A 57,671-nucleotide genomic window follows, 5' to 3' on the forward strand; every position below is an offset into this window, starting at 1 on the left:
AAACAGGAAGCGGCGAGCTTGCTCTGCGTCGGCTTGAACCAGGACGCAATCGGTCTACCGCTTCCCCGCTCTCAGGTCCGGCCAGACCTGAGAACACAAACAACATACACGTACAAAACGAACATACAAGGACGCGGAGGAAAATCGATTCCAGGCAGTGACCGTTCGTCTCTCCCGCATTTCACTCCTCTGCGCTCTCCGCGTCCGCGGTGAGAGTGGTTTTGGTTGACTGCCGTGGAAAGGGAATGACCCGTCATTTGGCCGACAGCGTCTGCTGGATCAAAGCCAGTTTTCTACATGTTATGTTGTCTGGCCGGTTATGGCGCCAGATCGGCGCACCGGACAAATTGCGTATTTTGTTTCGATGGGCTCGATTCGTAAAGATTCGATCTCAAGTCGAGGGCGATTTAGCGTGCCTCTGTAGATGTCAGCGATTCAAATACCGCCCGCGTTTCGGGGGATGGCTTTAGGCCGAGGACAATGGACAACATATCCCTGAGGCGACGGTACGTTTCCGTCGCCTGGGTCCTGTCGTCGAGGGCTTTTTGGCACACCATGAGCCGCCGGTAGAACTGCTCCGCGAGGCCATCGACCTCAATCCCCCGCTGATAGAGCGTCGCGGCAGTCTGCCAGTCGCCTAAATTTTCCAAGGCGGATCCGAGCACCGTTACGCTCCTCTCGAACGCACTGCGCGCCTTTTCGCGACCCTCGGCGGCCCATGATGGTGCCTCACTCCCGAGCACATGTCCGCAATAGAGGCGCAGCAGTTTGTCCACATAGGTCGTCACTTGTTCGATCGAAAGGCCGCCGCTGCGAGCCAGTTCAGTGACTTCCGAGCATAACGATTCGAATTCCCAGAGATCGAGTTGGCAAACGCGATCGTTGATGGACACTTGACCGTCGCTCAATAGAATAACCTCGTCGTCACCGAGAAGTTTGCGCAGACGATGGAGCGCATTTGTAAATGCACCATCGGCCGCATCGCCATCACCATCCGGCCATAGTGAGTGTTTAATGTAGGCGGCACTTACCGAGGCCCCACCCCTGGATGCAACTAATTTCAGGAATTCGAGCAAGCGGGCGGGCGCCTTGCGGTTGAATCGAAGCGGTAGTGAATCCCTGAACACCTTGAATCCCCCTAAAACATGGATTCGGAAAGGCCATGGCCAATCCGCCGCCACCAGCGCCGGAGGGTGAACTCGCCAGGACCGAATCAATGACTGCACGTATTCGGTCTCGATCTTCGCTTCGATGGCCGCCGAGAACATGACGGGCATGCCCGCGACCATCCATCGAAAAAAGTAAGGCGTGCCGCGTTCCTTGCTCCACGTCAGTGCTTCCTTCAAGCAGGCGTTTCTCGCCGACACATTCCCTCGCAGATGCTCGACATAGGCCTGGCCCAACACGAGAAGACCGTCATAGCACGCGTAGCACGTACCCGCGAGTTGTCGGCGGGCATTGACCACCATGGCCTCCGCCTTGTCGAAATCTCGAGCTTGCGCATAAACACTTGCTAACGCCGCATCCCAACAGAAGATGAAGAATGGTGCGGTTGTTCGAGTTGCCGCCCCGCGGGCTTGATCGGCGAAGCGGCGCGCATCCTCTATTTGCCCATCCAATTGGGCCAGGAAGCACCGACCGAGATAGAAGTTGGCCAAACCTACCAGCATGTCCTGGCGCAGTAGTTTCTCCTGCGCCACCAGTACTTGCTCGGTCTCTTCGCGATTACCGAGAAAAACATACGTATAAGCCAGAAACTCCAAAGCACGCTTTTCTACGTGGGCCAACCCCTCCGTCTGTGCCAGCGCGCGCGCGTCGCGCAGATCCTTCAAGGCTTCGTCCGGGCGCGCGATGCCATAGAAGTAACTTCCACGACTCACAAGCCAGTTCGCTTTCTCGATCGGCATGACGTCAGCGGTTTTCGCGAGAGCATCCACCTTGTCCACAAACCGCGCCCCGAGTTCAACGCTCGCTGCGTTTTTGCAGTACTGCATCACAAAACTGCCCATGGCTATTTTTTCATTCAGACCAACATCGCTGTCCATCAACTCCAACAGGCGCACTGCGGTGCGATGCAATTCTGAATGGTCTGGCTGTAAATACATGGCACCCAGAAAGAACGCAGACAGAGCTGCGACCTCAAAATCCGCCGAGGGAAAGTCATGCCTGGGGGATAGAAGGGGGCCGAGTGCCGACATCCAACTCTTCAGCCGCTCCGTGGAGCGCGCCTCGAGAAAGTGAGACCAGATAATGCCGGCTATACACATGAGTTGTCCGGTGCTGTCCTGTCTCGACTCGAAAGTATGCAACGCACGCTCGAAGCTTTCACGTGCCTGCGAATGGCTCGTCGGAATAAGGGCTCTGGCCAGCCAGTATCTCAGCCACGGCGACGTCTCGAGGCACTGGGCCGGTAGGCAGTCGATCCAATCACGAAGGGTTTGCCACCGACCTTGAGACAGCAAGCCGGGTGCGACGATTAAGATCATTTGCCCCGCGTCTTCCCAGGCATGCGCCATACAGAACAAGCTAAATGCGCTGTCCTGGGATCCGTGCTCTTTAAGTAAAGTGGCTGCTCTCAATGCCAAGGCTCGATACTCGTCTCGCGAGTATCGCTTAGCAGCTGTATCCAGCAGGAAGGCCCGAAACAGTGCGTGATATTCGTAGATGTGCTCTGTTTCAAATCCCATCGCCGAAGCGACTGATTCCGGGGGATGGAGGCGGGTTCGCGACTGGGAACGACGATCCGTGAATAAACGTCGTCGATACAACAAATCTAGAAGTCGCCCGGCTTCGTTGTTTCCGGTCATGCGTTCCGCGAGCTCCGCCGTGATCCGCGGGAAGAACGCTGACTGGAGGAGGGTCTCCTGGTCGGAATGTGAGGTCGCCCCAAGAAGTTGGTCGGCGAAGTAGCCAAAAATGGATTCCTGCGTGCCCGCGGGAATGTCCTCGGTCGAGCAGTGCTTATTTCGCGCACCTTCTAGCACGAGGGTAAGACCTGCGGCCCAGCCTCCACATAATTGATGAAGGGCCTGTGCGCTTTCGTCGTTGGCCACGTTGCGGGCTTGCATGATCGACCTGGTTTCGTCGATCGTAAGTTGCAAGTCATTCCAGTCGAGCGCCGCAAGGTCGCTATTAGCTTGCAAGACGGAGATTTCAGCGGGAGGTGAAGTCCGGCTGATCGCGATCACGTTTATGTCCTCCGGAATCTCTCCGAGCGCGACGCAGATCAGTTTGTGAATCGCGGAAGACTCGGGAACCTCTTGATAGTTGTCAAACACGACTACGGTACGTGGGGCGAGGCGCGAAAAGAACTCCCGAAAAAACCGTCGCGTAAACCCTTCGAGGCTAGCGAGGTATTCCGGCGAAAGAACGGGTAGCCGCGCCTTTCCACTTGGAGCGGATAGTCCTAGATAGTAGAAAAAAGTGGAAGGATCAGAGTCGCCCGGGTCGAGTTGGTACCAGAGAACCCCGTAGCGGCGGGATTCAAGGTAGCTCGCGACCAAGGCGGTCTTGCCGGCGCCAGGCGGGCCTTCCACCCAAACCACGGGGTGTTGCATTCGCTCATCCAGCAGCCGAAACAGTCGCCGTCTCGGCACCACGCTGAACAAGCGCGGACGGCTTAATTTCGCATATGCCGCCTTACGCCCCATGAGTTCCGCCTATCGAAGAAGTCTCAGGTATGTTGTGCGAGGGAGCACCCCTCCACGAGGATCAATCGTGGTCTCGTTCGGACTCTACATATGAGGATGATAGATCATTCGCAGACTTGGGCCATGATCCAACGGACCGATGGGTCCCTTAGCCGCCCGGAGCGCAGTCTTCATGGCGGCAGGCCCTTATGGACGGGGTCCTAGCGGTCCGAAGAAACCGGTGATGCGACGGATCTGACCCTTCTCGTCCACCTCGCCAAAGTCCATCCCTTCCAGCGCGGTGGATCCGTCTGCCGCTAACATTTTCCATCCGAACCGGAACCTTTCGTGATGCGCATCGACCGCACTGGAAACGACGATTTGTGCCCCTGGATATTGTTCCAGAAACTTCCCGATGTGGACGATAAGCGCCTCGCGTCCCTCCACTTGAGCCGTCGGATCGGTGTAGGTGCCCTGCCTGGCCCAAGTCCTCTTCAACATATGTGTGCGTTTCGGCACGTCCGACTCACCCCATGCGGCGCAATACATCACGATGGTCTCGCTTAATGCCGCCGTGTCGGTTTGTTGGGCATAACTGCTGAAAGCGCCGGCTGCCAGAATGACTAGCATGGTGGTTGTGAGAAATCTGATCATCTTGTGGCCCTCCAAGGTTAATGGGTCTATACACCTTGACGTTGGCCAGCTTAGAAATAGGTTAGCGATTCGATCTTTGCCCTGAAAGTTTGTCCACGAGGCCGCTTGTTGCATCTTTGCCTGACCAAGTAGACCTTCACCTTGATCTTGCCGATGGACATGAGATCACCGCCGATTCCGCCCTCGCCCGCCATGCGGCGAGCGAGGAACATCCACAAGCCGAAAAGGATCAGCGCCAGACGAGCGCCACCAGCGCGATCACCAAGTACCAGATGTTGAACTTCGTCTGCTTTTCCACCGAATCTCTCCTGGAGAATTCCCGCAGGTGTGTCGAGCATCATGGCATTTATCGCGGCGGCCGGATTGATCGAGGTCAAATCACCAGCCAACTGCGGCGCATGTACTATGCGTGGAATCGGTGCGTCCACCGATAAAAGGAGCATGCCTTGAGCGCTTCCCCGGGCAACGACCCGATTTACGATTTGCTGATCGTCGGCGGCGGCATCAACGGCGTGGGGATCGCGCGCGACGCCGCGGGCCGCGGGCTGTCCGTTTTGCTTTGCGAGCAGGACGATCTCGCCGGTCACACCTCGTCCGCCAGCACCAAGCTCATCCACGGCGGATTGCGCTACCTCGAGTACTACGAGTTCGGCCTGGTGCGCAAGTCGCTGCAGGAGCGGGAAGTGCTGCTGCGTGCCGCACCTCACATCATCCGGCCGCTTTCCTTCGTGATGCCGCACAACGCGGGACTGCGCCCCGCCTGGCTGATCCGCGCCGGGCTGTTCCTGTACGACCATCTCGGCAAGCGCGAGCTGCTGCCCGGTTCGCGCAGCGTGAATCTGCGTACTCACGCGGCGGGACAACCGCTCAAGCCCGAATTCGAGACGGGCTTCATGTACGCCGACGCGTGGGTGGAGGACGCGCGTCTCGTCGTGCTGAATGCGCTCGATGCGGCCGAACGCGGCGCAAGGGTTCTGCCGCGCACGCGCTGCGTCTCAGCCCGGCGGCATGCAGACCTGTGGGAGATGACTTTGCAGCCTGCGGGCGGCGATTCGGTGCAAATTGTGCGCGGCCGCGCGCTGATCAACGCAGCCGGGCCGTGGGTCATGAACGTGCTGCGCGAATCGCTCGGCATGCCATCCCGGCGCCATCTGCGCCTGGCCAAAGGCAGCCATATCGTGGTGCGGCGGCTGTTCGAGCACGACCATGCCTATATTCTGCAGAACCCCGACAAGCGCATCCTGTTCGCCATTCCCTTTGAGCGCGACTTCACTCTGATCGGCACCACCGACGTCGAATATGAAGGCGACCCCGCCAATGCGTCGATTACGGATGCGGAAGTCGCTTACTTGTGCGAAATGGCGAACCGCTACTTCGCGCACGGCATCGCTCCCGCCGATGTGGTCTGGAGTTATTCAGGGGTGCGCCCTTTGCTGGCCGACCACGCAGCCAATCTTTCCGCCGTCACCCGCGACTATGTGCTGGAATGCGACGCCACATCCGAGCGCGCACCGCTCCTTTCCGTGTTCGGCGGCAAGATCACGACTTTCCGGCGCCTCGCGGAAGAAGCGCTCGATCTGCTTGCGCCTAGCCTGCCCGAATTGAAAAAGGCATGGACGGCGGGCGCGCCGCTGCCCGGAGGCGACATCCCGGACGCGAACTTCGAAGGATTTCTCGCCGACTTTCACCGCTCGGCCCCGTGGTTGCCGGAAGCCCTCGCGCGCCGCTATGCACGCGCCTATGGCACTCGCGTCGACCGGCTCCTCGCAGGCGCAAGCAATCTGACGCGACTCGGCGAAGATTACGGCGGCGGGCTGTATGACGCGGAAATAGATTACCTGATAAGTCAGGAATGGGCGCAAACGGCGCAGGACATTCTCTGGCGGCGCTCGAAGCTGGGGCTGCATGTTTCGGACGAGACCGCAAGGCGACTTGCCGCGCGGCTGGCGCAGAATCTTAAAAGCAGGACTGAGGACTGAGTAAGGGCGAAAAAATCAGAAAACGGGACCGAAGACCGCCTTAGAAGCAGTGCAGAGGGCTGAGTAAAGGCAAAGATCAAAAGATGAAACTCAGTACGACGTCCACGCCCAAATCCCTCGGCGATGTTACTCAGAATTGAAGTGGATGCTCGTCTGATCTGATCAATGAGAGAAAAATCTCTCGAGAACCCAGGAGCGAGGGTGGTTTTATAGATGTCGCGTACAAGCACTCTGGCCTTCTGCCATGCAATCAGATCTTCGAATCTTTCGATCTTGCTCATGGTTGCCCTCGGGTCATTGGTTAAGTAACAATTTTTCCGCCGTTACCGCCCGTCTTTCCGGCTCATTTCCCAGTCCTCAGTCCTGCTTATCCGCCCCCCTCATTCCTCGACCTTAAGTAGCTCCGCCACTTCTTTGTGTTTGGCGTCACGCGCTATTTCCGCCGCCGTCTTGCCTCGATCATCCTTCAAACCGGGATCGGCACCCTTGGCGAGCAGCGTTCTGACTGTTTCCGTCTTGCCGTAGCCGGCAGCCCACATCAACGCCGTAACACCGTGGTGATAGGATTTGTTGACGTCCACGCCAGCATCCAGAAGCAGGGCGACGATCCCGGTGTTGCCCTGCCCCGCCGCGTACACCATCGCGGTCTTGAACAGCTGATCGCGGGCGTTCACGTCGGCGCCATGATCGAGCAGCGTGCGCGCGATGCCGGCATTGCCGTTGTAAGCCGCCGTCATCAGCGGCGACACCTTTTGGAGATTCTGCAGGTTGACGTCGGCATCTTTGCCGATCAGCAGGTCGACCATCTCGGCGTTGCCCTTGCGCACGAACATCATGAGCGCGGTGTCGCCGGCACGATTTCGTGAATTCGGTACCGCACCATTCTCCAGTACGCGGCGCACGGTCACGACATCGTCATTGCGCGCCGCAACAAGCAACTGAGCATTCAAACCGAGGTCCGGAGAGGTCTGCGCATATGCACATGGATGCATAACCAACCGTTGATTCAAAGACGAAAACAGAAAATCGGAACCGGCAAAAAGTACTGCGACTACGAGTGAAAACCGGTGGAAGCGTGTCATGGAAGCAGTCGGGGAATCTTGCGAATTTGGAACGCGGATATGACCCTTGTACGGCCGGGAATTGTTCCTTATAGTCGCAGCGTCCGCAATCGCTACAGTCCGCGTGACAACGCGACAGTGAAAGCGCTGACTCTAACTACAACGCAACGGGAGGTTTTATGAAGCTACATGCCCAAGTGAAACTGGCGGCGGCGGTAATGATGGCTGTCGGCAGCTTCAACTGTGTCCTGGCTGCGGAGATCGAAGGCGGCGCCACCACTTCGGCGAAGCCGATGTCTTCGAAGCTCGGCATGGTCACGCAAAAACGTCTGAACAACGCACACAGCGACAAGGCCAACTGGCTGCATGTCAATGGCGGTTACTCGCAAACCCGCTATTACCCTGGCGGCCAGATCAACAGCGGCAACGTTTCCAAACTCAAGCCCGCGTTCGTATTTCAGACCGCGTTGGTCGAATCGATGGAAACCGCACCGTTGATCATCGACGGCGTGATGTTCCTGACCACTTCCTACAACCATGTCTACGCAATCGATGCGAAGACCGGTCAGGAGTTCTGGCACTACAAGCACAACATGGGTCCGATCACCGTGTACTGCTGCGGCCCCAACAACCGCGGCGTAGCGGCGGCGGATGGCCTGCTGTACATGGGCACCCTGGACGCCAAGCTGGTGGCATTGGATGCAAAGACCGGCAAGGTAGCATGGGAAACCGAGATCGCGGATCCCGAAAAGGGTTACTCCGAAACCATGGCGCCGACCGTGGTCGACGGCAAGGTCCTGATCGGCACCAACGGCGGCGAGTACGGTATTCGCGGATTCGTGAAGGCATTCGACGCCAAGACCGGCAATTTGCTGTGGACCTTCTACAGCATCCCGGAAAGGGGCCACGAAGGTGTGTGGGCCACGCATGACGCTACCGGACGCAACATGCTGCGCGACATCGCGGCGGAGAAGAAGACGCTGCAGGATAACGGCGGCGACTTCTATCAGACTCTGGGCGGCGGCGTGTGGATGACGCCGGCAGTCGACCTCGAGACCCGCACCGTGTTCTTCGTGGTGGGCAACCCGTCTCCCGATCTGTATGGCGCGATCCGCCCGGGCGACAACCTGTACACCAACTCGATGGTTGCAGTGAGCCTGGACACCGGCGAGTACAAGTGGCACTCGCAATACATCGCGCACGACGTATGGGATCTGGACGCGGTCAGCCCGGTCGTCCTGACGGAAGCCAAGGACAAAGCCGGCAAGGTTCGCAAGGTCGCGATCCACGGCGGCAAGAGCGGACATGTGTACGTGCATGACCGTGCCACCGGCGAATTGATCCGCTTCTCGCAAGCCATGATTCCGCAGGAGAACATGTGGGTCCTCCCGACTGCGCAAGGCGCTCGCATGCTTCCCGGTGCGAACGGCGGCGTGGAATGGAACCCGATGGCGGTGAATCCGAAGCTGCACATGGCCTATGCGGCCAATTTGCACCAGCCGATGACCTACCACGTCGAAGAAGCCGGCTATCCGGGTGGCGACAAGCTGTGGTTGGGCGGTGCGTTCAAGGCGATCGCGAGCGAGAAACAATGGGGTCGTCTGGCCGCAGTGAATCTCGACACCGGCAAACTGGCTTGGAAGGCCGACACCGCACAACCGCTGATGGGTGGCGTGCTGGCCACCGCGGGTAACCTGGTGTTCACCGGCGAAGGCAATGGCAGTTTCAATGCCTATGAGGCAAAGAGCGGCAAGAAGCTGTGGTCGTTCAACTGCGGCGCCGGCGTGAATTCGCCTCCCGTGTCGTACGAGATCGGCGGCAAGCAGTACATCGCGGTTGCGGCGGGCGGTAACAACCAGCTCGACTTCAAACGCGGCAACAGCGTTTTCGTTTTCGCCCTGCCCTAAACTTTTCGGCCGGTTAGTCGTTCTAACGTAGTCAAGGAGGGGCCACCTTCGGGTGGCCCCTCCCATTTCCACCTCGTCCCCGCCTTCTCCCCAGAGCGGAGAAGGTGCTTGAAAACATTGCAACGGAAGTCACAGATGAAGAAACTACTCGCGCTCGCCACGTTTCTTGCGCTGATCCCCGCGGGCGCACTCGCGCAGGACGCCGCCACCGGCAAGGAAAAGGCGGCCGTGTGTGGCGCCTGTCACGGCGCGGATGGTAACTCCACCATTCCGCAGAATCCGATCCTGGCGGGACAAACCGCGCGCTACATCTATCTGCAACTGCGCGACTTCAAGGAAGGACGCCGCAAGGACCCGATGATGTCGCCGATGGCGGCGAACCTGTCGAAGAAAGACATGCTGGACCTCGGCGCCTATTTCGCCGCGCAGAAGCCGACGAATCAAAACTCGAAGGGCGAACCTTCGCTCGTGGCGAAAGGCAAAGCGGTCGCCGATGCCGCCATCTGCACCATGTGCCACTTGGGCAGCTTCTCCGGCCAGAACGAAATCCCGAAGACCGGCGGCCAGCACTACGAATACGTGCTCAAGCAGTTGAAGGACTTCAAGGCGAAGAGACGCACCAACGACGCCGGCAACATGACGGCGGTATTGCGCACGATAGCGGATGAAGATCTGGAGGCGGTTGCGGCGTATGTCGCGAGCCTCGACTGAGACCGTGATTGGTGACTGGTGATTAGTGATTGGTACTTCTACAATTACTACTCCAGTACTGGTAACCTAGAGCGGCAAGATGAACGGACCGCTCGATGAAATCGCATAAAGACCTCGAAGTCTGGAAGGCGGCCATTCAACTTGTCAAGAGTGTTTACGATCTCACCGAGCACTTCCCGCAGAGGGAACGGTTTGGCCTTGCGGGTCAGATGCGTCGTAGCGCGGTATCGGTCGGAAGCAATATCGCTGAAGGTGCCGCTCGGAAAGGAAACAAGGAATTCCTCCAATTCCTGTGTGTGGCACTGGGGTCGGCCAGCGAGCTCGATACTCAACTGGAAATAGCCAAGCTGACTGGAATCGCTTCCGCTAATAATAGCGATCTCGTGACCGCAGATCTGGCTGCCGTATCTCGCATGCTGCAGGGCTTGATTCGATCCGTAAAAGCAAAACCTCGCGATTAAGTTCGCTATTCCCATTCAGGTGCCCTTTGCCAGTTACCAGTCACCTATCACCAGTCACCGACGGATCATTTCGCCAGTGCGAAATGTCCGCGCTCTGCCTCCACGGCTTCCACCGCCTCAACTACTACGAATGGGGAGACCCGGCCAACTCGAAAGTCCTGATCTGCGTGCATGGCCTGACGCGAAACGGCCGCGACTTCGATGACATTGCGCGCGCGCTTTCCTCCGAATATCGCGTGCTCTGCCCCGACGTGCCCGGCCGCGGAAAAAGCGAATGGCTAACGCATAAAGAGGACTACGCCTATCCGGTTTACTGCGCGGACATGGCCGCGCTGATCGCGCGCAGCGGCGCGCAAACCGTGGACTGGATCGGCACGTCGATGGGCGGACTGATCGGTATGCTGCTCGCTGCTCAGCCGAATTCACCGATCCGCAAGCTGGTGATGAACGATGTCGGACCGTTCATTCCGAAGGCATCGCTGGAAAGGCTGTCCACTTACGTGGGCAAACCCGTGAGCTACGATTCATTCGACGCCTTCGAACAATACATTCGCGTGGTGTCCGCATCGTTCGGCCCGCTGACCGATGCGCAATGGCGTCATCTCACCGAAACCACCGCCCGGCGCAAGGACGACGGCCGATGGGGAACGAACTACGACCCGGCGATCGCACTGCCATTCGCGGGACCGATCGCCGATGTTGCGCTGTGGCCGTTCTGGGATCAGGTCCGTTGCCCCACACTCCTGTTGCGCGGCAAGACTTCCGACCTGTTGATGAGCGAAACCGCACGCGAGATGACCACTCGCGGTCCGAAAGCAAAGCTCGTGGAATTCACCGGCATCGGCCATGCACCGATGTTGATGGCAGCCGACCAGATCAACGTAGTCCGCGAATTTCTTCTCGGACAAGGCTGATCGGTGGCCCGGTGATTAGTAACTGGTGACTGGTGGAAGCAATAAGGACTTTTCACTAATCACTAGTCACCAATTACTGAACCATGCTCGCCATCGACTGGGGCACCACTTCCTTTCGCGCATACCGTCTCGATCCGGCCGGCAGGATAGTCAATACACGTTCCGCACCGGCGGGCATTCTTTCCGTCGAGGGTGGAAACTTCGCCGCCGCACTGGAGCAGCAGGCCGGCGACTGGATTGCCGACGGCGAGACGCAGGTCGTCATGAGCGGCATGATAGGCAGCCGCCAGGGATGGATCGAGGTGCCTTATGCGGCATGCCCCGCCGGTCTGGATGAAATCGCCGCAGGAATGCGCAAGGTCGCGTGGGATCGCGGCGAGGCCTGGATTGCGCCGGGACTGACTTGTCGCGACGACGCCGGGGTTCCGGATGTGATTCGCGGCGAGGAGACCCAGATTCTGGGCATTCTCGCCCAGTTCGGCGCGGGCCGGCACACCATCTGTCTGCCGGGCACGCACAGCAAGTGGGTCGAGGTCGAAAACGGGAAGATCGTACACTTCTCGACGCACATGACCGGAGAGGCCTTCGCCGTGTTCAAGGCGCACAGCATTCTGGGACGCATGATGAAGGATGGCGTCACGGACAGGAATGCGTTTACGGACGGCGTGCGCCGTTCGGCCGATGACGGCGGGATGCTGCACCACCTGTTCGGCGTGCGCTCCCGTGGATTGCTCGGCGAACTGCAGGAGACGGCTTCCGCGTCGTACCTGTCCGGCCTGCTCATCGGCCACGAGATTCATGCCGCCGGTATCAGCGGACAACCCGTGCACCTGCTGTGCACCCCCCAGCTCGCGGACGTCTATCGTCAGGCACTTGACGTACTGGGATTGGAATCCAGTACACTCGATTCCAACGCGGTCACCACTGGACTGTTCCGGCTGGCGTCTCACCTGAAAAAATGAAAACCGAATCCTTTGCCGGCTGGCTCAGGCGCTGGCCGCTGGTCGCCATCCTGCGGGGCATCAAGCCCGGGGAGGCGATCGACATTGGCGCTGTGCTGGTGGAAACCGGTTTTTGTATCGTCGAAGTTCCATTGAATTCTCCCGAACCTTTCGCCAGCATCATCAGGCTGTCGAAACGGTTCGGCGACAAAGTGCTGATCGGTGCGGGAACGGTCACGGACTGGGAGCAGGTGCAAAAGGTGGCCGATGCGGGCGGCAGAATCATCGTGATGCCGCATGCGGATGAGCGCATCGTCGAAGCCGCCAAGCGTCGCAATCTTTACGCGGTGCCCGGCTTTGCCTCGGCCACGGAAGGTTTTCGCATGATCGAAGCCGGAGCCGACGCCATCAAACTATTCCCCGCCGAGGCCAACCCGCCGAAAGTGCTGAAGGCGCTGCGCGCCGTGTTGCCGAAGGCAGTGCCGGTGCTGCCGGTGGGCGGCATCACCCCGAACAACATGAAGGAATACTGGGAAGCCGGCGCGGACGGCTTCGGACTCGGTTCGGCGCTGTACAAACCCGGCGATACGGCGGCAAAAGTCGCGCAGTCAGCGGCGGATTTTCGCTTCGCTCTTCACGTTCTGCCGAAGAAGCCGTGACAGGATTGCGGAAATTTCGGCACTCTCGTCGACCCTTCGACCCGCCCAAGACGGGTCATCACCTGCAATAGCGCTTTCTTACGCGCTTGTAAGCCCCCCGACCGTTGATCCGGCCGCGAGCCTCACTCCCCTCGCCTCATAACGGTCGCATTGAGGCGACGGACGGTCGTTTTCACCTTACCGCCGTGCGTAGCCCGCCTGGTTGTCAGAAGCCGCCGCTCGTCAGCCACGCGCTGTACTGCGTCGCTCCTGGCATCGGATATGCACATGTCAAGGGTAAAGCGGGCGACTGGCGTGGTATCCACGACCACTGCAACCTAACGTGACGAAGGAGTAACCGAAGCGGAGTTCATCATGAAGACAAGCGAACGCACCATGGCTGCCACCCTGTCCGACGAAGTTTGGAAAGCATTGCATTCAGTGTCTGGACAGCGAGCGGACGCGGCATCCGCCATGCCGAAGGAGTTGGAGCAACCTTCCACCGATACGGTGGACAGCATCCGCCGGCTGATGCTTCAGCCGCAAGGGCTGCGCAAAATCGTGCCGATGGCCGGCAGTCGGTTCGCATCCCGGCTCGCTATCGAAGACAAGGACCGGGCGAAGGTCGACGCCATATTCGCCTGCCTGGCGATCTGCGCGGATGAAGAACGCCGCGCAATTGCGTTCGGGTCCCGGGAAGCGGTTGCCGTGACGCAACGCTGCATCTATAGCATCAAGAAGAAGTTTGGGATCAGCTAAAGGCCGAGAAAAGCAGTGAATGACGTGAATGCGTGAAAGGACCGCGCATGCGCGTGAATGATGTGATTCAAATCTCCCTATCGTTCGCCAATGCGCTCGATCCTGCGAGTTCTTCGACGCCGATGAGGTCGATGCCATTTCTGGCAAAGCGCCGCGCGGCGTAGAGAGCGCGCTGATCTTTTTCGTGGTCGAGCGACCATTGCGCATGGCGACAGAGCAGGAGCAACGCAAAGGCGCGGCCCAGGGTCATGGCGAAGCGCCGTGCGCCCGCCTCGACCGCTTCCTCTGAAGCGGCGCCGATCCACCGCTGCGCACGCAGCAGCGCTGCCTGCGCCGACTTGGCACATTCCAGCAATCGCACATCGCGCACGCCTGAAGCCAGCGTCTCGATCTCTATCTGCAGTGCGGACAGCGCACTACCGGACTGCAACGCGCGCAGCACGTCCAGCGACAACACGTTGGTGGTGCCTTCCCAGATCGAGAACACCTGCGCGTCGCGCAACAGCGCCGGCAGTCCGGTGTCTTCGACATAACCGGCCCCGCCGAAACTTTCCAGGACTTCCGACAGCACGGCCACCGACTGTTTGCCGGTGACGAGCTTCGCGATCGGTGTCAGCAGCCGCAGCAGGTCCTTGCCTGCGGCATCGAGCCCATCGGTTTCGTCGCGGCCGAGCAGCTCCACCGCAGAGAAGGCGAGATGAAAGCCGGCCTCGTACTCCGCCTGCAAGCCGGCCAGCGTATCGACATGCAGCGGTTTCTCGGCCAGCGGCGCGCCGAAGGCGACGCGCTTTTTCGCATAGTCGCGCGCCAGCGCAAGTCCGCGGCGCATGTAGGAAACCGCGCTGACGCTGTTCCACGTGCGGGTGACATTCAGCATCGGGGAAATGCTGCGCACACCATCCGCTTCGCCGGCGACCGTCAATGCCGGCGTACCGTCGAGCGTGAGTTCCGCGGTCGGCACCTTGCGCGTGCCGAACTTGTCCTTGAGCCGGTGAACGAGGATGTTATCGAGCTGCCCGCCGGCATTGCGCGTTTCCACATAGAACAGGGCAAGGCCTTTTCCGCCGCCGGGATTGCCCTCGGGCCTTGCCAAGGTCAGCGCCATCTGAGAAGTCGCCGCGGACGTAAACCATTTCCGGCCGTAAAGCCGCCATCGCGAACCGTCCCGCTTCGCCGCGGTTTCGCTCAGACCAACGTCGGAACCGCCGGTACTCTCCGTCATCCACTGCCCGCTGGTCCAGAACCACGCCGGATCGCGCGAAGTCAGGTGCGGCAACGCACGTTCGATGAGTTGTTTGTTTCCGGATGCGACCAGGGCGCGCGCAGCGCCGTCGGTCATCGCCAGCGGACAACTGTAGACGTCCGTCGCCGGCGTGAACAGGTGAACGAGCGCGAACTGATGAATGCGCGAGTGCCGGCCGTTGCGCCGCTCGTAAGCCGTCGCGATCAGCCCTCTTTCGGCGGCGAGACGCTCCGCGAGCTTCCACAGCGGCGACACCTCAATCCGATCGATGCGGTTGCCCCACGCGTCCCAGGGCGTATGCACGGGTTCGTTCAGACGATCCGCGATCTGCAGGCAATACAACTCGCCACCCGCCAGGTCCCCCAGCTCGAGCAATTCCCGCTCGATCGCCGCCAGCATCCCGGCGGGCAGCACCCGCGCGAGATAAGAGCGCGGGACCCGGTCGTCGGAATATTGGTTACCGAGTTGGGGCGGGGGTTGGTTGAACGGCATGGCCGCTTGGCAAAGATCAAAATCTCAACGCAGAGGCGCAGAGAGCGCAAAGGTCGCAGAGGAAAACAAAACGGACGATAAGGGTAAACGCAGTACCGTGATCCAATCGACAAATAGAAACTGACGCAGCGGACTATTGTGTACGGACACCTCTAGCGTGCCTCCATCGTATTCCTTTGCGCCCTCTCTTTTCACCTCTGCGCCCTTTGCGTCAACGATTCTGATGCCGGCCCGTGGCCGGCTTACAGACCGCCAATGCACAAATACTTTACCTCCAGATACTCTTCGATCCCGTACTTCGAGCCTTCGCGCCCGATGCCGCTCTGCTTGACGCCGCCGAACGGCGCGACTTCGTTCGAGATCAGGCCGGTGTTGACGCCGACCATGCCGGATTCGATGGCTTCGCCTACGCGCCAGATGCGGCCGATGTCGCGGGCATAGAAATACGACGCCAGCCCGAACTCGGTGTCGTTGGCCATGGTGATCGCTTCTTCTTCGGTCTTGAAGCGGAACAGCGGCGCGACGGGACCAAAGGTTTCCTCCTTCGTCACTTTCATCGTGGTGTTCACACCGGTCAGCACGGTCGGCTCGAAGAACAAACCGCCGAGTTTATGCTTCTTGCCGCCGACCAGAACTTTGGCGCCTTTGGACAAGGCATCCTCGATATGCTCTTCGACCTTCTTCACCGCGTTCTCGTCGATCAGCGGTCCGGCATTGACGCCGGCCTCGGTGCCTGGCCCCACCTTAAGCGCCCTCACTTTATCCGCGAGCTTGGCGGCGAATTGATCGTAGACGCTGTCCTGCACCAGGATGCGGTTGGCGCAAACGCAGGTCTGCCCGTTGTTGCGATACTTGGAGATCATCGCGCCTTCGACTGCCGCGTCGAGGTCGGCGTCGTCGAATACCAGGAACGGCGCATTGCCGCCCAGTTCCAGCGAGACTTTCTTGATCGTCTCCGCACTCTGCTTCATCAGCACGGCTCCGACTTCGGTGGAACCGGTGAAGCTGATTTTGCGAACCGCCGAATTCGACGTCAGCTCGCCGCCGATTTCCTTCGCGCTGCCGGTGACGATGTTGATCACGCCCTTGGGCACGCCGGCGCGTTCAGCCAGCTCCGCCAGCGCAAAGGCCGAGTACGGTGTCTGCGTTGCCGGCTTGATCACCACCGTGCAACCCGCCGCCAATGCCGGCGCGGCCTTGCGCGTAATCATTGCCGCCGGGAAATTCCACGGCGTGATCAGACCGCACACGCCGATCGGCTGCTTGATCACCACCAGACGCTTGTCGGCCTGATGCTGCGGAATCATATCGCCGTAAATGCGCTTCGCTTCTTCGGCGAACCACTCGATGAAAGAGGCAGCGTAGGCGATCTCGCCCTTCGCTTCGGCAAGAGGCTTGCCCTGCTCCGTGGTCATCAGCAGGCCCAGATCGTCGGTATTGGCGATCATCAGGTCGAACCATTTGCGCAGAATGTTTGCGCGCTCCTTCGGCAGCTTTGCGCGCCAGGCCGGCAACGCAGCGCTCGCGGCTTCGATGGCCCGGCGCGTTTCCACCGCACCCATTTTCGGAATGGTGCCGATTACCGCCCCATTGGCCGGGTTGGTGACGTTGATGGTGGATTTGGCATCCGCGTCGAGCCAGGCCCCATTGATATAGCCTTGCTGGCGGAAAATTTTTTGGTCTCTGAGTTGCAGCGTGAAATTCGTATCTCTGGGGGCATTCATGGTTAGTCTCCTGGAAAACGGCGGAACAATGAGTCGATTATAGACGCCGCGGCCAAACATGCGTGCATACCCGGACTGCCGATTGGGATAAACCACGATCCCCAGGATGGTCGTCGTCGCGGGACCGCGCATCGATCCGCGCGAATTGCCGTGCGCAGCGGGCGTCGAGCTGCACGGATTCCTTCCGGATCTGCATCAGCGCCTGGCCGCCTGCGACCTCGCCCTCGTGCAGGGCGGGCTGACCACTTGCATGGAACTGACCGCGGCGAAGGTCCCGTTCCTGTACTTCCCGTTGCACAACCACTTCGAGCAGACCGTCCACTTCCGCTACCGCCCGGAACGCTATCTCGCGGGCCGCCCGCTCGATTATGCAGCAGTCACTGCGGATGAAATCGCCGATGCAATCGTCGCCCAGATCGGGCGGCCGGCTGCATACCGGGACGTGGAGAGCGACGGCGCTTCCCGTGCAGCCAATCTAATTGCCGTCCTTATCTGAATTTGAACTATAACGAAGAGAGAAACGTCGCCAATTTGGAAAGTTGGAGCGCGAGAATCGGACAGCCAGGGCTGAAGTTTTGACCTTCCCTATAACTTGTGCGTTCGTAGTCAACCTGGAGGAGAGCCAATCATGAAACGCTGGATAGTGTGTTTACTGGCCGGGTTAACAGTCGCAGGAACGGCTTTTTCCGAAACCTGCATTTCGCCCTACGTCAAGGGCTTGAAAACCCCTGAAAAAGTCATGTACCTGTGGACTCTGCCTGCCAAACCGAATGGAGGCCCTGATTTTCTCGCGGTGATCGACGTGAATCTCGCCTCGCCCACTTACGGGCAGATCATCAAGAAGGTAAAGGTCGGTTCTTCAGGGAACGAGGCGCATCACATCGGCTTTACCGATGATCGAACCAAAATCTGGGCGGCCTCGCTCAATACCAGCCGCCTGTTTATTTTCGACGTCGGCACGGACCCCGCGAACCCGAAGCTGATTCGCACCATCGACAATGTTCCCGGGCTGACCCGGTTGAGCGGGCCGCATACCCCATATGCGATCCCGGGGAGAATACTGGTCAGCATGGCATCGGGGCCCGACGGCACCGGTACGGGGGGAATTGCGGAATTCACCAATGACGGCGAATTCATCGCCGGTCACAACGCCTCCAACCATCCCTACGAAACAGTGATCAAGCCCGAGTTCAATCGCATGATCACCTCTGCATGGTTTCCGCAGAAGACCTTCATGAGCCCCCTCGACAAGTGGAATCCGCAGGACTGGACCAATCCGAACACGATGCTGGTGTGGGATCTGAAGGAGCGCAAGGTGATCCAGACCCTCTCCGGAGACCCGATCAATCTCGCTGCGCGATGGATGCTCAAACCGGGTGCGAGGTATGGTTACAACATCAGCAACGGCGGTAATTCCATTTGGATGTTCAAGATGGAAGACGATGGTACCTTCACCTACCGCAAGGCAGCCGATACCGGTCCCGGCTGCGGCCCAGCCGATCTGCGGCAATCTCCTGACGACAAGTTTCTCTACGTGAGTTGCTTCGTCGGCAGCGAGGTTCAGGCCTGGGATATATCCGATCCGGAGAACATTCGTCTGCACGACACCATTCAGGGCGTCGTTCAGCCCAACATGATGCACGTCACCTCTGACGGCCACCGGCTGTACTTTACCAACTCTGCGATCAGCACGATCGACTACTCGTCGCGCTATTCACTGCAATTGATCCAGGTCGGGCGAGATGGACGGCTAAAGCTGGACCCGAACTTCAAGGTCGACTTCGTGCAGGCGCCAAACGGCCCGGCGAGGCCGCACGATATGCTACTCAATTGACGTTCACGTTTCGCTGCGAGGGCGCAGACGACGCAAAGAAGTTGTCCGGAAGGGAGGACATTGCAATGCGGCGAATCATGTTCTGGATTCTGTGTTGGATGTTTGGCGCCGCGTCTCCGCTTCTTGCGGCGGAGGCGCCCTCAGAGGTTCAAATTTCTTCCAATCCGAGCCTGTCGGTGATCGCGCGTGCGCCAACGTTCATGCTGCACGATACTTCGGGAAAGGTCGTGCGCCTGTCGGATTATCAAGGGCATGTAGTGCTGCTCGCCTTTATATTCACCACCTGTCCGGGGGTCTGTCCGATCATCAGCCGGCAGATGGCCGCCGTGCAATCCGGGCTTAAGTCGGCGAAACTTTTCGGAAGTCAGGCAAGTCTTGTGTCGGTGACGGTGGACCCCGAAACCGATACTGCGGACGTGCTGGCGCGCTACGCGCGAAATCACGGCGCAGATCCAGCGGGATGGAGGTTTCTGACAGGCACGCCCAAACAGATCAGGCCGGTACTCAAGGCGTACGACGAGTGGACCAAGCTTTTACCAAAAGGAGAGATCGACCACCCGGCGCGCGTGTACCTCATCGACAAGCAGGGCAACATTCGCGAGATCTACAGCCTCGCGTTCTTCAATGAGAAACAGGCACTGATCGACATGAGCAGGCTTCTGGAAGAGTAAATGCCGCACCGACGCAGTAGGTCGGCTAAAAGGTAGCCTGCACCGAAACGCCCTGCGTTCGCTCCGGTCTCTGCATGATTTGAGGGCCAGTCTCGGCGGGAAGAAATTGATTCACAGCCTCTTCTCACGATCCTTAAGCCCCGGGACCTTGCTCAGAAGGTTCCGGGATACGCTCCGCCGTCGATCAGGAAATTCATCCCGGTGATGTAACCGGCCTGCCTGCTGCACAGATAGGCGCAGGCATCGCCGAATTCGTCGGGATTGCCGAAGCGCCCGGCGGGAACGGTCTTCATGCGCGCGGCGTGAACCTCCTCCACCGGTTTGTTCTGCATCTTCGCCGCCGCGACACTGCTGCTCTTCAGCCGGTCTGTGTCGAACATGCCGGGCAGAAGGTTGTTGATGGTGACGTTGTGAGCCACGGTCTTGCGAGCGATACCGGCGACAAAACCGGTGAGACCGGTGCGCGCGCCGTTGGACAATCCGAGGATGTCTATAGGCGCCTTGACCGCGCTGGACGTAATGTTGACGATGCGACCGAACTTGCGCGAGATCATGCCATCGACGGTGGCCTTGATCAGTTCGATCGGCGTAAGCATGTTCGCCTCGAGGGCCGCAATCCACATATCGTGGGTGAAATCCCGGAAATCCCCGGGCGGCGGACCGCCGGCATTGTTGACCAGGATATCGGGACTGGGACAGGCGGCAAGCGCCTCCTTGCGGCCGGCCGCAGTGGTGATGTCCGTCACTACTACGGTAACCTTTACGCCGGTGGCCTTGCGAATCTCGTCGGCAGTCGCTTCAAGCGCCTCGCGGCCGCGAGCCAGTATGGTTACATCGACGCCTTCGCGTGCCAGCGAAAGCGCGCAACCCTTTCCCAGTCCCTTGCTGGCCGCACAGACCAGTGCGGTTTTACCCTTCAAGCCGAGATCCATGGATGTCTTCCTTCTTCGAGGTTCTATGTGAATGGCCGCCGTCAGGGCGTGCCGGGGAGGGGTAATCGTGAAGCAAGCGGGTGGCTTTTGCAAACCACCGGATCGAGCTGATGTCCATATCCCGCGCCGCGATATAATTCCCGGCCAATAACATCGACAACTCATGGTCGCACGATTTCTCATCCCACTGCTCCTGACCGCCTGTATGCTCTGCGGATGCGCGGCGGGTCCCGATCCCCGGGATCCGCTGGAGCCGTTCAATCGCAAGGTCTACGCATTCAACGAGGGCGTGGACAAGGCGGTGCTCAAGCCTGTCGCGAAAGGTTATGTCGCCGTGGTGCCAAAGTTGGCCCGCCGGGGCGTGTCCAATTTCTTCAACAACCTCGGCATGGTCGTCACCACGCTGAACGATGCGTTGCAGGTCAAGGGCAGCAAGGTTCCGGTGGATTTCGCCCGCTTCACGACGAATATCGTCTTCGGACTCGGCGGGCTGATCGATGTGGCGACGGAACTGAAGATCGAAAACCGCAATGAGGACTTCGGCCAGACATTGGGGTATTGGGGCGTGGCCAGCGGCCCTTATCTGGTGCTGCCCCTGTTCGGGCCGAGCAGTGCGCGGGACGGCCCGGGGTTGGCGGTGGACTTCGTCGCCAGTCCGCTCTTCTACTGGAACCCCGAGGCTGACGTACGCTGGGGCCTGTTCGCGCTGGACGTCGTCGATACCCGCGCCAACCTGCTGGAAGCGGAAAAATTTCTCGAAACGGCGGCGATAGACCGTTACAGCTTCCTGCGCGATTCCTACCTGCAGCGCCGTGAGTATCTGATCCACGACGGCAATCCGCCAACCGGCCACGGCGCGCGGCAGAAGAGCCTCAAGGAGCTCGAGGAAGAAGACATGATGGACGATCCGGTACCGCTGCGCGCGGCGCCCCGAGTCCGGCGACCTTGAAATGCGTCTGACTCGGAAGAGAAAAGGTGAAAGGTCAAAGAGCAAAGAAAATACTTGCCTTAGGCCTGGCTGTGGCCTAGTTCTTACCTTTCCACTTTAACCTTTCCGCTTTAACCTGGTTTCTTTCACCTTTCCTCTCTAACCTTTTCTCTCTCTTCTTCGAGCTTCCGCGGAAGAATGAAGTCCAGCGGGTGCTGCACAAACCGCCGCAGCAACCTCGCCCCCAGCACGGCCAATTCCCTTCGCGCCAGATCGTAAGCACGCGACGCGGTATACAGCGAAAGAAAGAAACTCACGCTCAGGTTCAGGACGAACATCGTCGCCACGCCGGCGAGCGCCCAGAAGAACCAGCCCGTGCTGAACCATCCGCGCAGTCCTGCGCAGGCGAAGGCCAGCATCCCCGAAGACAATGTGACGTGACGCACGTCGATGGGCAGTCCCAGAAACTGGCCGATCACGGGCGCAAGCCCGAGCAGAAAGCCAAGCGAAATGTTCGTCGCCCATCCCGACATGTTGCGGGAAACGATACCCGCCGCACGCGCCATGGCCCTGCGTCCGAAACGCTCTCCCAGACGATGGTCGGCGATCGCCTGCGGCAACCGGTGATACACCGCCCAGTTGTCCATCCAGCCGCCGATCATCGCGGCCATCCAGAGGATTACCCCTGTCAGCGCGGCGTAGAACACGGTGCCGCTGTTGACCGGACTGAGTGTTTCGAACACGTCCTGTGCTCCCTTTGTACCGAGATAGTTGTGGCCGAGTGCAAGACGCCAGAGGAAGTTGAACAGGAAGGCGCCGACGAAGACCACCGACACATTGGCCATGGCGGCGGCAAACTGCGAACGGCAGATGCGGACCGTGAACTCGACCATGCTGTCGAGACGTTCGGTGCGATCGCGACTGCGCAGCAGCGTGGCAAGCGTGGCCGCAGTCATGGCCGGTTGTTTGGTCGCCAGAATCAGATGAAAGTGATGCAGCAGCATGAAACTGGCCGCGTAGTTGAGTCCCGACAGCAGTCCTTCGATGAACAGCGGCAATCCGGAATGCGTGACCTTCAGCTTGATGGCCGCTGTCAGCACCGTCAGCAGTCCACCGCCTGCCGCGGCCAGCCAGATGAAGCGGTATTCGCGACGACTGTGCGCGACGTAGTGTTCACCGGTTTTTCCGGAGCGGTCGACAATCTTGCGCTGGAGCATCTGCAGATTGCCGCGGATCAGATGGCGAATGCTGCGGTCGTCGTGGGCCGCAACGATGAGTTCTGCCACTAGATGATGAACGGCTACGTTTCTCGCGGCTCCCGGCGGACTTTCGATGATGTCGAGCATGGCTTCCATGCGCGACAGGCAGCGCTCCAGCACTTCCAATCCGTAGACGATGTCCACGCTTACGCCTTCACTCTCGAGGCGGCGTGAAACCTCGGCGGTTTCCGTGCGACACGCGAGGCAGAGTTCCCGCCAGAACCTGATCGGCGCGGAAATGTCTTCGCCCGCGCGCCACGCGTCCATCAGGACATGGCTGGTCAGCGCGAGAAGGTGAAAAGGCGATTGCGCCACGGACGCGGGATGACTGCGGGCGCGCAACTTCGATGCCAGACCCTGCGCCTGGACACGGATCGCCAGCAATCTGAAGCCATCCGCGAAAGCCGTTTTCAGCGGCGCCCAGATCTCCGGCCGATCGGCAGGCGCAAGCGCGCCGACGATCCGGTGAAAAAGTTCCGGCGCCAGCAGATGGAAGCTCTCCGCTTTTTCCCGGCTCGCGTACAGCCGCGACATGAGGCGCGCGAGATCATGATCGTCGTTGGGTTCGGGGAGGACTCGCCCCATGACGCGGTCGGCCAGCTCGGCGATGAATCCGCGATCGCCGGGAATCCCTGTTTCACCGAACAGGTTCACGCCCTCGGTCTCGGAAAGAATTTCGGCAAAGGTGTCCTGCAGACTGCGCCGCACGCCGGCCAATGCTTCGAGCACCTCGATTGCCTTGATGAGCCGCGAGCGATCCGGCCGGCCATCGGCGTCTTCCGGCGCCTGTCGCGTCCAGTCGATCAGCGCAATGAGCGAGTCCAGTCTGTGCGTCAGACTGTCTGCGTTGGCGATTGCTTCGAAGCAGCTGGCAAGCTCGTAAGCATCGTGGTCCGACCCGAGTCCCTGGTCGAGAAAGGAGACTACGTGTTCGCGAATGCCAGTTGCGGGGATTTCGGTGTTCATCGGCAGCGGTGGTTTGGCACGTTAGGGGGAAAGTATCACAGCGGAGGTTCGTGAATATCGTGAATAACGTGAAGCAAGAAGACGTGAGAGTCGTAAAAGCACTGAGAAGTTACGGTATTCACGATATTCACGGATTCACGGAATTTATCCGCCAGCATCTATGAATCCTGCGATTGCGGAAATCAGGCGGCACGGTCTGCTCCGATATCTCGATCATGCTGAGGTCCGCGAGCGCATCGGCGTCCAGGCGGAAACTGCGCAGGTTGGTCGAGAACAGCAACTCGCCGCCGGGTGCCAGCAGGGAAAGGCAACCACGAACCAGCGCGACGTGATCGCGCTGCACGTCGAGCACACCCTGCATGCGCTTCGAATTCGAAAAACTTGGCGGATCGAGCACGATCAACTCGTAGCGATCCTTCGACGTACGCTCCTCTTCGAGGAAACGCACGACATCGGCTTGCACCAGCCGATTGCGCCCGAATTCGAGTCCGTTGAGTTCGAAATTGCGCCTTGCCCAGTCGAGATAGGTTTTCGACAGATCGACGCTGGTCGTGGAGGCGGCTTTGTTCCTGGCAGCGTAGACGCTGAAGCTTCCCGTATAGCAGAACAGGTTCAAGACTCGCCTGCCGGCGGCCAGCGTTCCGACCAACGCCCGCGTCTCGCGATGATCCAGGAACAAGCCGGTATCGAGATGATCGGTCAGGTTGACGATGAAGCGATGTCCGCCCTCCCGTACCATGAAATCCTGCGCGCTGGTGGCAAGCTTCCGGTATTGGTCATCCGGGCGCTGGCCGTGACGTTGCTTCAGCGTCACCCGTTCAAGCGGAATATTCAGTGTCCGTGCAGCCGCCTCGTGCATGGCCGTGAGCCAGAGGCGTTGCGCACGGACATCCATTACCGGCTTGCTGTATTCCTGCAAATGGGCACGATCGGAATAAAGATCCAGAGCAAAGGGCAGTTCCGGAATATCACGGTCGTATATCCGAAAGCATTCGATACCGGCATTCTTTGCCCATTTCTTAAGGTGTTTGACGTTTTTCGCGATCCGATTGGCGAACATTTCCGCCTGACGGACCGTCTGGTCCGCACTTACCGCGTCAGGAGTGTTGTTTTGCTGCGAATCCATTGAAAAAGTCGACAGATAGTGCGAAAAAAATGACTAGAATTAGGTAACGGAGACGTCCAGACGCATCATGCCGCCCCTCGACTCATCGCTCAAGACGCTTGCGCTGTTTGCGCTTCTGGCATTCGCCCGAACGGTCTTCGCCCAGAACGGGGATCAATGGTACGGCGGCCATAGCACGGGATTCTGGGGATTGAGCAATTCAGTCGGCGTCCGCGGGGCTCTGCCCGGCATGTTCAACCCGCCCGGCACCAATCCGGAAAGCCTGAACGCTCAGCGTCAATACGGCGGCTATCGTATTACCGATGCATTCGCTATTGAAGGCACGCAGACCAATTTCGGCCCCAGCACATCTGCCTGCAGCGGCGATTCGCCTGCTGGCGATGCCTATCGCTCGTGCTACGGAGCGGCATGGAGCCTGTCCGGCGTCGCCACGTTGCCGTTCCAGTCCGGCTTGTCGCTCTACGGACGCCTCGGCCTTCATTACTGGCAGAAAGGTTCCCAGGAAGAGGCCGGCAATCGTCGATATTCGGATGAGCCAGGCGGCCTCGGCAAGGTCTACGGCATTGGTCTGAGTTACGGCTTGACCAAGTCGATTACAGTTCATGCCGAATCCGAGCGTTACTCCGAATTGATCGGCAACAGCACCTCCGGTTCCAGCACTGGCTCCGGACTGGATTCGTCGGTTCATTCGATCGGTTTGTCGATAAAATTCTAAGCAGCCGCGCAGAATTTTATCGCGTAACCGGTGATTCGTGACTGGTGATTGGTAAAAGGCAAGAGCCTTGGCCAGGGGCTTAAAACCAATTACCAATTACCAGTTACCAATCACTTCCTCACGACTTTCTAGTCGTAAGGGTCGGCCAGTTGGCACGCACCACATGCCACTTGCGCCGGAGTTCCGGGGCGGCAAATGGCAGCAGGATCAGCAGTGCAATGGCCCAGCGCCAGAACCCCATCGCAATCGGCGGCATGTCGTTGCGCATCGCCCGCCCCACCACCCAGTTCGCGGCCCAGAACAGCGACGTAAGGGTGAGGAGGAGGTAGGGAGAGGGGTGACGGAAAAGATCGAGAACCCGTGACGGTCGTGACGGGGACAGGCTTTTGTAACGACGAGTCGTCTGACTTCAATTTTTTCTCGCTGCCTTGTTTCTCTTGTTCTACCTCGTCACGTCGTCACGATTATGGCGAAGCCGGTTATGGCCGAAGGTCGGTATCCCTCTAGGAATCCCGTGGGAACGCCCGCGCGTCACGCCGTCACGGCATCAATTCAGCCTCGCCGCTTCGCGCCGCAATTCAATGATGCGCCGGCGGATGTCGTCGGCGTCTTCGCAGGACGGTGAACGCTTCAGATACTCTTCGAAATCGGCGAGCGCGGCGCGTGAGCACTCGAGCTCCTGGTAGAGCATGCCGCGGTCGCGCAGTTCCGGTGTTTGCTCCGGCATGGTCGCGATGATCCAGTTCACGATCGGCAGTGCCCGATCGAGGTTGTGTCCACGCAGATAGATCGCCTTCAGATTGCGCAGCAGACGCACGATGATTTCCTTGTTGCTCGCCGACACCAGCAACTCGGCGACGATCGCGCGGGAAACCTCTCCGCCGCGCACTTCGCGCAGGCGCTTCTGCAAATCGACAAGGCCGAGCGAGATACCGCCTGAATAAGGATCCAGCACAACAGCGCCGTCTGGCACCGCGCATTTGACCAGGAAATGCCCCGGGAAACTCACGCCCTGCAGCGGCAGGCCGATTTTTCGGCCGAGTTCCATGTAGATCACGCAAAGCGTGATCGGGATGCCGGTGCGGCGCTCCAGCACCTCGTTGAGGAAGCTGTTGCGCGGGTCGTAGTAATCCCCGGAGTTGGGCGCGAAGCCGAGATCGCCGAACAGAAACTGGTTCAGCGCGCTGATGCGCTCGGGAAAGCTGTCATCTTCATTGATGCGCAACCTGAGCACGTACGTCAGCTCTTCGATGCGCGACAGGTAAGCCGCGACGTTCAGGTCCGGATAGCCGTGGCCGGCAATCAGCAGCGCGGCCTCGGCGAGGCTGATGTCCTCGTCCGGACCGGAAACGATCTGCCGCAGACGTTCGGACATCGTTTCCGCCGGTCGGCTTTGCGTCGCGGAGGATGGCGCCGAAGCCAACCCCGACTCCTAGGCGTCCTGCTTTTCCGCAGGGACTGGAGGCAGGAATAACGCAGCGACCTCCTTTTTCGGTCCGCGCGCGGGCGCGGCCGGCTTGGCGGTCTGCGTTGCTTCGGAGGATGGAGTGTAAGGCCTGGAGAACAGCGGATCGGCGGAAGGTGCGGCGGCACGCGACGATGCTGATCGTGACGGCGCGGAGCGATGCTCGTCGCGACGCGCATCCGGGCGGCGCGAACCCCCGCGCGGCGCGGACACGCGCTCGCGCTGGAATTGACCGGGCTCCTGCACCGGCAGTTTGATCTTCAGCAGCTTTTCGATTGCGACAAGATCGTCGCGCTCTTCATCGGACACCAGCGAGATGGCTTCGCCGGCCATGCCGGCGCGGCCGGTACGACCGACGCGGTGGACGTAGTCCTCAGGCGAGCCGGGAAGATCGAAGTTGACGACGAAGGGCAGTTGCTCGATGTCGAGTCCGCGCGCCGCAATATCGGTCGCCACCAGAACCTTGGTCTTGCCGTCCTTGAACTCGGCCAGCGCCTGCATGCGCTCGCCCTGGGTGCGGTCGCTGTGAATGGCCGCGGCGCCGACACCGTCCTTGTCCAGCTTGTAAGCCAGCCGGTTGGCGCCAATCTTGGTATTGCAGAACACTAGCACCTGGCGCATGTCGCGCGACTTGATCAAGTGCGTCAGCAGATCACGCTTCGCAGTGGCTTCAACTTTGTAAACCAGGTGGGTCACCGTCTCGATGACTGAATTGCGGCGCGCGACTTCGACGCTGACCGGGTTGGTCAAAAACTGCTTCGCCAGCCCGCGGATATCATCGGAATAGGTTGCGGAGAACAGCAGGCTCTGCCGCTTCGCCGGCAGCACTGACAGGATGCGCTTGATGTCCGGCAGAAAGCCCATGTCGAGCATGCGATCGGCCTCGTCGAGCACGAGGAACTGCACCTGCGAGAGGTTTACCGTTTTCTGACCCAGATGATCGAGCAGACGTCCGGGCGTCGCGACCAGAATCTCGACGCCGGCGCGCAACTCGGCGATCTGCGGATCGATGTGAACGCCGCCGTACACCACCGCCGAACGCAGCGGAATGTGCTTGCCGTAGGTTTTGACGCTGTCCTGCACCTGCGCGGCGAGCTCACGCGTCGGCGTCAGGATCAATGCTCGCACCGGATGGCGCGCGGGCGAAACGCTGGTATTGGCGAATTCCTTCAGGCGCTGCAACATCGGCAGCGTGAAGCCGGCCGTCTTGCCGGTGCCGGTCTGTGCCGCGGCCATCACATCCTGGCCTTGAAGAATGGGAGGAATCGCCTTGGCCTGGACGGGCGTGGGATCGGTGTAACCTTGATCGGCGATTGCGCGCAACAACTCCGGGGCGAGCCCCAGATCGGAAAACGACATTAACTTCGACTCCTGCGTCGCCTCGACGGCAACGCGATTAGATCAGTGCCGGCGAATGCCGCACCTGAATTGACCGCGCATGCTACAGGATAACTAGCGAATCCGAAAGACTTTTTAACCGCCGTTACGGTCGTGTGGGCGAGTCCTAAACCGTGCTTTTTCTTTCGCCCTTACTCGGTACCTCTCAAGGGGGTACTGAAAAGAATCCTCAGTCCGGCTTCTTGGCCTTTACTCAGCCCTCTACCCTTTCACCTCAGTCCTGCCTTCCTCGTCCCTAACCTCGCCCTCCACCCACTCGTTCACCATGCGATAGCCGACTGCGAGCAGCGTGGGGCCGAGAAAAATGCCGACGAAACCGAATGCGGCCGCGCCCCCGAGCACACCCAGCAGGACCAACATGAAAGGCAGATTGCTGCCGTGGCTGATGATCATCGGCTTTAACACGTTGTCGACCATGCTGACGACGAGCAGTCCCCACAAACCCATGAAAACGGCCCAGCCGGTGGAGCCTTGCACGAACAGCCAGACGGTCGCGGGAATCCAGATGAGCGGCGGGCCGACCGGCACCACCGAGAGGAAGAACGTTGCCAGCCCGAGCAACGCCGCACCCGGTACACCGGCGATCAGGAAGCCGATGCCCGCCACCACGCCTTGAACCAGCGCGGTGCCCAGAATGCCGTACACCACACTGACGACCGTGCTGCCGGCGATATCCAGCAGATGACGGCCGCGCGCCCTGCCGATGCGACTTGTAATGCGCTTGACCTTGGCCGCTGCAGCCTCGCCGTCGCGGTAAAGGAAGAAGGCGACCAGCACCGCCAGGCCGAGTTGCAGCAAGCCGGCGAACAAGATGCCCCCGCCAGCCACCAGCACGGACTTGGCGGGAGAAATCAGGCCTTTCAGATCTTGCAGCAGACGGCCGCCGTCGTGCGACAGATTCTTCCAGTAGTTTTTGAGCGTTTCGCCGACAAGCGGCAGACCGGTAATCCACTCCGGGAGCGCGGGCGGCCCGTTCTCGAACGACTTGCGCACTGCCTCGACGAGTTCGGTTGCGCTATCGGCGAGGCTGAAGGCGACGAAAACGAAAGGTGCAATCAAGATCAGACACGCTGCCAGCATCATCAATGCTGCCGCCAGATTGCGGCGGCCGCCGACGAATTTCCTCAGGCGGACATACAGAGGCCAGGTCGAATAAGTCAGGATCACCGCCATCAGCAATGCCGTCACGAAAGGCGTCAGCACCACTAGGCAACCGATGACGAGCGCGGCGAGCGTGCCGATGCCGAGCATCCTGTCGATGCGATTGGTCCTCGTCATCTGAATGGAAATCCGGTTCGCATGCCCGCATGAGGCCACAGCAAATATCCATCGTCAATCGGCGCGCAGCCGTTCACGCACCCGCCTGGTCGCGCATCGCTTCGAGCTCTTCCCAGCGGCTCAGGCAGGCGGTCAGTTCTTCTTCAATGGCGGCATAGCGCTTCTGCAACTGCCGGATCTCGTCGGGCGCGTCACTATAGAGCGCCGGGTCGGCAAGCCGCGCACCGATCTGCGCCTGTTCCGTCTCCAGCGTCTGGATGCGCGAGGGCATCGCTTCCAGTTCCCGGGTCTGGCCGAAGCTGAGCTTGCGCGGCCGCTGCGGCGCGGACCGGTCGCGCGCGGGCACCGCCTTCGCCGTCTCTTCCGGTGGTCTCGATGCACGCGCCACGCGCCCGTCGATCAGCCGCTGCCAGTCGGTATAACCGCCCGGGTTACGCGTCCAGCGTCCATCGCCTTCCGGGGCAATCGTGTCCGTGACGACGTTGTCGAGAAAAGCGCGGTCGTGGCTGACCAGCAGCACCGTGCCCGCGTAATCCTGCAGCAGGCTTTCCAGCAGTTCGAGTGTGTCGATGTCCAGATCGTTGGTCGGTTCATCCAGCACCAGCAGGTTCGCCGGCTGGCTGAACAATCTCGCGAGCAACAGCCGGTTGCGTTCCCCGCCCGACAACGCCTTCACCGGCGCACGCGCGCGCTCCGGCGGGAACAGGAAGTCGGCAAGGTAGGTCATGATGTGCTTGCGGGCACCGTCGATTTCGACATAGTCGGAGCCGGGCGCGATGGTTTGCGCCACCGTGGTCTCCTCATCCAGGCGCGTGCGGAACTGGTCGTAGTACGCCACGGCCAGCCGCGTACCGCGGCGGATGCTGCCCGCATCCGCGCTCATTTCACCGAGAATGAGCTTTATCAGCGTCGACTTGCCGGCGCCGTTCGGCCCGATCAGGCCGATCTTGTCGCCACGCAGGATGCGGCAGGAAAAATCCCTGACCACCTGCCGCTCGCCGAGGCGTTTGTCGACGTGCTCCAGTTCCGCCACGAGTTGGCCAGAGCGTTCGCCCTCCGCAACCGAAATCGAAACCTGGCCGAGACGCTCGCGCCGCGCCGAGCGTTCCAGCCGCAGGCGTTCGAGCCGCCGCACGCGACCTTCATTGCGCGTGCGGCGCGCTTCGATACCCTTGCGGATCCAACCCTCTTCCTGCGCCAGCAGCTTGTCGAACTTCTGATTGTTCACCGCCTCGACCGCGAGTTGATCCGCTTTGCGTTGCTCGTATTCGGCGAAACTTCCGGGATAGAGGCCGAGCCGGCCGCGATCGAGTTCGGCGATGCCGGTGACGGCACGGTCGAGAAATGCGCGGTCGTGGGTGACGACGAACACTGCGCCGGGAAATTCGGCCACCATGTTCTCCAGCCAGACGATCGATTCCACATCGAGATGGTTGGTCGGCTCATCGAGCACCAGCAGTTGCGGATCGCCCGCCAGCGCGCGCGCCAGCGCCACGCGTTTGCGCATGCCGCCCGACAGCGTGTCGATGCGGGCATCCTGCGCAAGTCCGAGACGCGACAATACGGATTCGACCCGGTGCTCGACGCGCCAGCCATCGTGCCGTTCGAGCAATTCCTGCGCAGTCTGCATCCGGTCCAGGGAGCGCACGTCGTCCTGGCCCAGTTCCAGGGCATGCGCGGCGGCGTGGTAGTCGGCCAGAATGCGCGAAAGCTCGCCGAGTCCCGCGACTGTCGCTTCGAAAACCGACTGCATCGCATCGAGTTCCGGCTCCTGTGCGACGAAGCCGATGCGCAAACCGGGCTGCCGCCATACGCGGCCGTCGTCGGGCAGCGCCATGCCGGCCAGCAATTTGAGCAGGCTGGACTTACCCGTGCCATTGCGGCCTATCAGTCCGATGCGGCTGCCCGGCTCCACCACCAAGTCGACGTGATCCAGCAATGGCACATGGCCGTAGGCAAGCGAAACATTTTCGAAAGTGGCGAGCGGCATAGAAGGTGGCGCGAACCACGTGAATACAGTCGCAGCGCGCCGCCGATGCGGGAAAGAGGCGGCATCATAACCGAGATGCCGTGACGACGTGACGGTCGTGACAACGTAAGAGCCGTGACGATCGTCACAGTTTTTCTCAGCCTGCGGCAGCAGCGAGCGCCTTCTGCGGACGCTACGAAACACCCTGGATGAACGAGGCGGCGCTGGATTTCGGTTAAAATCCGCGCGTCGCCCCGGTAGCTCAGTGGATAGAGCAACCCCCTCCTAAGGGGTAGGTCGCACGTTCGATTCGTGTTCGGGGCGCCAGAGGAGGTATTCAAGCCGGCGATGTGCGCGCAATGACGGACGCGATCAGTCCAGGCGTTCGAGGACTTTGGTAGACGGTGAACATTAAAATTTTACGCCGGGACGCCGAAAAACAAAGGGCCGCAAAAGCGGCCCTTCTGTTAACAGTTCACCGTTCACTGCTTCATTCAGCCCTTGACGCGATTCCTGTATTCCCCGGTGCGGGTATCGATTTCGATCTTGTCGCCGGATTCGCAGAACAGCGGCACATTGACGACAAAACCGGTGGCGATCTTCGCGGGCTTCAACACCTTACCCGAAGTGTCGCCGCGCACCGCCGGCTCGGTCGTGATCTCGCGCACCACGGAGTTCGGCAGCGTCACCGAAATGGGTTTGCCGTCGTAGAACACTATTTCGCACGGCAGTCCGTCCTCGATATAGTTGAGCGCATCGCCCATGTTGTCCTTCTCGACTTCGTTCTGGTTGTATTCGCTGTCCATGAACACGTACATCGGGTCGGCAAAATACGAATAAGTCACTTCCTTGCGCTCGAGCACGATGTTTTCCAGCTTCTCGTCGGCCTTGTAGACCACTTCGCTGGCGCCGCCGGTCAGCAGGTTCTTCAACTTCATTCTCATCACGGCGGCGTTGCGACCGCCCTTGTTGTATTCGGCGCGCTGCACGACCATCGGGTCCTTGCCGACCATGATCACGTTGCCGGCGCGCACTTCCTGAGCCTGTATCATCGTCTGTCCTGAAAAAAAGGGGCGAAAAAGCGCGAGATTATACCCGTTCCGCGCAGAATTGAGCCAGATTACCGGCCAGGTCGCCAAGCGCTTCGAGGTGCGCCGGCCATTGCCCGGCAGCGGTTTCGAACCTTCCCCGATTCTCCATGCATTCTGCCCAGGCGCCCGGCAAGCCCTGCACGGGCGTGAGTCCGTTCCAGGATCGCCATAGCGGGTCGAGGGAGCGTGGCAGGTCCCCCGAACCGGAATAGCGATCCAGAAAAACCTGTAGTTTGATGCCGTGAGCGTTGCCGGCCTGGGGATAGGCCTGCCAGACCAGCGGCCGTGCCGCCAGTTGCGCGCGGACGAAGGAATCCTCGCCACGCACGAAGTTCCAGTCGCAAGCCCACAACACCCGGTCATAATCGTCCTCGGCGAGAAAGGGCAGGATCTCGCCGGCAAGCGCGCCCCGGCGACGCCCCCCGCCCAGGCCAAACGCGCCCAACGCCTGCGCACCGGGCGTCCCGCCGAAGGAAATCGCCCTGATCGGCTGGCTGCCCGCCGCCCAGGCTTCGAGCAGCGCCATCAGCGGCGCATGCGGATAGCAGAACAGCGACACCAGAATCTCCCCTTGCGTTTCGGCTCGTACGCCCAGCCCATCGAGAAATTGCCGCATGCGGGCCGTATCTCGCTGGAACGTCTGGCGGCGCTGGGACAATCCGCGTTCGATCAGCACCCCTCCGGTATTTGCAGTGAACCCGGGAAAGAAGAAATACTTGATCAGCGGCAACCGCGGATGCGGCGACGGCAGACCGTGACAACCGTCCACCCAGCTCTCGGCGCTCAGATATTCGAGATTGATCCACACCGACGCACGCGCCCGTTTCGCCATGGCTTCGACGTACGCAGCAGGCAGCTCGCAACCGAAGGTCTCGACCACGATATCGGCCGGCTCGGCCGGCGGGTAAGGCATCTTCCACGCATGGACCTCGATGTCGCCCAGCCTCTGCACCGTCGCGTCGGCGTCGAGCATCGGAGCGAGCCGCCGGAAGGTCGCCAGATCGTCCACCCACAGCCGGACGTCGGCTGCATGCTCCGCCGCAAGCTGGCGTGCGAGCCGCCAGCACACGCCGATGTCGCCGAGGTTGTCGACGACTGCACAGAAGAGGTCCCAACGCATGAATATGGTGACTAGTGATTGGTGATTTGTGACTGGCAAAAGACCAGGTCTGAAAGCTTTTGCTAATCACCCGTTACCAGTCACGGCCTTTCAGGCCATTCCCCCATTAATCGAAATCACCTGCCCGGTGATGTAGCCGGCCTGCTCGGAGGCCAGGAACGCAACGAGCGCCGCGACTTCCTCGGTGGTGCCCGCCCGCTTCATCGGCACCAGCGCTTCGATGGCTTCCCTGGGAAAGGCGTGCTGGGTCACGGGCGAGGCGATGACGCCGGGCGCAATCGCATTGACCGTGATGCCGCGAGAAGCGAGTTCCAGCGCCAGGGACCTCGTAGCCCCATGCAGACCCGCCTTCGCTGCTGCGTAGTTGACCTGGCCGCGATTGCCGATGACGCCGGCCACGGAGGATACATTGATGATCCGGCCCCAGCGCGTACGAATCATGGGCAGCAGGAGCGGGTGCGTCACGTTGTAGAAACCGTTCAGCGATACATCGATCACGCGATCCCATTGCGCCCCGCTCATGCCCGCAAGGGGCGCATCGTCATGCACGCCGGCGTTGTTGACCAGCACCTGGACCGGCGCCTGCTCATCGAGCCGGGCCAGCGCCTGAGCGGCACCATCGCGGTCGGTCACGTCGAAAGCGATGGCCTGCGCCGCGGCACCGCCGGCCTGCAATTCCGCCGCCAGCCGTTGCGCTTCTTCGAGCCTCTGGTTGGCGTGCACGATCACCTGCAGACCTTGTGCCGCCAGAGCGCGGCAGATCGCCGATCCGATCGCCCCGCTGCCGCCGGTTACCAACGCGGTTTTCACTGCCACCTCCCCTGGTTTGTTCCCGGGCCGAATTTCACCCGGCCAATGTTATGCTTCGCTCCAGCGCGCAGACCGGCGCAACAGTAACTGAAAACGGGTCGCGCGCCAGGAGAAATGATCGCATGCAATCGACGGTGCACCAAACTGAAGTGTTGCTGTTCTTCACGCTGTTGCAACTGACGGTGATCGTGGTTGCGGCACGGCTCGCCGGAGAAATCGCCGTCCGCCTGTCGCAGTCGCGCGCAGTGGGCGAAATCGTGGCCGGGCTACTGCTCGGACCCTCGCTGTTCGGGCTGCTTTTCCCGGAAATCTTTAAATATGTGTTCCGCTCCGCTCCCCCGCAGCCGATGACCATCCTTAGCCAGATCGGGCTGATCCTGCTGATGTTCCAGATCGGCATGGAATTCGAATTCGGCCATCTGCAGGCCGGCCAGAACCGCAAGGCAGTGCTGCGCGTCTCGGTCGCGGGACTGGCATTGCCGTTCGCACTCGGCCTGCTGTTCGGTTGGTTCTCGCACCCTCACCTCGCGCCGAACCTCAATCTGCTCGGCTATGCGCTGTTCGTTGGCACCGCATTTTCCATCACCGCACTGCCCACTCTGGGCCGTATCCTGATGGAGCTCGATCTCACCCGGACCCGGGTCGGCGTCATCGCGATCAGTTCGGCAGCGATCAATGACGTGGTCGGCTGGCTGATGCTGGCTGTGGTCACGGCGCTCACGTTGGCGGAGTTCTCGCCTGCGAGCTTTGCCCTGAAAATCGGTCTGATCCTGATTTATGTCGCACTGTGCTGGTGGGTGGTGCGCCCCCTGCTGTTACGCCTGCTGCGGCGCTCGGGAGCGGACGGCGGACAATTGTCGCCGAACCTGGTCGGAATCCTCATCGGCGCGATCTTTCTGTCCGGCATGACGACTTACCACCTCGGGATCTTTGCGATTTTCGGCGGCTTCATGCTTGGGGTGCTGCTGCACGATCAAGCCGCATTCGTACGCGCCTGGCGCGAAAAGGTCGGCGTCTTCGTACTCGTATTCTTCCTCCCGATCTTCTTTACTTATACCGGCCTGCGCACCAACATCGGCACCCTGAACAGTCCGGAATCGTGGGGCTGGTGCGTGTTGCTGGTATTGCTGGCGAGCGTCGGCAAATTCGGCGGCTGTTATTTCGCGGCACGCCGCTCCGGCATGAACCCGCGGGAAGCCAAGGCGATTGGCATCATGATGAATACCCGCGCTCTGATGGAACTGGTGGTCATCAATGTCGGACTGGACCTCGGCGTGATACCGCCGGACGTGTTCACCATGCTGGTCATCATGGCCATCGCCAGCACAGTGGTGACGACACCGGCGCTGAGGGTCTGGCTGAACTTGCACAATCGCGCCAAGCTGGAAGGAGTCGGCCAGTCGTGACCCGGGTCTGCCCGTAGCCGGCGCCGCCCATAGTAAAATTTGTTCATACCAGCGAACCAAGATAATTTCTGATGTCCGTCCAATCCGGCAATACCGTTTCCAACTGTGATGTTTTCGTGCTCGGCGGCGGGCCCGGCGGTTCGACCATCGCCGCACTGCTGGCCGAACGCGGCTGGAACGTGGTGATTGCGGAAAAGGAGCGCCATCCGCGTTTCCACATCGGTGAATCCCTGCTGCCCCTGAACATCCCGCTGCTCCAACGCCTCGGTGTTTACGAACAGGTCAAACGCATCGGCATGCCGAAGTACGGCGCCGAGTTCAATTCCCCTCAGCATGGTCCGCCGGTCACTTTCGACTTCAGCAAAGCCTGGGACAAGACCTACCCTTCCGCTTTCGAGGTCAGGCGCTCCGAGTTCGACGAAATACTGTTTCGCAACTGCGCAGCCAAGGGCGCACATGCGATCGAGGATTGCCGGGTCACGGACGTCGCATTTCCCGCCGGCGAAGACGTTCGCATAGAAGCACGCACGGGCGATGGCGGCCTGCGCGCCTGGCGCGCCCGCTTCTTCGTCGATGCGTCCGGGCGCGACACCTTTCTCGCCAACCGCTTCGGCATCAAGCGCCGCAACCGCTTCCACAACAGTGCGGCGATGTACGGGCATTTCACCGACGCGAAAAGGCTCGACGGAAAAGCCGCCGGCAACATCAGCATGTTCTGGTTCGAACACGGCTGGTTCTGGTTCATTCCGTTGCTCGACGGCACCACCAGCGTCGGCGCGGTGTGCTGGCCCTACTATATGAAATCCAGGCAGACCGACCCGACCACGTTTTTCCTCGACACCATTGCCATGGCGCCGAAACTGGCGGAGCGCTTGCGCAATGCCAAGCTCACTCATGACGTCACCGCGACCGGTAACTTTTCGTACAAGGCGGACAGGATGCATGGCGATCGCTACATCATGATCGGCGACGCGTTCGCCTTCATCGACCCCGTGTTCTCGTCGGGTGTCATGCTGGCGATGAACAGCGCGTTTTTGGGTGCCGACGTGGTCGATGCGAACCTGCGCAATCCGGCGCAGGCGCCGGCCTTGCTGCGCAAGTTCGATCGCAGCGTGCGCTCGGGAGTCAGCGGTTTCTCGTGGTTCATCTACCGCATGACCCATCCGTCGATTCGCGACCTGTTCATGGGCCCGAGCAACAGGCTGCGCATGCAGGAAGCCGTGCTGTCGTTGCTGGCCGGCGACCTGTTCCGCGGCACGCCGATCCACTGGAGCCTGCGCGCGTTCAAGGGCGTCTACTATCTCGTGAGCCTGGCGCATCCGCGCCGCAGTTTCGCCGCCTGGCGTCATCGCCGGCGGACACTGCGCGAGCGGTTGGCGGAAACGCCGGGATCGTGATGCAGCAGATTGCCGCTGCCGCCGGTCTGCGCTACGCCAGCGCCGCAGATCTGAACGCGCTGCTGGAAGAATGCCGCGGTCGCGTGCTGGGCATCGTCGGGTTCGGCAAACCGTCGCCCGACCGCAAGGACATTGCGTCGGCCTGGGTGGACACGCCGGCGATCGGCACCGACCAGGCATTCGAGGTCTGGACCAGCACAGCTCCCGTGCAGACGGAAACCCGCGGCAGTATCCGCAGCGCACGCAACGCCCAGATATTGTTCGGTTGCGTTGAAATTCCGGAAGACGATCGCACCGACTACGATGTTCTGATCTACAACGACTATTGCAGCATCTTCGACTATCTGGACGACCTTGGTTATCCGAATCTGATACGCATCTGGCACTACCTGCCCGACATCCATCTCGACGAGCGGGCGCTCGAGCGCTACAAGCGGTTTTCACTGGGTCGCCACGAAGCTTTCGTCGCCAAGGGGCGTGCCATCAGCACGGATGCGCCCGCCGCGAGCGCAGTCGGCAAACGTTCCGGCGACACGGTCATCTGTTTTCTGGCCGCACCGCGTCCCGGTATTCCGATCGAGAACCCTCGCCAGGTCAGCGCCTATTCCTATCCCGCGCAATATGGTCCGCGCGGCCCGACATTCTCGCGCGCCTTGTTTACATCGTGGGATGACCTGCAGCAGCTCTACATCTCGGGAACAGCCGCGATCTTCGGTCATCTCAGCCAGCATGCAGGCGATGCCGGCGCGCAGGCCGGCGAAACCATCGTCAATCTGCGTTCGGTCATGGACGAGGCGCGCGCGCACGGCCTGATCGACGTCAGGCAGGACGCCGACCTGCTGTTCAAGGTTTACCTGCGGCAACCGGAGTTCCGCGCAATCGCGGAAATGCAGTTGCGCGAAGCGTTCGGTCCGGCGCCCTCGATCATTTATCTGCAAGCCGACATCTGCCGGCGCGAACTATTGCTGGAGATCGAGGTGGTCTGTACGACGGGGACGCGATCCTTGTGACGGGTTCGTTGCGCGACCTGTTGATCGCCGCTGCCGCGGCAGCGACGATAGCGGCCATGCCGCGCGCCGCGCGATCGGCCGAACTGCCGCTTTGGGAAGCTGGCGCCGGTGTCGCCGTGCTCGATTTCCCGGACTACCGCGGCTCCGACGAACGGCATACTCTGGTCCTGCCGATTCCCTATCTCGTCTATCGCGGCGATTTCCTTAAAGCCGACCGCGAAAGCATCCGCGGCCAGTTCTACAAAAACGACCGGCTGGACCTGCATCTGAGCGTGAACGGTTCGATTCCGGTGTACAGCGGGGACAATTCGGCGCGGCGTGGCATGCCCGATCTGGATCCGACACTGGAAATCGGACCGAATCTGACGGTCATGCTGCTGCGCTCCGATACCACGCATCTGAACCTGCGATTCCCGGTGCGCGCGGTCATTGCCACCGACCTGTCCCACGTCCGCGACGTGGGCTGGATATTCCAGCCGCAGATCAACGTGGATTTTTACGATCGCTTTCCGGGTCCGGGCTGGAATCTCGGCTTCGCCGCCGGACCGCTGTTCGGCAACAAGCGCTACCACAATTATTTTTATGGCGTGGCACCGCAATTCGCCACCCCGGAGCGGCCCGCGTACGCGGCTGGCGGCGGATACGCGGGCATGCAATGGATTGCCGCCCTCAGCAAGCGCTACCCGTCGTACTGGGTGGGCGGCTTCCTGCGCGCAGACACACTCTCCGGCGCCGTGTTCGAAACGAGTCCGCTGGTGCGGCAAAAGGATGCGTTCTCCGTCGGCATTGCCGCGTCGTGGATTTTTTCGCGTTCGTCGAAACTGGTAAACGTCGATGAATAAACCAATCACGACCCTGCCCGGCCCCCGCTACCTGGTGCTGATTCCCAGCTACAACGCCGGACGCAAGGCGCTGGAAACAGTCCGTGCGGCGCGCGGAACAGGCGAGTTTGTCTGCGTGGTGGTAGACGGGAGCACCGATGGCACCCGTGAACAACTCATGCAGATGGCGCAGTCGGATCCGGCGTTGACGGTGCTGGCCCTTGCACGCAACAGCGGCAAGGGCGCGGCCATCCTGCACGGTTTGCGCGATGCGGTCGCTCGCGGCTTTACGCATGTGCTGACGATGGATTCGGATGGCCAGCATCCTGCGGGGATGATCCCCGCCTTCATCGCTGCATCGAAAGCGCAAACCGACGCACTGATTCTCGGCAAACCGGTGTTCGACGATTCCGCGCCGCGGGAACGGGTGGTCGGCCGCCGCATCTGCAACTGGTGGGTGGATCTCGAGACCCTGCACGCGGGCATCGGGGACTCGCTGTTCGGCATGCGCATCTACCCGGCCCGGGCGCTGCTGGAAGTCATGGAATCGCAGCGCTCGATGCGGCGCTTCGATTTCGACGCCGAATCCGCGGTACGGCTGGTTTGGCGCGGCGCCAGGCCGATCAACCTTCCGGTGCCGGTGCGTTACTTCAGTCCGGGCGAGGGCGGCGTTTCGCATTTCAACTACCTGCGGGACAACGCATTGCTCATTTCGATGCACGTCCGATTGGTCTTCGGCTTTCTGTTGCGTTTTCCCCTCCTGCTGATTCGCAGATTTCGTTCCCGGGCAGGCGCAGGAAACGACATTCGCACGCAATAGCACGACAATCCATGCCAATTATTTCGCAGCGTAGCCGGCAGGACGAGCGGGTGGCACTGTATCCGCCTGAACTTCTGCGCCATTTCGACGATTCTTTCATCGCCTCCTTCGACCTTTTCGAAGAGTACGTCGCACGTCTGACCCTTTCGCTGTTTCGGTCCACCGGACTGGCAGCGGCTTGCCGGAACAAGGCCACTGTATCCCAGGCGGCCGCGCGTGCCGGACTGGTACCGGGCGCGGCGCTCGTGCCGGCGTCATGGATCCTGACGATGCTCGCCTCGCGCAAGTGGATCGATACGACGCTCGGTGCGAACGGCGAACGCCTCTATCGAGTCGAGCAGGCCTTGCCCGCGCTCGACCCGGATGAGATTCTCGAGAAGCAGCGGGCACATGATGCGCGCTGTCTGCCCAGTTATGAAATCGCGGCGCTGGCGGCGGCGCACTATCCCGCCGTACTGCGCGGACAGACTTCGGGCGAGCAGGCGCTGTTCGGTCCGGCAGGCATCATTCCGTGGGTGAGGTACTTTTCCAACGACAACCCGCTCTACGCCATCAGCAACACCGTGGGGGCGATCGCGGCGGCGCAGGCGCTGCCGGGTGGTGCGACTGCCATTCTGGAAATCGGCGGCGGTCTGGGCAGCGGTGCGGACACACTGCTTGGCGAGCTCGAACGCTCCGGCCACGCAGCGCAGCTCTCTTCCTACCACCTCACGGAAATATCCCCGCTGTTCCTCAAACGCGCGCAGCGCTATCTCGCCGCACGGCACCCGCTGTGCCGCTTCGTGTTTTCCGCGCTGGACATCGACCGCGCGTTTTCGGAAGCCGCGATCGTGCCCAACACCTATTCGCTCGTTTATGGTGTCAACGTTCTGCATGTCGCCCGCGATCTCGCAGCGACGCTCGGCGAGTTGCGCAACGCGCTGAGCGAGGGCGGCATGCTGGTCATGGCCGAATGCATCCGGCCGTTTCTGGATACCCCGCTGCATCTGGAGCTGGTGTTCAACCTGTTGAGTTCGTTTCGCGATGCGGTGCTGGTGCCCGGTTGGCGCCCCAACGGCGGCTTCCTTACACCGGAGCAATGGACAGCCGCTCTTGAGGCCAACGGCTTCGAGGCCGTCCGCATCTATCCCGATATCGCAGCGATCCGCGACGCTTATCCGAGTTTCGTCGTTGCGGCAATCGTGGCCAGACGGGCATGAATGCGACGATCGAGGTCCCCTCCGGCGGCGCTTATTTCGAAGGGCACTTCCCGGGACGGCCGATCCTTCCGGGCGTCGCGGAACTCGCGCTGGTTCTGGACGCACTGGCACTCGAGGCGCGCCGCCCGGTTTCGATTCAAGGCATCGCGTTTGCGCGCCTGCGCCAACTCGTCTTCCCGGGAGACCGTCTCGAACTCGTGGCGCGCGAACAGGAAGCGGCGCGCCGGCGGTTCGACCTGAAACGCGACGGCGTCCTGGTCGCCAACGGCGAATTCATCCTCGGTCCGCCGCATGCGCCGCGCAACGCAGCCGCTACCTACGCAGTTCCCGGAACACCGGCAGCCACCGCCCGGCCGCTCGACGATTTGCTGCCACACCGCCCGCCGATGCGTTTCCTGACATCGATCCTGCAGCAGACCGCGGACCGCCTGATTTGCGCGGCCCGCATACCGGGTACGTGCGCGCTGGTCTCCGGCGGCAGCGCCCCGGCAGTGGCTGCTATCGAAGCCGCTGCGCAGGCGGCAGCGGCATGGGAGGCCCTGCAGCGCTGGCGCCATACAGGTGTCGCTTCACCCCGCATCGGCTATCTGGTTGCCATGCGCGAAATCGCTTTTTTCAGCGACCGCATGCCGGCTGATCGGGACTTGCTGGTTTCAGTCAGCCGCGAAGGCGCCGCGCTGCCGCTCACGCATTACCGGATCGAGGTCTCGCTGGAAGGAATGCCGATAGTGCGTGGGACGATCGCGACTTTTATGGCCGACGACCGCAAATGATCATCAGGCCGGCGGTTGCGAACGCGCTGTCAGGATGACCGCAAACAACAGGCTCAGAAACGCACCGATCGCCACCGTCGTGCCGATGGCGCTGAGTACCGGCGTGACTGCGAATCCGAGCACGCCGAAACCGACCACCGTCGAAAGATTGCAGAACAACACCGAAGTGGCGGTGCGCTGCGGATCCGCTCCGCCCGGATTGCCACGCTCGAAGAACAGCGTGTAGTTCGAACCGACGCCGACGACCAGCAGCAACGCCACCAGATGGAAAATGTTCAGGCGCGCGCCGGTTGCAAGCAAAATGCCCGCGGTAACCAGCACCGCCGCGGCCAGGGGCGCAAGCACGTCCCAGCTACGCCGGACTGAACGCAGCGTCACCATCAGCAGCACCCCGATCGCCACCACGCCGAGAACGGCAAAGGCAAGCGCCCGCATCCGGTAACCGTGATACAACCCGTCGAGATCGCGCTTCATATCGAGCAACACCACTTGCGAGCGATCATGCTTCGCCAGTCCTGCTTCCAACGATTGCAAGTTGGATACATTGCGCAGCGGCATCATGGCGAACCAGCCGCCCTGGCGTTGCGCGAGCAAAGCCTGCAGCTTCAGGCCGAGGCCGGTTCCCGCCAGATCCTGCACGGTCAGGGGCGCCCGGCGTTTCGCCTCCTGCGCATCTTCGATGAACGGGGCGAAAGTCCCGGCGCGGAACGGCAGACCTTCTGCGGCCGCGGCCAGGTTGCGCGTCAACGTAGCCGCATCGGGAATAGCCCGTTGCCGTGCACGCTGCGCGCCGATGCTGGGAAGATAGAATGCCGGCGAATCGAATCCCGCGAGAACCCCTTCGGCCTGGAGCGCAGCGAGCGTGGCGCCAACCTGCTCCGCACTTTCCAGTACCGCCTGCTCCGAATCACCTCTCACCACGACCAGCGGTCCGACATCCGGCGCACCCAGATCCGCGCGCATCTGCTGATCGAGTCGTTGTATCGGCAACGGCACCGGACTCAGGCTCGACAATTCGTCGTCCCAGACCGTCGATCCCTTGATTGCGAGCCATGCAACCGCTGCGATCACCAGCACCAGCAACGGAACACGCAGACGATGCGCGCGCGTCAGTACGCGCATCAAGGACGGACCCAGCCCGGCCGCGGTCTTGACGTGGTAGCCCTCCGGCACCAGCTCGGGCAGCACCCAGCGCGTCACCGATACCGCAACGACGAGTCCGGCGATCGAAAACAAACCGAGCTGGGAAAGCCCCGGGAATCCGGAAAACAGCATCGCGCCGAATCCGCACACCGAAGTCAGCATGCCCAGCCGCAGCGTCGGCCAGATGCGTTGCAAGGTCGTCTTCGGCGTGCTGCCCGGCGCGGTATTGGTGAACAGATAGATCGCGTAGTCCACCGCCTCGCCGATCAGCGTAGCGCCGAATCCTAGCGTCACGCCTTGCACGGACCAGAATGCGAGGCTCACCGCGGCGATACCGGCCAGCGCGCCGCTCGCCACCGGCACCAGCGTCAACGCCAGCACGCGCAGGGAACGATAGACGAACAACAGGATCGCGCTTACCAGCAGCGTCCCGAGTATGGAAAAGCGCATCGCATCGCGCTGGATGCCAGCGCGGCTTTCCACTGCAAAGACGCCCGGTCCGGTGACGACCAGCTGCGCGCGCTGCGCATGCTGTTCCGGCACCGCTTCCTGAAAGGCGGCACGAATCTGCGCCAATGCCTGTTCCTGCGCATCGATGTCGAAGCCGGCGGCACGCGTCTGCGCAATCAGCAGCGCACGGGTGCCGTCGGCGGAAAACCAGATGCCGTTTCGTTTATCCGGCCCGCCCTGGCCCTGCAACCGGTCGATCAGTTGCAGCATCTCGCCGGTCGGGTCGCGCGGCAGCAGATTGCCGACCAGCATGCTGGCCGGCGAACTCAGCAGGTCGAGTTGCTGCTCCAGCCCGCGCCGGATGCCGGCCGCGGTAAAGCGCTCCGCCGTGACCGCCGGGCTGAGTACATAACGATTGCGCAACAGGAATTCGCCGTCGGCGCGCAACCCGTCCTGCGCACCGTTGGCGACGTAGACAAACCGCTCGTTCTTTTCCAGCCGCGCCGCCAGCGACCGGCTGAGCGCCGCGAGCTTGTCCTGCTCGCGGCCTCCGATGCCGACCAGGATCAGGCGCGACACCACACCTTCGCGCAGTTCATCGACCAGGAAGCGCTGCGTCGGCGACGGCGAACTGGGCAGGAAAGCGGCAAGATCGGCGCCGTACTGCGATCTCGCAACGATGATCGCGCAGGCAAGTACGAATCCCAGCCAGATGCCGACGCGCGCGCGCGCCGGCGATTTCACGGAACGTCCCCGTAGATTTTCATGACCGAACGGTCGCCGTGCGCTTCCTGGACTTCGATGGTGTCGATGCGCGCCTGGCTGCCGTCGATGCGGATCAGGCTGATGACCTCGCTCATCCTGCGGTCGCGCGGCGCGAGATAAAGCTGCCACTTCGCCGGCACGCCTTCGAGTTCGACGCGATAGAAACGTTCCAGCGCCTTGATGTCGCCACCGAGCGTGGCGCGGATGCTTTCGACGAAGCCCCACAGCACCGGATAGTCCTGCAGCTTCAGCACGCGGCGCTCGTTGCGCGCCGGGTTCTCCAGAGTCAGTTTGTCGTCCGCCACGGTGAGGGTTTCCGGCTTGGGCTTGAGTGTGCGTTTTTCCAGGCGCCCGGGCCGGGTATAGGTCAGCGTGCCGGAGAGTTCCAGCGGTGCCTTCAGGACTTTCAGATATTTGCGTTCGACGAAGCGCGCCTGCGACTGCTTTACCTCGGACAACTGCAGCATAAGGCTCTCGACGCCCCATTGCGCCGCAGGTTCAGCAGACCACGCCGGACAGGCTGAAACCGCGTTCAGCGCCAGGAAAAGTGCCGCAAGGCTACGATCGAGCCCGCGTATTTGCATCCGCCCAGAAATCATAGAAGTTGAACCAGTTGTAAGGCGCCAGCCGGCAGTAATGCTCGAGGCGCTGCGCATAGCGCGCCACCCACTCGCGTATCATCGCGTCGCGCCTGCTGCGATCGAGTTTCGGCATCTCCACCAGGCGCTCGAAGTGCAGATCGTAGCGATTGCCGCCGCGATAAAGGGCCACCATCAGAACCACCGGCCGTCCGATCAGGGCGGCAATGCGAAACGGCGCGGTCGGCAGCGCCGCCGTCTCGCCGAGGAACGGCACGCTCACCGCGCCGGAATCATAGAGCCTGCGGTCGCCGAGCATGCCGACCCAATCGCCACGCTCAAGCCTCTCCTGCACCTTGATCATCGAATCGAGCGAACCCAGGCCGATCACCGACCTGTCCAGGTCCGGATTGATCGCCCTGGCGAGCGCATTCATGTTCCGGCTGCCATGCTCGAACATCAACATGGTGACGTTCATGTTGTGCTCTTCGCCGAAAACATGGAGCGCCTCGAAGCTACCGAAATGGGCGCCGAGTAGAAAGCAGGGTTCGCCGCGCGCCCAGGCCTCCTCGAGTATGTTTTTGCCATGCACGCGCACCTCGAATTGCGCGAAGCGATTGCGCAGCAGAAACATGCGGTCGAGGGCTACGGTCGCAAAACTGTAGTAATGACGGAAAAGATCCGCAAGACGCGGCGGGCGATCGAGCGCCTTGTGGAGATATTGCCGGGACGCCGTCCGCCCCTTGATCGAGAACAGCAGGAAATAAAGGCAGACCGGATAGAGCAAAAGCCGGCCGGCCGGCCGGCCGAGGCCCAGCGCCAGCCAGACCAGAAACCGAAGCGCGGGGTCGTTGGAGCGTTCGCGCTGTTCCAGCCAGGCTTGTGTCAAGCGGTGTCCTCCCGCTTGGCCCTGGCCGACCATACTTGCACGTACCGGAGCAATGCCTCGCGCGGCAGCTTGCCGGTGGCGTTGCGCGGAAGCGCATCGACGAAGTACAGCGGCCGCGGCAGAAACACGGCGTCGACCCGGGCGCGCAACGCGCCAATCAGAGCATCCCGCGTAAGATCGGGCGCCACCACGAAAGCCGTCAGCCGGGTAACACCGTCGCCGCTCTCATCCGGCATGAAGAACACGCCGTCACGGACGCCTTCGATGCTGTTCAGCTGATGATTGAGGTAACCGAGCGAAGTGCGCTTGCCGGCGATGTTCACCAGGTCGGCATTGCGCCCGTGCAAAATAAAAACGTCATTGCCATCGGGCTCGATCACATCGGTGAACGGGACCTCGTTTTCGACATGCCCGCCCACGACCCTCACAACGTCGCCTTCGCGACGCAATCGCACATCACGCAGGCAATGCCATGACGGGCCTTGTACGGTACGGCGGGTAGCCACCATGCCCGCCTCGGTGAAACCGTAAACCTCGTGCAGCGGCGCCCGATAGCGGGCTTCCGCCTGCGCGGCCATTTCCGGCGACAGCGGCGCGGTGGCGCAAACGATCAGCCGCAGTTGCGGCAACTGGATGTCTTCGTTCAGCAGCGCCCGCAAATGCACGGGAGTCGTAACCAATACGCGATCGCCGGGGATCAAGGCCAGTGCCGCGGCCACGTCCGCCGGATAGAAAGGCCGGCTCGCATGCAGCGCGAGCCCGCCGCGCAACGCCATCAGTACCGTGGACTCGAGGCCGTACATATGCTGCGCCGGCACCGTACCGACCAGCGTCGCCCGGGGCCCGAGATGCAAATCGAAGCGCATGGCTTCAGCGGTTGCGCCACGCGCAAGTGCACCCCAGGTTTTGCGATGCGCAGTGGGCAATCCGGTGGAGCCGGACGTAAAAGCGATTGCCGCGATCTGCTCTTCGGCAAACGCCGGCACTGAGAACGGCCGTATCGAAGAACGCCGTGTGGATTCTTCCGCGGCCCGCGGATACATCACCTGTTCGATCGCGCCGAGTTCCTGTGGTGCATCGCTCAAGGCATACAGATCGCCGTAGTCTCGTTGCAATTGCCGCAGCATTTCCGGCGTCTGGTTCGGCGGCAGCAGGTTCACCTGCCCTCGCACCAGAGCCGCGATCAATCCGACAGCGAACCGGTAACGATCGACACAAAAATTGACCAGATAGGAGCGCGCGGGCAATTGTTCCGCGACCCGCTTCACGTCGGCGAGGAAGCACGCCGCGGTCACCGGCTGGGCGCCGCTGAATGCAACCGCATCGTCCCCTTCGGTATGGCTGATGGCCGCGACAACCGCCATGCGATCAGCGGCCGGCCGCAGGCCGGTTGAAATCGAAATTGCGGAAGGCGCGAAACACGGTGGCTATCGAGGCATGGGAAAAATTCGGAAAACGCCAGAGCCGCCATGCGTATTCGCCGAGATACATCGCCACCACCAGCGGCAGATTGAGCAGGTTGTTGAACACCGACCAGATGGACAGCGGTTCAAACAAGAACAGCAGCATCGAAGTCAGTGCCATGCCTGCAAAGAAACCGCACCACGCCCATGTCACCCGGCGCGTATAGCCGGCGATCTCCGGGGGGAGTTCGCCGTGAACATGGGTTGCAAGCCGGGTGACCAGCGGCTGCCGCCCCGGACTCAAGGTACGTCCGAACAGCCACAGCAGCAATGCGTAGACGGTGAGATACGGGACAGGATAGAACAGCGCCGGATTCGCGCCGACTGCACGCCACAGCAGAAAGCCGATGACACCGAACACGGCGAATGCCGCCAGCAGCAGGCGGCCGCGCCGGTTTCGGCCGAGGACGCAGCCCAGCACCACCAGCAGTGGCGCGACCATCAGTCCTTCGCCGAGGAAGCCGTCGGGGTTGTCGACAATTGTGCGATAGACCAGCACCTGATAGGCGATCACTCCCGCGACCAGGAGCGCAACCTTGTACCAACGGGTCTGGAGCGGACGACTAACGGGTTCGATTTTGCTGGACATGCTCATTCAGGTTGCGCAGCGAGCTGAAGGTCTTGACGTTATCGCTGTCATCGGAGCGCAACTGAAAGCCGTACTTCTTGGATACCGCAAGTGCGATCTCAAGGATATCGATCGAGTCCAGGCCGAGGCCCTCGCGATAGAGCGGCGCTGCCGGCTCGATTTCGTTCGCCTGAATTTCCAGATTAAGCGCCGCCACGATCAGCTCCGCAAGCTCCCGTTCCTGCGCGGTCATGGTTTCGACTGTGTCCATTGCTTCGATTTGGTCCTGTGTTGAAGACCGGAGTTTCCGGCTCGCTGGATTATAACCTCTCCCTCCCGTCCGGCAGCCCCGATGAGCGGGCTAAATGCCAGTTGACGTCCACGTCTTGCGCCACGTAACCTCGGCAGCCGGAACGCCGGGTCGGAATCGAACAGGAAATTGTCGGGTGCAACCGCTTTTTTTCAATCGCTACGCCATTGCCAGCAGCGCCGGGATCGGGCTCGACTCGACGGCGCAGGCGTTGTGTCAGATGCGTTCGGGACTTGCCGCCTGTGCGTTCGAGACGGCCAGGCTCGACACCTTCGTCGGCCAGATGTCCGATGCCGTGCTGGCGCCGGTGCGCGCCGATCTGGCCGAATTCGACTGCCGCAACAACCGGATCGCGCAGTTGTGCCTGCGGCAGGACGGATTTGACCATGCGGTGATGGCGGCACGGGAGAAATACGGTGCCGCCCGCATCGGCGTATTCGTCGGCACCAGCACGTCGGGAATACTCGAGACGGAACTTGCCTACCGCAGGCGCGACGCCAGCGGTGCGCTACCCGCTGACTTTCGCTATGCCACGACCCACAACACCTACTCGGTTGCCTGGTTCGTCCAGTCCTACTTCGGCCTGACCGGACCATCGATGGCGATTTCCACCGCGTGCTCGTCGAGCGCCAAGGCGTTCGGAAACGCGGCGCGCATGATCGCGGCCGGCCTGTGCGATGCGGCTGTGGTCGGCGGCATCGACAGTCTCTGTCTCACTACGCTGTATGGATTTGGCTCGCTCGGTCTGCTCTCCTCGCTCGGGTGCCGTCCCTTCGACACCGATCGCGATGGCATTTCCATCGGCGAGGGAGGAGGCATGGTATTGCTGGAGAAGACGGCAGACGGCGGGACCGCAGATACGATCGCGCTGCTCGGTGTCGGCGAAAGCAGCGACGCTTACCACATGTCCACTCCGCATCCCGAAGGACTGGGTGCGCGCATGGCCATGGAGCAGGCCTTGCTGACTGCGGGAATTCAGCCCGCTGCGGTCGACTACATCAATTTGCACGGCACCGGAACCCGCAGCAACGATGCCACCGAGGACAAGGCGGTCTGTGCCGTATTCGGCAACGCGACGCCATGCAGTTCGACCAAGGGCTGGACCGGCCACACGCTGGGTGCGTGCGGCGCGATCGAAGCCATCATTTGCGCGCTGGCGATCGAATGGGGCTTCATGCCGGGCAGCGTGAACACGCGCAAGGTCGACCCAACCCTGGGGCTTCAATACCTGGTCGACAATCGCAATCAGCCGGTCGAAATCGCGATGAGCAACGCGTTCGGGTTCGGCGGTACCAACTGCAGTCTGTTGCTCGGGCGGGTGAAATCGTGAAACTGTTTGTCGAAGGCGCCGCAATCCTGGCGCCGGGGCTGACGGGCTGGGCCGCCGGTCGCGCGGTTCTTGCAGGCGAAAAAACCTACGAACCCGCACCGCTCGCGCCACCGGTTGCGGATCTGTTGCCGGCCGTAGAGCGCCGGCGTACCGGTTCGACGGTCAAGTTAGCCCTGGCTGTCGGGTACGAGGCCCTTACCTCCGCCGGCAGACCGGTCGATTCCGTGGCAACTGTATTCGTTTCTTCCGGAAACGACGGGGACGTCATAAACGACATCTGCATCACGCTCGCCGGATCGGACAGGCAGGTTTCGCCCACGCGCTTTCACAATTCGGTGCACAACGCGCCGTCCGGTTACTGGGGCATCGCCACGCATTCGCACCATCCCTCGACCAGCCTGTGTGGATTCGACTGGAGCTTTGCCATCGGGCTGCTGGAGGCGGCCGCACAACTGCAAGTCGATCGACTGGAGGTATTGCTGGTCGCGTACGACACCCCCTATCCCGAGCCACTGCGAGGCATTCGTCCCGTAGCGCAGGCATTCGGCGCCGCACTCCTGTTTTCCCGCGATCGCACAAACCGGACGATCGCCGAACTCGAAATCACGATGGATGCACGAGCGAAGGAAATCTCGCGGATGGGCGATGCGGCACTGGAGCGCCTTCGCATCGGCAATCCGTGCGCACGCGCACTGCCGCTGCTAGCGGCGCTGGCGGGTGCGCAGCCACAATCGGTAACCCTGGAGCGCGATGCCGGGCAAACGCTCTCGGTTTCCGTGCGCACGTTCTGATCAACCGCGCCGGAGTCGAAAACAAAACGCCCGCTTGCGCGGGCGTTGTTTCTTCCAAATTCCGGTGTCATCGACCGGCGCGCAGCGCCTCGATGCGTTCGTCGAGCGGCGGGTGCGACATGAACAGCCGCGCAAGCCCTCCGGTCTGTCCGCCGGAGATACCGAAGGCACGCATCTGTGCAGGCAGTTGCGGCGCTTCGTGGGCCTGTTTCAGCCGCTGCAGGGCGGCGATCATCTTTTCGCGCCCGGCAAGCGAGGCACCCCCGGCATCGGCGCGGAACTCGCGCCGGCGGCTGAACCACATCACGATGATGCTGGCAAGGATGCCCAGCACCAGCTCGGCAATGATCGACGTGATCCAGAAAGCCGGGCCGTTGCCGCGCTCGGTCTTGAATACGACCTTGTCGACGAGGTTGCCGATGATGCGCGACAGGAAAATCACGAAGGTGTTCACCACGCCCTGGATCAATGCCAGCGTGACCATGTCGCCGTTGGCAACGTGAGTGATCTCGTGGCCCAGCACTGCCTCGGCTTCGTCGCGAGTCATATTGTTGAGCAACCCGGTACTGACCGCGACCAGTGCGCTGTTCCGGTTCATGCCCGTGGCAAACGCGTTGACGTCCGGGGCATCGTAGATCGCGACGTCGGGCATGCCGATATTGGCCTGTTGCGCCTGCCTGCGCACCGTCTCGACCAGCCAGTGCTCTGCTTCCGTGCGCGGATTGTCGATGACCTTCGCACCGGTCATGAATTTGGCCGACCACTTCGACATCGCCAGCGAAATCAGCGCGCCGCCGAATCCGATGACACCGGCGAACACCAGCAGCGCGCTCAGGTTGAGGCCGCCGCCGGATTGCGCCAGCATGCGATCGACACCGAGGATCCTCATCGTGATGTTGAGGACGAACAGGACCGCCAGGTTGGTGATCAGGAACAGCACAATGCGTTTGAGCACGTATTGCCCTTTCTGAAAAAGTAAACCAATCATTAGAGGACCGCCCGGCACCCAAGTTCCGGCTTGGCATCCGTTGTCTAACCGCTCGCAGCCAAGACCTCGAACTCGGCGCAAAGCGCAAGCCAGCGCTCCTCCGCACCCTGCAGCTTTTTCATGACCTGCGCTTGCTCCAGCAGGCAGCGCTTCAGGTCGTCCTTCCTGGTTTCGCCGTACATATCGGGTGCGGCAATCAGCTTTTCAAGACGCAACCTTTCGGCCCCCAGCGTTTCGATTTCCTTCTCGGCGGACTTTATGCGCGCCTCCAGCGGTTTGCGCTGGGCAAAGCGGCGGTTACGCTCTTCGGCTTCCAGGCGCTTTTGCTCCTTGCGGCTGACTGCCGGCTCTGCGATAACGGTCTGCGCCTGCTCTTTGGCGCGCAACCGTTTCGCATAGTCTTCCAGGTCGCCGTCAAACGGCGCCACCCTGCCTTCGTCGACCAGCCACAACTCGTCGGCAGTCGCCCGCAACAGGCTGCGATCGTGCGATACCAGCACCAGAGCGCCTTCGTAATCCTGCAGTCCGAGGGTCAGCGCATGGCGCATCTCCAGATCCAGGTGATTGGTCGGCTCATCCAGCAGCAGCAGGTTGGGTCGCTGCCAGACGATCAGCGCCAGCGCGAGACGTGACTTCTCGCCGCCGGACATCGGCTCCACCGGCTCGGTCGCCTGATCGCCGTGAAAATTGAAACCGCCGATGAAATCGCGCAGCTCCTGCTCGCGCGTCTTCGGCGACAACCGGGTCAGGTGCCACAGCGCGCTCTCTTCGGGACGTAACTGCTCGAGCTGATGCTGCGCGAAATACCCGATCTGCAACCCCTTGCCCTCGACGCGCTGGCCGGCGAGCGGCGCCAGCACACCGGCCAGCAGCTTCATCATCGTCGATTTGCCGGCGCCGTTGCGGCCGAGCAGGCCTAGTCGCGTGCCCGGGCGCAGCGTCAGCCGGATGTCGCGCAGCACCGCGACGTCGCCATAGCCGGCCTCGACGCCGTCCAGATTCAGCATCGGATCGGATTGCACCGCCGGCTTGCGAAAGGCGAATTCGAACGGCGTATCCACGTGCGCGGCGGCGATTTTCTCCATGCGCGCAAGCGCCTTGATGCGGCTCTGGGCCTGACGCGCCTTGGTGGCCTGGGCCTTGAAGCGATCGACGAAGGATTGCAGGTGCGCGATCTCGCGTTGCTGTTTCAGGTAGGTCGCCTGCTGCTGCGAGAGCTGCGCCGCACGCTGCGTCTCGAACGCGGAATAATTTCCGGCATACAGGCGCAGGCGCTGGCCTTCGATGTGGCAGATGACGTTCGCCACGGTGTCGAGAAACTCCCGATCGTGTGAAATCATCAGCAGCGTGCCCGGATAGCCCGAGAGCCATTGCTCGAGCCAGACGATGGCATCGAGGTCGAGGTGATTGGTCGGTTCGTCAAGCAACAACAGGTCGGAACGGCACATGAGCGCGCACGCGAGATTCAACCGCACCCGCCAGCCGCCGGAAAATTGCTCGACCGGTCTCTCGATTTCGGAATCGTCGAATCCCAGGCCGTGCATGAGTTGCGCCGCGCGGGCGCGTGCAGCGTAGCCACCGACACGGTGCAGGTCCTCGTGCAGCTCGGCAATGCGCGTACCGTTGTGCGCGTGTTCCGCGGCGGCGAGTTCGCGCTCGAGATCGCGCAATTCCGCATCGCCGTCGAGCACGTATTCGATGGCCGGCTGCTCGGTAGAGGGTGTTTCCTGTGCCACGTGGGCGACGACCAGGCCAGGCTGGATCTCGATGTCCCCCGCATCCTGGTGCAGCTCGCCAAGCAGCAACGCGATCAGGCTGGATTTGCCGGTGCCATTGGCACCGGTGACGCCGATCTTCTGACCGCGATTGAAAGTGAGGCTGGCGTCTTCGAACAACACTTTTACGCCGCGGCGCAGTCGCAAGGCGCGCAGAACTATCATGAATTGCGAATCATCGGGAAACGCGGGAAAAAACGAAGGAAGATGGGGTGGCTGATGGGACTCGAACCCACGACAACCGGAATCACAATCCGGGACTCTACCAGCTGAGCTACAGCCACCACTTGAAACCTAATGACCAGAGATTATGGGGGTGCACTGGCGTGCCCGACAGGAATCGAACCTGTAACCCCCAGCTTAGAAGGCTGGTGCTCTATCCGGTTGAGCTACGGGCACGTCTCTGACCGGGCAGACCCTCGCTTTTCTGGTCGGGGTGGAGAGATTCGAACTCCCGACATCCTGCTCCCAAAGCAGGCACGCTACCAGGCTGCGTTACACCCCGGAGGGCCGGAACTATACCTATCAGGGGGTTAAAGGTCAATTTGAAGGGTCCGCCGCCGCGGCAATTCCATTGCGGATAAACATTTCTTGCACCCCCCTGTTATTTCTGATATTAAAGCGCACTTTTCCGGACCAGAACCTGTAAAAAATGGCTTCCGAATTCCATACCAACTTCAAGCCGTACGTGCCGAAAAAGGGCGAGCAATACATGAGCCCGAAGCAGCTCGAGCACTTCAAGAAAATCCTCAACCAGCTCAAAATTGAGTTGTCGCAGGATATCGACCGCACGGTGCATACGATGCAGGACGAGGCGACGGTGTTCGCCGACCCCAACGATCGCGCAAGCCAGGAATCCGACATGGCGCTTGAACTGCGCAACCGGGATCGCGAGCGCAAGCTCATCAAGAAGATCGACGAAACCATCGGCAAAATCGATGCTGGCGAATACGGTTACTGCGAAAGCTGCGGCGTGGAAATCGGCCTGAAGCGGCTGGAAGCCCGCCCGACTGCAACGCTTTGCATAGACTGCAAGACGCTGGATGAACTGCGAGAACGGCAGGTAGCGAAGTAAGTTCTCCCGCCCGACCGCTAGGACGGCTTGCCGCGGATCAAATCATGGCGCGAGAGTGCAGCTCCCGCTGGCATACCACCATCCGGAACAAGTCAACGCCCCGCAGAGCATTGCGTTGTTATGTTATGCCATGGCATTAGGCGCTTGTCATGGTTCGACATGAGGAACTTTGTCTGCCGCATGAGGACAAACAAACGAGGATGCGGACTGCATGGCCGTCCGATGACGATCAACCAGAAAAGATTGAGATGAAAATGTTCGAGAAAATTCAGAATCCCCGCGAGATACGATTGCGCCTCAACCTGAACCAGCAGGAATTCTGGGGACAGATCGGCGTGACCCAGAGCGGCGGTTCTCGCTACGAAAGCGGCCGCAATATGCCCAAACCGGTGCGGGAACTGTTACGACTGGTTCACGTGGATCAGATAGACCTGAAGAAAATCAACCGGGGCGACGTCGCCCTGATTTCCTACTTGAAGTCGGCACAGCCCGCTCTTTATCGCCGCCTCAAGATAGAGGCCAGCACGCGTATCCCGCGCCGCCGCGGCCGTCGCTAGCGGTTACGGCGTCACTTTGACTGCAATCCCCAGCGCACGAATGCGCTGGGCGCAGGCTTCCAGCCATGCCGACGGCAGCGGGGTCAGGCGCGGCGCCTCCGGTTGGAAGGACTGCCTGGCCAGCCCATAAAGCAGCACGCCCTGCAGGGGAATCGGTTCCGCCCCGCATCCGCGCAGGAAATCCAGATAGGCCTCCTGCTCCGCCGCATCGGGCCCCTCGCCATTGATTGCAAACATGCAGGTCTGAATCCAGGTCGGGCAGAGTTGCGCGACCAAGGCGAGATTGGCGCGTACACGCGTCATCCCCATGCGTGCATTGTTGACCCGGCGCAGTCCGGCATCGGTTGCACGATCCAGCTTGAACCAGACCTCGCCATTGAGCGCCGAGAGCTTCTTTATGCCGCTTTGGACTCCCTTACGCTGCATCAGGCTGCCGTTCGTGATCAGCACCGTCTTCACTGCTTCCGGCACACCCGCGTGTCGGCGCACTTCGCCGATCAAATCGACAACCTTTTCGAATTCCTTTGCGCTGGTGGGCTCGCCATTGCCCGACAGAGCAATGTCATTCAGCCGACGCGCTCCCTCCGGTACACGCGTGGCGAAAAAATCGCCCTTCAGGACGTCATGCAGAAATCCGGTCAGCTCCGCTCTCAGCCTGGACAAATCGACCGGCGGAGGCGCTCCGCGGCTCAGCCCCGGGACCTGGCAATAGATGCATCGCCAGTTGCATGCATTGTTGACATTCAGGTTGATGCCGATAGAAACCCCGCCCGCCCGCCGGGAGATCACCGGGTACACGTAGATCAGTCCCGCGTTATCGCGACTGTGATCGAAGATGGTAAGGGGCTGGGTGCGGATATCGGCCACGGCTACGGTACTTGGAAAAGTCATTAATTCCGTACTTAATCAATTAATTGATTCTAATTTCTCGAAAAAATATAACATCCCTTCCAAAGCCACAAGAGCGGGATCGCTGGCAGGCGCGCACAGGCTGAGCAGAAATGACTTTCTGCGCAGATTCAGCGCAAGATTTCCGCTCCCAGTTTCACCCGGACCCGCGCCGGCTGGTTTGCGTAAACCCGGCAATTCCTCACCCGAGCGGACGGCGGACGGAATCGAGCTCATGAAATTCGTTAGGGATAAATAGGCGTTTTCATCTAGGGAACTTGGTATTCGTCATTCAAAATAGGGCTGCTACAAGTCATTGAGCCGTTCAACCAAACAAATATATAGAGGAGTTGCCATGAAACCATCTTCATTGATGTCATTGATAATAACCGGCCTGCTCGGAGTTGGCTCGGTTTCGGCCTACGCCGCAGGGGAGGAAGTCCAGGCCATCAAGGTTGCCACGGAGAGCGCCTCGTCCGGTGACGGCAATACCGTCAAGCTCATGGGCAACGACATGCCGTTGAGCGGTCAGGCACTCAAGGTGGGTGATCCCCTGCCCGCCGCAATGGTCACCGCCGGCAACCTCGCGCCAGTCAATATCGCCGAGGCCAAAGGCAAGGTTCGTATCATCAGTGTCGTTCCTTCACTCGACACGCCAACCTGCGAGGCCCAGACCCACCAGTTGAGCGAAAAGGATCGGAAACTTGCGGAAAAGATCGACATGGTCACGATCAGCATGGACCTTCCCTTCGCGCAACAGCGCTTCGCCAAGGAAGCGAAGATCAAGAACGTCACTTTCTATTCGGACTACAAGTCTGCCGAGTTCGGAAAGAACAATGGCCTGCTGATGGACCCGCTGCGTTTGCTGGCGCGAGCGGTAATCGTCACCGACAAGGACAACATCGTGCGATACATTCAGGTCGTGCCGGAAGTGACCCAGCTTCCCGACATGCCGGCGGCGATGAATTTTGCCAAGACGCTTCTGTAGAGTTTTCCACCAAAGTGCAGAAAAGCCCCGCTTCCTGCGGGGTTTTTCATTTCTGGCGGAAGGGGTGGGATTCGAACCCACGAGAGACTTGCGCCTCTGCCGGTTTTCAAGACCGGTGCATTTAACCGCTCTGCCACCCTTCCGTATGTCCGTACATCACTGTGCCGGTTTTAGCTCCGGATAACCTTTGGCAGCGATGATAGCTCATAGGCAAGGGACGTCACACAAGCCATTGAAACTTTGATTGCAGTTGCGTAGTCTTATGCCGTGTCATTTCCCTTGAGGAGGCTGTAACAATATGCAACCTGAAATCCAGTACGGTTCGCAACCCGGACAACTGTCGGTCGCTCAGAACAAGGTATTGCGAAACACTTACCTGTTGCTGGCGCTGACCATGGTGCCGACCGTCGTCGGCGCATTCGCCGGCATGGCGACCGGCGGAATCATCATGCAGCATCCGATCATGGCTTCGCTGCTGATGATCGGGGCAGTCATCGGACTGCAGTTTGCCATTGCGGCCAACCGTAATAGCGGACTGGGCGTAGTGCTGTTGCTCGGCATGACGTTCATTCTCGGCTGGTGGCTGGGACCGCTTCTCAATTTCGCACTGCAACTCAGGAACGGACCTCAGTTGATCGGCATCTCTGCGATCGGCACGGGCGGCATTCTGCTGGTCATGAGCCTGATCGCAACGACCACGAAAAAAGACTTCAGCTTCATGGGCAAGTTCCTGTTCGTGGGCATGATCGTGCTTCTGCTGGCGATGCTGGCGAACATGTTCTTCCAGATTCCGGCGCTGGCCCTGACGATCTCGGCCCTGGTCGTCGTCGTTTTCTCGCTGTTCCTGCTGCACGATGTCAGCCGCATCGTCACCGGCGGGGAGACCAACTACATCATGGCGGCGACCGGCGTTTACATCAGCCTGTACAACATATTCGTGAACCTGTTGCAGTTGCTCATGGCGTTTACCGGCCAGCGCGACTGATTCGGTAAAACAATGGAAAAGGGCGGC

Annotated in this window: 52 protein-coding genes and 5 tRNA genes; 27 read left to right on the forward strand and 30 right to left on the reverse strand. The window is 61.0% G+C overall.

Translation table 11 applies throughout. The features are described from left to right. Nucleotides 1-407 precede the first annotated feature (407 nt). From HY067_00400 to HY067_00410, 3 genes are all read right to left on the reverse strand, one after another. Complete coding sequence (locus HY067_00400) at nt 408-3,650, reverse strand: hypothetical protein (protein MBI3526414.1); 3,243 nt, start codon at nt 3,648-3,650, stop codon at nt 408-410. A 186-nt stretch (nt 3,651-3,836) separates the two neighbouring features. Next, complete coding sequence (locus HY067_00405) at nt 3,837-4,259, reverse strand: nuclear transport factor 2 family protein (GenBank protein ID MBI3526415.1); 423 nt, start codon at nt 4,257-4,259, stop codon at nt 3,837-3,839. Nucleotides 4,260-4,333: 74 nt separating this feature from the next. Continuing rightward, a complete protein-coding gene (locus tag HY067_00410; GenBank protein MBI3526416.1) occupies nt 4,334-4,726 on the reverse strand; it encodes a hypothetical protein in 393 nt (130 codons plus the stop codon). A gap of 30 nt (nt 4,727-4,756) precedes the next feature. On the opposite strand from HY067_00410, the gene glpD reads away from it, so the two are divergent. Then, the gene (gene glpD, locus HY067_00415; GenBank protein ID MBI3526417.1) at nt 4,757-6,262 is read left to right on the forward strand and encodes a glycerol-3-phosphate dehydrogenase; all 1,506 of its coding nucleotides are present in this window, start codon (nt 4,757-4,759) and stop codon (nt 6,260-6,262) included. Nucleotides 6,263-6,642: 380 nt separating this feature from the next. Here glpD and HY067_00420 read toward each other — a convergent pair whose 3' ends face one another. Further along, a complete protein-coding gene (locus HY067_00420) occupies nt 6,643-7,254 on the reverse strand; it encodes an ankyrin repeat domain-containing protein (protein MBI3526418.1) in 612 nt (203 codons plus the stop codon). A 248-nt stretch (nt 7,255-7,502) separates the two neighbouring features. Here HY067_00420 and HY067_00425 point away from each other — a divergent pair, with 248 nt between their 5' ends. The 7 genes from HY067_00425 to HY067_00455 all read left to right on the forward strand — a co-directional run bounded on the left by HY067_00425 (nt 7,503) and on the right by HY067_00455 (nt 13,654). Further along, nucleotides 7,503-9,230, forward strand: a complete 1,728-nt coding sequence (locus HY067_00425; GenBank protein MBI3526419.1) for a PQQ-binding-like beta-propeller repeat protein — start codon at nt 7,503-7,505, stop codon at nt 9,228-9,230. 135 nt (nt 9,231-9,365) lie between these two features. Further along, entirely contained in the window at nt 9,366-9,941 is a 576-nt protein-coding gene (locus HY067_00430) for a cytochrome c4 (GenBank protein MBI3526420.1), read from the forward strand. Between the two features lie 95 nt (nt 9,942-10,036). Further along, nucleotides 10,037-10,402, forward strand: coding sequence for a four helix bundle protein (locus HY067_00435; protein ID MBI3526421.1), 366 nt, complete (start codon nt 10,037-10,039; stop codon nt 10,400-10,402). Between the two features lie 83 nt (nt 10,403-10,485). Next, nucleotides 10,486-11,316 (forward strand): alpha/beta hydrolase, encoded by an 831-nt coding sequence (locus HY067_00440; GenBank protein ID MBI3526422.1) that lies wholly within the window; start codon nt 10,486-10,488, stop codon nt 11,314-11,316. An 83-nt stretch (nt 11,317-11,399) separates the two neighbouring features. Further along, entirely contained in the window at nt 11,400-12,278 is an 879-nt protein-coding gene (locus HY067_00445; protein MBI3526423.1) for a 2-dehydro-3-deoxygalactonokinase, read from the forward strand. After that, nucleotides 12,275-12,916, forward strand: a complete 642-nt coding sequence (locus tag HY067_00450; protein MBI3526424.1) for a 2-dehydro-3-deoxy-6-phosphogalactonate aldolase — start codon at nt 12,275-12,277, stop codon at nt 12,914-12,916. Before HY067_00445 ends, HY067_00450 begins: the two co-directional genes overlap by 4 nt. 354 nt (nt 12,917-13,270) lie before the next feature. After that, a complete protein-coding gene (locus HY067_00455) occupies nt 13,271-13,654 on the forward strand; it encodes a hypothetical protein (protein ID MBI3526425.1) in 384 nt (127 codons plus the stop codon). A 67-nt stretch (nt 13,655-13,721) separates the two neighbouring features. Here the strand turns inward: HY067_00455 and HY067_00460 are convergent, their stop codons facing one another. Continuing rightward, nucleotides 13,722-15,389 (reverse strand): acyl-CoA dehydrogenase family protein, encoded by a 1,668-nt coding sequence (locus tag HY067_00460; GenBank protein MBI3526426.1) that lies wholly within the window; start codon nt 15,387-15,389, stop codon nt 13,722-13,724. A gap of 242 nt (nt 15,390-15,631) precedes the next feature. Beyond that, a complete protein-coding gene (gabD, locus tag HY067_00465) occupies nt 15,632-17,083 on the reverse strand; it encodes an NADP-dependent succinate-semialdehyde dehydrogenase (protein MBI3526427.1) in 1,452 nt (483 codons plus the stop codon). Between the two features lie 136 nt (nt 17,084-17,219). On the opposite strand from gabD, the gene HY067_00470 reads away from it, so the two are divergent. The 3 genes from HY067_00470 to HY067_00480 all read left to right on the forward strand — a co-directional run bounded on the left by HY067_00470 (nt 17,220) and on the right by HY067_00480 (nt 19,618). Beyond that, nucleotides 17,220-17,609, forward strand: coding sequence for a hypothetical protein (locus tag HY067_00470; protein ID MBI3526428.1), 390 nt, complete (start codon nt 17,220-17,222; stop codon nt 17,607-17,609). 132 nt (nt 17,610-17,741) lie between these two features. Further along, nucleotides 17,742-18,947 (forward strand): beta-propeller fold lactonase family protein, encoded by a 1,206-nt coding sequence (locus HY067_00475; protein MBI3526429.1) that lies wholly within the window; start codon nt 17,742-17,744, stop codon nt 18,945-18,947. A 77-nt stretch (nt 18,948-19,024) separates the two neighbouring features. Further along, nucleotides 19,025-19,618, forward strand: a complete 594-nt coding sequence (locus HY067_00480) for an SCO family protein (GenBank protein ID MBI3526430.1) — start codon at nt 19,025-19,027, stop codon at nt 19,616-19,618. A gap of 152 nt (nt 19,619-19,770) precedes the next feature. On the opposite strand, the gene HY067_00485 is transcribed toward HY067_00480, so the two are convergent. After that, complete coding sequence (locus HY067_00485; protein ID MBI3526431.1) at nt 19,771-20,550, reverse strand: SDR family oxidoreductase; 780 nt, start codon at nt 20,548-20,550, stop codon at nt 19,771-19,773. A 163-nt stretch (nt 20,551-20,713) separates the two neighbouring features. Between HY067_00485 and HY067_00490 the strand changes: the two genes are divergently transcribed. Continuing rightward, the gene (locus tag HY067_00490; GenBank protein MBI3526432.1) at nt 20,714-21,499 is read left to right on the forward strand and encodes a VacJ family lipoprotein; all 786 of its coding nucleotides are present in this window, start codon (nt 20,714-20,716) and stop codon (nt 21,497-21,499) included. Nucleotides 21,500-21,624: 125 nt separating this feature from the next. Here HY067_00490 and HY067_00495 read toward each other — a convergent pair whose 3' ends face one another. Beyond that, nucleotides 21,625-23,703 (reverse strand): hypothetical protein, encoded by a 2,079-nt coding sequence (locus HY067_00495; protein ID MBI3526433.1) that lies wholly within the window; start codon nt 23,701-23,703, stop codon nt 21,625-21,627. A 127-nt stretch (nt 23,704-23,830) separates the two neighbouring features. Further along, nucleotides 23,831-24,763 carry a class I SAM-dependent methyltransferase gene (locus HY067_00500; protein ID MBI3526434.1) on the reverse strand — a complete coding sequence of 311 codons (933 nt, stop codon included), beginning with the start codon at nt 24,761-24,763 and terminating at the stop codon, nt 23,831-23,833. Nucleotides 24,764-24,896: 133 nt separating this feature from the next. Here HY067_00500 and HY067_00505 point away from each other — a divergent pair, with 133 nt between their 5' ends. Next, nucleotides 24,897-25,544 (forward strand): hypothetical protein, encoded by a 648-nt coding sequence (locus HY067_00505; protein ID MBI3526435.1) that lies wholly within the window; start codon nt 24,897-24,899, stop codon nt 25,542-25,544. Nucleotides 25,545-25,662: 118 nt separating this feature from the next. On the opposite strand, the gene HY067_00510 is transcribed toward HY067_00505, so the two are convergent. The 5 genes from HY067_00510 to HY067_00530 all read right to left on the reverse strand — a co-directional run bounded on the left by HY067_00510 (nt 25,663) and on the right by HY067_00530 (nt 31,675). Further along, the gene (locus HY067_00510) at nt 25,663-25,926 is read right to left on the reverse strand and encodes a DMT family transporter (GenBank protein ID MBI3526436.1); all 264 of its coding nucleotides are present in this window, start codon (nt 25,924-25,926) and stop codon (nt 25,663-25,665) included. Between the two features lie 165 nt (nt 25,927-26,091). Further along, on the reverse strand, nt 26,092-26,919 hold the full coding sequence (locus HY067_00515) for a tetratricopeptide repeat protein (protein ID MBI3526437.1): 828 nt from the start codon (nt 26,917-26,919) through the stop codon (nt 26,092-26,094). Between the two features lie 57 nt (nt 26,920-26,976). Then, nucleotides 26,977-28,368, reverse strand: coding sequence for a DEAD/DEAH box helicase (locus HY067_00520; protein MBI3526438.1), 1,392 nt, complete (start codon nt 28,366-28,368; stop codon nt 26,977-26,979). A 240-nt stretch (nt 28,369-28,608) separates the two neighbouring features. Next, entirely contained in the window at nt 28,609-29,685 is a 1,077-nt protein-coding gene (locus HY067_00525) for an AI-2E family transporter (protein ID MBI3526439.1), read from the reverse strand. 73 nt (nt 29,686-29,758) lie between these two features. Next, complete coding sequence (locus HY067_00530; protein MBI3526440.1) at nt 29,759-31,675, reverse strand: ATP-binding cassette domain-containing protein; 1,917 nt, start codon at nt 31,673-31,675, stop codon at nt 29,759-29,761. A gap of 230 nt (nt 31,676-31,905) precedes the next feature. Between HY067_00530 and HY067_00535 the strand changes: the two genes are divergently transcribed. Next, a tRNA-Arg gene (locus HY067_00535) sits at nt 31,906-31,981 on the forward strand. A gap of 167 nt (nt 31,982-32,148) precedes the next feature. Here the strand turns inward: HY067_00535 and efp are convergent. The 3 genes from efp to fabG all read right to left on the reverse strand — a co-directional run bounded on the left by efp (nt 32,149) and on the right by fabG (nt 34,675). After that, complete coding sequence (gene efp / locus HY067_00540) at nt 32,149-32,706, reverse strand: elongation factor P (protein ID MBI3526441.1); 558 nt, start codon at nt 32,704-32,706, stop codon at nt 32,149-32,151. A 37-nt stretch (nt 32,707-32,743) separates the two neighbouring features. Further along, nucleotides 32,744-33,865 carry an elongation factor P maturation arginine rhamnosyltransferase EarP gene (gene earP, locus HY067_00545; protein MBI3526442.1) on the reverse strand — a complete coding sequence of 374 codons (1,122 nt, stop codon included), beginning with the start codon at nt 33,863-33,865 and terminating at the stop codon, nt 32,744-32,746. 90 nt (nt 33,866-33,955) lie between these two features. Then, nucleotides 33,956-34,675, reverse strand: coding sequence for a 3-oxoacyl-ACP reductase FabG (gene fabG, locus HY067_00550; protein ID MBI3526443.1), 720 nt, complete (start codon nt 34,673-34,675; stop codon nt 33,956-33,958). Between the two features lie 122 nt (nt 34,676-34,797). Between fabG and HY067_00555 the strand changes: the two genes are divergently transcribed. The 7 genes from HY067_00555 to HY067_00585 all read left to right on the forward strand — a co-directional run bounded on the left by HY067_00555 (nt 34,798) and on the right by HY067_00585 (nt 42,101). Then, nucleotides 34,798-36,081, forward strand: a complete 1,284-nt coding sequence (locus tag HY067_00555) for a cation:proton antiporter (protein ID MBI3526444.1) — start codon at nt 34,798-34,800, stop codon at nt 36,079-36,081. A 71-nt stretch (nt 36,082-36,152) separates the two neighbouring features. Beyond that, the gene (locus HY067_00560) at nt 36,153-37,478 is read left to right on the forward strand and encodes a tryptophan 7-halogenase (protein ID MBI3526445.1); all 1,326 of its coding nucleotides are present in this window, start codon (nt 36,153-36,155) and stop codon (nt 37,476-37,478) included. Continuing rightward, nucleotides 37,478-38,488 (forward strand): hypothetical protein, encoded by a 1,011-nt coding sequence (locus HY067_00565; protein ID MBI3526446.1) that lies wholly within the window; start codon nt 37,478-37,480, stop codon nt 38,486-38,488. Before HY067_00560 ends, HY067_00565 begins: the two co-directional genes overlap by 1 nt. Before the next feature lie 56 nt (nt 38,489-38,544). Then, nucleotides 38,545-39,330, forward strand: coding sequence for a MipA/OmpV family protein (locus HY067_00570; protein MBI3526447.1), 786 nt, complete (start codon nt 38,545-38,547; stop codon nt 39,328-39,330). Beyond that, nucleotides 39,323-40,129, forward strand: a complete 807-nt coding sequence (locus tag HY067_00575) for a glycosyltransferase family 2 protein (protein MBI3526448.1) — start codon at nt 39,323-39,325, stop codon at nt 40,127-40,129. Before HY067_00570 ends, HY067_00575 begins: the two co-directional genes overlap by 8 nt. An 11-nt stretch (nt 40,130-40,140) precedes the next feature. Next, nucleotides 40,141-41,328 carry a methyltransferase gene (locus HY067_00580; protein ID MBI3526449.1) on the forward strand — a complete coding sequence of 396 codons (1,188 nt, stop codon included), beginning with the start codon at nt 40,141-40,143 and terminating at the stop codon, nt 41,326-41,328. After that, nucleotides 41,325-42,101 (forward strand): hypothetical protein, encoded by a 777-nt coding sequence (locus HY067_00585; GenBank protein ID MBI3526450.1) that lies wholly within the window; start codon nt 41,325-41,327, stop codon nt 42,099-42,101. Before HY067_00580 ends, HY067_00585 begins: the two co-directional genes overlap by 4 nt. A gap of 3 nt (nt 42,102-42,104) precedes the next feature. Here HY067_00585 and HY067_00590 read toward each other — a convergent pair whose 3' ends face one another. The 5 genes from HY067_00590 to HY067_00610 form a co-directional block, all read right to left on the reverse strand. After that, nucleotides 42,105-44,945 (reverse strand): MMPL family transporter, encoded by a 2,841-nt coding sequence (locus HY067_00590; GenBank protein ID MBI3526451.1) that lies wholly within the window; start codon nt 44,943-44,945, stop codon nt 42,105-42,107. Between the two features lie 72 nt (nt 44,946-45,017). After that, nucleotides 45,018-45,959 (reverse strand): hypothetical protein, encoded by a 942-nt coding sequence (locus tag HY067_00595; GenBank protein MBI3526452.1) that lies wholly within the window; start codon nt 45,957-45,959, stop codon nt 45,018-45,020. Then, the gene (locus tag HY067_00600) at nt 45,923-47,290 is read right to left on the reverse strand and encodes an acyl-CoA synthetase (protein MBI3526453.1); all 1,368 of its coding nucleotides are present in this window, start codon (nt 47,288-47,290) and stop codon (nt 45,923-45,925) included. Before HY067_00600 ends, HY067_00595 begins: the two co-directional genes overlap by 37 nt. Before the next feature lie 4 nt (nt 47,291-47,294). Beyond that, nucleotides 47,295-47,978 carry a hypothetical protein gene (locus tag HY067_00605; protein MBI3526454.1) on the reverse strand — a complete coding sequence of 228 codons (684 nt, stop codon included), beginning with the start codon at nt 47,976-47,978 and terminating at the stop codon, nt 47,295-47,297. Continuing rightward, a complete protein-coding gene (locus HY067_00610) occupies nt 47,953-48,228 on the reverse strand; it encodes an acyl carrier protein (protein MBI3526455.1) in 276 nt (91 codons plus the stop codon). Before HY067_00610 ends, HY067_00605 begins: the two co-directional genes overlap by 26 nt. 94 nt (nt 48,229-48,322) lie before the next feature. On the opposite strand from HY067_00610, the gene HY067_00615 reads away from it, so the two are divergent. Next, on the forward strand, nt 48,323-49,597 hold the full coding sequence (locus HY067_00615; protein ID MBI3526456.1) for a beta-ketoacyl-[acyl-carrier-protein] synthase family protein: 1,275 nt from the start codon (nt 48,323-48,325) through the stop codon (nt 49,595-49,597). Then, nucleotides 49,591-50,388 (forward strand): beta-ketoacyl synthase chain length factor, encoded by a 798-nt coding sequence (locus tag HY067_00620; GenBank protein ID MBI3526457.1) that lies wholly within the window; start codon nt 49,591-49,593, stop codon nt 50,386-50,388. The genes HY067_00615 and HY067_00620 overlap by 7 nt, the downstream gene beginning before the upstream one ends. Before the next feature lie 67 nt (nt 50,389-50,455). Here the strand turns inward: HY067_00620 and htpX are convergent, their stop codons facing one another. The 5 genes from htpX to HY067_00645 form a co-directional block, all read right to left on the reverse strand. Further along, nucleotides 50,456-51,376 carry a protease HtpX gene (gene htpX, locus HY067_00625; GenBank protein MBI3526458.1) on the reverse strand — a complete coding sequence of 307 codons (921 nt, stop codon included), beginning with the start codon at nt 51,374-51,376 and terminating at the stop codon, nt 50,456-50,458. 44 nt (nt 51,377-51,420) lie between these two features. Then, entirely contained in the window at nt 51,421-53,316 is a 1,896-nt protein-coding gene (locus HY067_00630; protein MBI3526459.1) for an ATP-binding cassette domain-containing protein, read from the reverse strand. A 43-nt stretch (nt 53,317-53,359) separates the two neighbouring features. Then, nucleotides 53,360-53,435 (reverse strand) — tRNA-His (locus HY067_00635). Between the two features lie 38 nt (nt 53,436-53,473). Then, a tRNA-Arg gene (locus HY067_00640) sits at nt 53,474-53,550 on the reverse strand. Between the two features lie 29 nt (nt 53,551-53,579). Beyond that, a tRNA-Pro gene (locus HY067_00645) sits at nt 53,580-53,656 on the reverse strand. 147 nt (nt 53,657-53,803) lie between these two features. On the opposite strand from HY067_00645, the gene dksA reads away from it, so the two are divergent. Then, complete coding sequence (gene dksA, locus HY067_00650) at nt 53,804-54,226, forward strand: RNA polymerase-binding protein DksA (GenBank protein ID MBI3526460.1); 423 nt, start codon at nt 53,804-53,806, stop codon at nt 54,224-54,226. A 248-nt stretch (nt 54,227-54,474) separates the two neighbouring features. After that, nucleotides 54,475-54,783 (forward strand): helix-turn-helix transcriptional regulator, encoded by a 309-nt coding sequence (locus HY067_00655; protein MBI3526461.1) that lies wholly within the window; start codon nt 54,475-54,477, stop codon nt 54,781-54,783. A 3-nt stretch (nt 54,784-54,786) separates the two neighbouring features. On the opposite strand, the gene HY067_00660 is transcribed toward HY067_00655, so the two are convergent. Further along, nucleotides 54,787-55,674 (reverse strand): radical SAM protein, encoded by an 888-nt coding sequence (locus HY067_00660; protein MBI3526462.1) that lies wholly within the window; start codon nt 55,672-55,674, stop codon nt 54,787-54,789. Between the two features lie 15 nt (nt 55,675-55,689). After that, complete coding sequence (locus HY067_00665; protein ID MBI3526463.1) at nt 55,690-55,908, reverse strand: hypothetical protein; 219 nt, start codon at nt 55,906-55,908, stop codon at nt 55,690-55,692. Nucleotides 55,909-56,026: 118 nt separating this feature from the next. Between HY067_00665 and tpx the strand changes: the two genes are divergently transcribed. Continuing rightward, nucleotides 56,027-56,659 (forward strand): thiol peroxidase, encoded by a 633-nt coding sequence (gene tpx / locus HY067_00670; protein ID MBI3526464.1) that lies wholly within the window; start codon nt 56,027-56,029, stop codon nt 56,657-56,659. 53 nt (nt 56,660-56,712) lie between these two features. Here the strand turns inward: tpx and HY067_00675 are convergent. Then, nucleotides 56,713-56,802 (reverse strand) — tRNA-Ser (locus HY067_00675). A 155-nt stretch (nt 56,803-56,957) separates the two neighbouring features. Here HY067_00675 and HY067_00680 point away from each other — a divergent pair. Beyond that, nucleotides 56,958-57,644: a Bax inhibitor-1/YccA family protein gene (locus tag HY067_00680; GenBank protein ID MBI3526465.1), complete on the forward strand. Its 687-nt coding sequence runs from the start codon at nt 56,958-56,960 to the stop codon at nt 57,642-57,644. The last annotated feature ends 27 nt before the right edge of the window (nt 57,645-57,671 follow it).

It is taken from the genome of Betaproteobacteria bacterium (assembly GCA_016194905.1).
Lineage (GTDB): Bacteria > Pseudomonadota > Gammaproteobacteria > Burkholderiales > JACQAP01 > JACQAP01.

Coding starts and splice junctions, on each gene's coding strand:
- HY067_00520 (MBI3526438.1), bottom strand. CDS start 28,368: ATGTCGTTTTCCGATCTGGGGCTCGCCCCGGAGTTGTTGCGCGCAATC.
- HY067_00405 (MBI3526415.1), bottom strand. CDS start 4,259: ATGCTAGTCATTCTGGCAGCCGGCGCTTTCAGCAGTTATGCCCAACAA.
- HY067_00600 (MBI3526453.1), bottom strand. CDS start 47,290: ATGGCGGTTGTCGCGGCCATCAGCCATACCGAAGGGGACGATGCGGTT.
- HY067_00595 (MBI3526452.1), bottom strand. CDS start 45,959: ATGGTCGGCCAGGGCCAAGCGGGAGGACACCGCTTGACACAAGCCTGG.
- HY067_00455 (MBI3526425.1), top strand. CDS start 13,271: ATGAAGACAAGCGAACGCACCATGGCTGCCACCCTGTCCGACGAAGTT.
- HY067_00420 (MBI3526418.1), bottom strand. CDS start 7,254: ATGCATCCATGTGCATATGCGCAGACCTCTCCGGACCTCGGTTTGAAT.
- HY067_00470 (MBI3526428.1), top strand. CDS start 17,220: ATGGTCGTCGTCGCGGGACCGCGCATCGATCCGCGCGAATTGCCGTGC.
- earP (MBI3526442.1), bottom strand. CDS start 33,865: ATGCGTTGGGACCTCTTCTGTGCAGTCGTCGACAACCTCGGCGACATC.
- tpx (MBI3526464.1), top strand. CDS start 56,027: ATGAAACCATCTTCATTGATGTCATTGATAATAACCGGCCTGCTCGGA.
- HY067_00615 (MBI3526456.1), top strand. CDS start 48,323: ATGCCAGTTGACGTCCACGTCTTGCGCCACGTAACCTCGGCAGCCGGA.
- HY067_00630 (MBI3526459.1), bottom strand. CDS start 53,316: ATGATAGTTCTGCGCGCCTTGCGACTGCGCCGCGGCGTAAAAGTGTTG.
- HY067_00575 (MBI3526448.1), top strand. CDS start 39,323: ATGAATAAACCAATCACGACCCTGCCCGGCCCCCGCTACCTGGTGCTG.
- HY067_00605 (MBI3526454.1), bottom strand. CDS start 47,978: ATGTCCAGCAAAATCGAACCCGTTAGTCGTCCGCTCCAGACCCGTTGG.
- HY067_00460 (MBI3526426.1), bottom strand. CDS start 15,389: ATGCCGTTCAACCAACCCCCGCCCCAACTCGGTAACCAATATTCCGAC.
- HY067_00450 (MBI3526424.1), top strand. CDS start 12,275: ATGAAAACCGAATCCTTTGCCGGCTGGCTCAGGCGCTGGCCGCTGGTC.
- HY067_00610 (MBI3526455.1), bottom strand. CDS start 48,228: ATGGACACAGTCGAAACCATGACCGCGCAGGAACGGGAGCTTGCGGAG.
- HY067_00580 (MBI3526449.1), top strand. CDS start 40,141: ATGCCAATTATTTCGCAGCGTAGCCGGCAGGACGAGCGGGTGGCACTG.
- HY067_00505 (MBI3526435.1), top strand. CDS start 24,897: ATGCCGCCCCTCGACTCATCGCTCAAGACGCTTGCGCTGTTTGCGCTT.
- HY067_00475 (MBI3526429.1), top strand. CDS start 17,742: ATGAAACGCTGGATAGTGTGTTTACTGGCCGGGTTAACAGTCGCAGGA.
- HY067_00665 (MBI3526463.1), bottom strand. CDS start 55,908: ATGAGCTCGATTCCGTCCGCCGTCCGCTCGGGTGAGGAATTGCCGGGT.
- HY067_00430 (MBI3526420.1), top strand. CDS start 9,366: ATGAAGAAACTACTCGCGCTCGCCACGTTTCTTGCGCTGATCCCCGCG.
- efp (MBI3526441.1), bottom strand. CDS start 32,706: ATGATACAGGCTCAGGAAGTGCGCGCCGGCAACGTGATCATGGTCGGC.
- HY067_00680 (MBI3526465.1), top strand. CDS start 56,958: ATGCAACCTGAAATCCAGTACGGTTCGCAACCCGGACAACTGTCGGTC.
- HY067_00660 (MBI3526462.1), bottom strand. CDS start 55,674: ATGACTTTTCCAAGTACCGTAGCCGTGGCCGATATCCGCACCCAGCCC.
- HY067_00530 (MBI3526440.1), bottom strand. CDS start 31,675: ATGCCGCTCGCCACTTTCGAAAATGTTTCGCTTGCCTACGGCCATGTG.
- HY067_00570 (MBI3526447.1), top strand. CDS start 38,545: ATGCCGCGCGCCGCGCGATCGGCCGAACTGCCGCTTTGGGAAGCTGGC.
- HY067_00435 (MBI3526421.1), top strand. CDS start 10,037: ATGAAATCGCATAAAGACCTCGAAGTCTGGAAGGCGGCCATTCAACTT.
- HY067_00515 (MBI3526437.1), bottom strand. CDS start 26,919: ATGTCCGAACGTCTGCGGCAGATCGTTTCCGGTCCGGACGAGGACATC.
- HY067_00500 (MBI3526434.1), bottom strand. CDS start 24,763: ATGTTCGCCAATCGGATCGCGAAAAACGTCAAACACCTTAAGAAATGG.
- HY067_00525 (MBI3526439.1), bottom strand. CDS start 29,685: ATGACGAGGACCAATCGCATCGACAGGATGCTCGGCATCGGCACGCTC.
- HY067_00655 (MBI3526461.1), top strand. CDS start 54,475: ATGAAAATGTTCGAGAAAATTCAGAATCCCCGCGAGATACGATTGCGC.
- HY067_00555 (MBI3526444.1), top strand. CDS start 34,798: ATGCAATCGACGGTGCACCAAACTGAAGTGTTGCTGTTCTTCACGCTG.
- HY067_00565 (MBI3526446.1), top strand. CDS start 37,478: ATGCAGCAGATTGCCGCTGCCGCCGGTCTGCGCTACGCCAGCGCCGCA.
- HY067_00485 (MBI3526431.1), bottom strand. CDS start 20,550: ATGGATCTCGGCTTGAAGGGTAAAACCGCACTGGTCTGTGCGGCCAGC.
- htpX (MBI3526458.1), bottom strand. CDS start 51,376: ATGATTGGTTTACTTTTTCAGAAAGGGCAATACGTGCTCAAACGCATT.
- HY067_00560 (MBI3526445.1), top strand. CDS start 36,153: ATGTCCGTCCAATCCGGCAATACCGTTTCCAACTGTGATGTTTTCGTG.
- HY067_00440 (MBI3526422.1), top strand. CDS start 10,486: ATGTCCGCGCTCTGCCTCCACGGCTTCCACCGCCTCAACTACTACGAA.
- HY067_00400 (MBI3526414.1), bottom strand. CDS start 3,650: ATGGGGCGTAAGGCGGCATATGCGAAATTAAGCCGTCCGCGCTTGTTC.
- HY067_00425 (MBI3526419.1), top strand. CDS start 7,503: ATGAAGCTACATGCCCAAGTGAAACTGGCGGCGGCGGTAATGATGGCT.
- HY067_00585 (MBI3526450.1), top strand. CDS start 41,325: ATGAATGCGACGATCGAGGTCCCCTCCGGCGGCGCTTATTTCGAAGGG.
- HY067_00445 (MBI3526423.1), top strand. CDS start 11,400: ATGCTCGCCATCGACTGGGGCACCACTTCCTTTCGCGCATACCGTCTC.
- HY067_00480 (MBI3526430.1), top strand. CDS start 19,025: ATGTTCTGGATTCTGTGTTGGATGTTTGGCGCCGCGTCTCCGCTTCTT.
- HY067_00490 (MBI3526432.1), top strand. CDS start 20,714: ATGGTCGCACGATTTCTCATCCCACTGCTCCTGACCGCCTGTATGCTC.
- dksA (MBI3526460.1), top strand. CDS start 53,804: ATGGCTTCCGAATTCCATACCAACTTCAAGCCGTACGTGCCGAAAAAG.
- HY067_00590 (MBI3526451.1), bottom strand. CDS start 44,945: ATGGGGCGTCGAGAGCCTTATGCTGCAGTTGTCCGAGGTAAAGCAGTC.
- HY067_00410 (MBI3526416.1), bottom strand. CDS start 4,726: ATGCTCCTTTTATCGGTGGACGCACCGATTCCACGCATAGTACATGCG.
- HY067_00495 (MBI3526433.1), bottom strand. CDS start 23,703: ATGAACACCGAAATCCCCGCAACTGGCATTCGCGAACACGTAGTCTCC.